Source organism: Sphingobium sp. GW821-FHT02B05 (assembly GCF_059421905.1).
Genome location: NZ_JBWKVW010000002.1, coordinates 461,372 through 519,042 on the forward strand (window position 1 = coordinate 461,372; position 57,671 = coordinate 519,042).

General features: G+C 62.4%; 43 protein-coding genes (2 of these 43 running past the window's edge). 22 read left to right on the forward strand and 21 right to left on the reverse strand.

Features of this window, described 5'->3' with window-relative positions:
* A protein-coding gene (locus AC07UX_RS11735; RefSeq protein WP_495192180.1) for a carbohydrate porin crosses the window boundary here: on the reverse strand, positions 1-883 show its 5' portion. It extends 422 nt beyond the left edge of the window; the window shows 883 of its 1,305 coding nt (coding positions 1-883); its start codon is at positions 881-883; the stop codon falls past the left edge of the window.
* Positions 884-975: 92 nt separating this feature from the next.
* On the reverse strand, positions 976-3,405 hold the full coding sequence (locus AC07UX_RS11740) for a glucose/quinate/shikimate family membrane-bound PQQ-dependent dehydrogenase (RefSeq protein WP_495192181.1): 2,430 nt from the start codon (positions 3,403-3,405) through the stop codon (positions 976-978).
* Positions 3,406-3,852: 447 nt separating this feature from the next.
* Here AC07UX_RS11740 and AC07UX_RS11745 point away from each other — a divergent pair, with 447 nt between their 5' ends.
* Positions 3,853-4,188 carry a DUF6481 family protein gene (locus AC07UX_RS11745; RefSeq protein ID WP_495192182.1) on the forward strand — a complete coding sequence of 112 codons (336 nt, stop codon included), beginning with the start codon at positions 3,853-3,855 and terminating at the stop codon, positions 4,186-4,188.
* Between the two features lie 155 nt (positions 4,189-4,343).
* A complete protein-coding gene (locus AC07UX_RS11750) occupies positions 4,344-5,006 on the forward strand; it encodes a spermidine synthase (protein WP_495192183.1) in 663 nt (220 codons plus the stop codon).
* A gap of 81 nt (positions 5,007-5,087) precedes the next feature.
* Here AC07UX_RS11750 and AC07UX_RS11755 read toward each other — a convergent pair whose 3' ends face one another.
* A complete protein-coding gene (locus AC07UX_RS11755) occupies positions 5,088-6,956 on the reverse strand; it encodes a DUF885 domain-containing protein (RefSeq protein ID WP_495192184.1) in 1,869 nt (622 codons plus the stop codon).
* Positions 6,957-7,066: 110 nt separating this feature from the next.
* Between AC07UX_RS11755 and AC07UX_RS11760 the strand changes: the two genes are divergently transcribed.
* Genes AC07UX_RS11760 through AC07UX_RS11770 form a run of 3 tightly spaced genes read left to right on the forward strand, consistent with a single transcriptional unit; the run spans position 7,067 to position 10,340 of the window.
* Complete coding sequence (locus AC07UX_RS11760) at positions 7,067-8,299, forward strand: FAD-dependent oxidoreductase (protein WP_495192185.1); 1,233 nt, start codon at positions 7,067-7,069, stop codon at positions 8,297-8,299.
* Positions 8,296-8,712: a thiol-disulfide oxidoreductase DCC family protein gene (locus AC07UX_RS11765; protein WP_495192186.1), complete on the forward strand. Its 417-nt coding sequence runs from the start codon at positions 8,296-8,298 to the stop codon at positions 8,710-8,712. The genes AC07UX_RS11760 and AC07UX_RS11765 overlap by 4 nt, the downstream gene beginning before the upstream one ends.
* Positions 8,709-10,340 carry a saccharopine dehydrogenase family protein gene (locus tag AC07UX_RS11770; protein ID WP_495192187.1) on the forward strand — a complete coding sequence of 544 codons (1,632 nt, stop codon included), beginning with the start codon at positions 8,709-8,711 and terminating at the stop codon, positions 10,338-10,340. The genes AC07UX_RS11765 and AC07UX_RS11770 overlap by 4 nt, the downstream gene beginning before the upstream one ends.
* Positions 10,341-10,564: 224 nt before the next feature.
* On the opposite strand, the gene AC07UX_RS11775 is transcribed toward AC07UX_RS11770, so the two are convergent.
* On the reverse strand, positions 10,565-12,946 hold the full coding sequence (locus AC07UX_RS11775; RefSeq protein WP_495192188.1) for a TonB-dependent receptor: 2,382 nt from the start codon (positions 12,944-12,946) through the stop codon (positions 10,565-10,567).
* Positions 12,947-13,174: 228 nt separating this feature from the next.
* Here AC07UX_RS11775 and AC07UX_RS11780 point away from each other — a divergent pair, with 228 nt between their 5' ends.
* Both AC07UX_RS11780 and AC07UX_RS11785 read left to right on the forward strand, forming a co-directional pair.
* The gene (locus tag AC07UX_RS11780; protein WP_495192288.1) at positions 13,175-14,869 is read left to right on the forward strand and encodes an arylsulfatase; all 1,695 of its coding nucleotides are present in this window, start codon (positions 13,175-13,177) and stop codon (positions 14,867-14,869) included.
* Entirely contained in the window at positions 14,866-15,738 is an 873-nt protein-coding gene (locus tag AC07UX_RS11785) for a formylglycine-generating enzyme family protein (RefSeq protein ID WP_495192189.1), read from the forward strand. Before AC07UX_RS11780 ends, AC07UX_RS11785 begins: the two co-directional genes overlap by 4 nt.
* A gap of 119 nt (positions 15,739-15,857) precedes the next feature.
* Here the strand turns inward: AC07UX_RS11785 and AC07UX_RS11790 are convergent, their stop codons facing one another.
* The gene (locus AC07UX_RS11790; RefSeq protein ID WP_495192190.1) at positions 15,858-16,328 is read right to left on the reverse strand and encodes a c-type cytochrome; all 471 of its coding nucleotides are present in this window, start codon (positions 16,326-16,328) and stop codon (positions 15,858-15,860) included.
* A 211-nt stretch (positions 16,329-16,539) separates the two neighbouring features.
* Here AC07UX_RS11790 and AC07UX_RS11795 point away from each other — a divergent pair, with 211 nt between their 5' ends.
* From AC07UX_RS11795 to AC07UX_RS11825, 7 genes are all read left to right on the forward strand, one after another.
* Positions 16,540-17,193: a TetR/AcrR family transcriptional regulator gene (locus tag AC07UX_RS11795; protein WP_495192191.1), complete on the forward strand. Its 654-nt coding sequence runs from the start codon at positions 16,540-16,542 to the stop codon at positions 17,191-17,193.
* Between the two features lie 73 nt (positions 17,194-17,266).
* Positions 17,267-18,448: an MFS transporter gene (locus AC07UX_RS11800; RefSeq protein WP_495192192.1), complete on the forward strand. Its 1,182-nt coding sequence runs from the start codon at positions 17,267-17,269 to the stop codon at positions 18,446-18,448.
* A gap of 143 nt (positions 18,449-18,591) precedes the next feature.
* Positions 18,592-19,770 (forward strand): amine dehydrogenase large subunit, encoded by a 1,179-nt coding sequence (locus AC07UX_RS11805; protein WP_495192193.1) that lies wholly within the window; start codon positions 18,592-18,594, stop codon positions 19,768-19,770.
* Between the two features lie 2 nt (positions 19,771-19,772).
* Positions 19,773-20,306, forward strand: a complete 534-nt coding sequence (locus AC07UX_RS11810) for a MauE/DoxX family redox-associated membrane protein (RefSeq protein WP_495192194.1) — start codon at positions 19,773-19,775, stop codon at positions 20,304-20,306.
* Positions 20,307-20,310: 4 nt separating this feature from the next.
* Positions 20,311-20,913, forward strand: a complete 603-nt coding sequence (locus AC07UX_RS11815; RefSeq protein WP_495192195.1) for a thioredoxin domain-containing protein — start codon at positions 20,311-20,313, stop codon at positions 20,911-20,913.
* 25 nt (positions 20,914-20,938) lie between these two features.
* Complete coding sequence (locus AC07UX_RS11820) at positions 20,939-21,484, forward strand: methylamine dehydrogenase light chain (protein WP_495192196.1); 546 nt, start codon at positions 20,939-20,941, stop codon at positions 21,482-21,484.
* An 11-nt stretch (positions 21,485-21,495) separates the two neighbouring features.
* Positions 21,496-22,008 carry a cytochrome C gene (locus AC07UX_RS11825; RefSeq protein WP_495192289.1) on the forward strand — a complete coding sequence of 171 codons (513 nt, stop codon included), beginning with the start codon at positions 21,496-21,498 and terminating at the stop codon, positions 22,006-22,008.
* 355 nt (positions 22,009-22,363) lie between these two features.
* Here AC07UX_RS11825 and AC07UX_RS11830 read toward each other — a convergent pair whose 3' ends face one another.
* Together AC07UX_RS11830 and AC07UX_RS11835 are read right to left on the reverse strand one after the other, a co-directional pair.
* Positions 22,364-22,636: a hypothetical protein gene (locus tag AC07UX_RS11830; protein WP_495192197.1), complete on the reverse strand. Its 273-nt coding sequence runs from the start codon at positions 22,634-22,636 to the stop codon at positions 22,364-22,366.
* A gap of 50 nt (positions 22,637-22,686) precedes the next feature.
* Complete coding sequence (locus AC07UX_RS11835; RefSeq protein ID WP_495192290.1) at positions 22,687-25,338, reverse strand: TonB-dependent receptor; 2,652 nt, start codon at positions 25,336-25,338, stop codon at positions 22,687-22,689.
* Between the two features lie 393 nt (positions 25,339-25,731).
* Here AC07UX_RS11835 and AC07UX_RS11840 point away from each other — a divergent pair, with 393 nt between their 5' ends.
* Positions 25,732-27,768, forward strand: coding sequence for a tetratricopeptide repeat-containing sulfotransferase family protein (locus AC07UX_RS11840; protein ID WP_495192198.1), 2,037 nt, complete (start codon positions 25,732-25,734; stop codon positions 27,766-27,768).
* On the opposite strand, the gene qhpE is transcribed toward AC07UX_RS11840, so the two are convergent.
* From qhpE to AC07UX_RS11890, 10 genes are all read right to left on the reverse strand, one after another.
* Entirely contained in the window at positions 27,744-28,400 is a 657-nt protein-coding gene (gene qhpE / locus AC07UX_RS11845; RefSeq protein ID WP_495192199.1) for a subtilisin-like serine protease QhpE, read from the reverse strand. The two genes, AC07UX_RS11840 and qhpE, sit on opposite strands and share 25 nt — an antisense overlap.
* Positions 28,393-30,111, reverse strand: a complete 1,719-nt coding sequence (locus AC07UX_RS11850) for an ABC transporter ATP-binding protein (RefSeq protein ID WP_495192200.1) — start codon at positions 30,109-30,111, stop codon at positions 28,393-28,395. Before AC07UX_RS11850 ends, qhpE begins: the two co-directional genes overlap by 8 nt.
* The gene (locus tag AC07UX_RS11855) at positions 30,108-31,127 is read right to left on the reverse strand and encodes a hypothetical protein (RefSeq protein WP_495192201.1); all 1,020 of its coding nucleotides are present in this window, start codon (positions 31,125-31,127) and stop codon (positions 30,108-30,110) included. The genes AC07UX_RS11850 and AC07UX_RS11855 overlap by 4 nt, the downstream gene beginning before the upstream one ends.
* Positions 31,124-32,215 (reverse strand): YncE family protein, encoded by a 1,092-nt coding sequence (locus tag AC07UX_RS11860; protein ID WP_495192202.1) that lies wholly within the window; start codon positions 32,213-32,215, stop codon positions 31,124-31,126. The genes AC07UX_RS11855 and AC07UX_RS11860 overlap by 4 nt, the downstream gene beginning before the upstream one ends.
* Before the next feature lie 8 nt (positions 32,216-32,223).
* Positions 32,224-32,604: a quinohemoprotein amine dehydrogenase subunit gamma gene (qhpC, locus tag AC07UX_RS11865; protein ID WP_495192203.1), complete on the reverse strand. Its 381-nt coding sequence runs from the start codon at positions 32,602-32,604 to the stop codon at positions 32,224-32,226.
* The gene (gene peaB, locus AC07UX_RS11870) at positions 32,601-34,049 is read right to left on the reverse strand and encodes a quinohemoprotein amine dehydrogenase maturation protein (protein ID WP_495192204.1); all 1,449 of its coding nucleotides are present in this window, start codon (positions 34,047-34,049) and stop codon (positions 32,601-32,603) included. Before peaB ends, qhpC begins: the two co-directional genes overlap by 4 nt.
* Complete coding sequence (peaA, locus tag AC07UX_RS11875) at positions 34,046-35,782, reverse strand: quinohemoprotein amine dehydrogenase subunit alpha (protein ID WP_495192205.1); 1,737 nt, start codon at positions 35,780-35,782, stop codon at positions 34,046-34,048. The genes peaB and peaA overlap by 4 nt, the downstream gene beginning before the upstream one ends.
* Before the next feature lie 173 nt (positions 35,783-35,955).
* Positions 35,956-38,139, reverse strand: coding sequence for a xanthine dehydrogenase family protein molybdopterin-binding subunit (locus tag AC07UX_RS11880; RefSeq protein WP_495192206.1), 2,184 nt, complete (start codon positions 38,137-38,139; stop codon positions 35,956-35,958).
* Positions 38,136-38,603 (reverse strand): (2Fe-2S)-binding protein, encoded by a 468-nt coding sequence (locus tag AC07UX_RS11885; RefSeq protein ID WP_495192291.1) that lies wholly within the window; start codon positions 38,601-38,603, stop codon positions 38,136-38,138. The genes AC07UX_RS11880 and AC07UX_RS11885 overlap by 4 nt, the downstream gene beginning before the upstream one ends.
* Before the next feature lie 163 nt (positions 38,604-38,766).
* Positions 38,767-41,184 (reverse strand): DUF3772 domain-containing protein, encoded by a 2,418-nt coding sequence (locus AC07UX_RS11890; protein ID WP_495192207.1) that lies wholly within the window; start codon positions 41,182-41,184, stop codon positions 38,767-38,769.
* Between the two features lie 246 nt (positions 41,185-41,430).
* On the opposite strand from AC07UX_RS11890, the gene AC07UX_RS11895 reads away from it, so the two are divergent.
* Entirely contained in the window at positions 41,431-43,587 is a 2,157-nt protein-coding gene (locus tag AC07UX_RS11895; protein WP_495192208.1) for a dipeptidyl-peptidase 5, read from the forward strand.
* 108 nt (positions 43,588-43,695) lie between these two features.
* Here the strand turns inward: AC07UX_RS11895 and mqo are convergent, their stop codons facing one another.
* From mqo to AC07UX_RS11910, 3 genes are all read right to left on the reverse strand, one after another.
* On the reverse strand, positions 43,696-45,420 hold the full coding sequence (gene mqo / locus AC07UX_RS11900) for a malate dehydrogenase (quinone) (RefSeq protein WP_495192209.1): 1,725 nt from the start codon (positions 45,418-45,420) through the stop codon (positions 43,696-43,698).
* Between the two features lie 98 nt (positions 45,421-45,518).
* Positions 45,519-47,000 (reverse strand): alginate export family protein, encoded by a 1,482-nt coding sequence (locus AC07UX_RS11905; protein ID WP_495192210.1) that lies wholly within the window; start codon positions 46,998-47,000, stop codon positions 45,519-45,521.
* 12 nt (positions 47,001-47,012) lie between these two features.
* Complete coding sequence (locus AC07UX_RS11910) at positions 47,013-48,353, reverse strand: dicarboxylate/amino acid:cation symporter (RefSeq protein ID WP_495192211.1); 1,341 nt, start codon at positions 48,351-48,353, stop codon at positions 47,013-47,015.
* Between the two features lie 253 nt (positions 48,354-48,606).
* Between AC07UX_RS11910 and AC07UX_RS11915 the strand changes: the two genes are divergently transcribed.
* A complete protein-coding gene (locus tag AC07UX_RS11915) occupies positions 48,607-50,364 on the forward strand; it encodes a sensor histidine kinase (RefSeq protein ID WP_495192212.1) in 1,758 nt (585 codons plus the stop codon).
* On the forward strand, positions 50,361-51,677 hold the full coding sequence (locus AC07UX_RS11920; RefSeq protein WP_495192213.1) for a sigma-54-dependent transcriptional regulator: 1,317 nt from the start codon (positions 50,361-50,363) through the stop codon (positions 51,675-51,677). Before AC07UX_RS11915 ends, AC07UX_RS11920 begins: the two co-directional genes overlap by 4 nt.
* A gap of 112 nt (positions 51,678-51,789) precedes the next feature.
* On the opposite strand, the gene AC07UX_RS11925 is transcribed toward AC07UX_RS11920, so the two are convergent.
* Positions 51,790-52,461: a FadR/GntR family transcriptional regulator gene (locus AC07UX_RS11925; protein ID WP_495192214.1), complete on the reverse strand. Its 672-nt coding sequence runs from the start codon at positions 52,459-52,461 to the stop codon at positions 51,790-51,792.
* On the opposite strand from AC07UX_RS11925, the gene AC07UX_RS11930 reads away from it, so the two are divergent.
* From AC07UX_RS11930 to AC07UX_RS11945, 4 genes are all read left to right on the forward strand, one after another.
* Positions 52,441-52,587 (forward strand): hypothetical protein, encoded by a 147-nt coding sequence (locus AC07UX_RS11930; RefSeq protein ID WP_495192215.1) that lies wholly within the window; start codon positions 52,441-52,443, stop codon positions 52,585-52,587. The two genes, AC07UX_RS11925 and AC07UX_RS11930, sit on opposite strands and share 21 nt — an antisense overlap.
* Before the next feature lie 115 nt (positions 52,588-52,702).
* Positions 52,703-55,387 (forward strand): TonB-dependent receptor, encoded by a 2,685-nt coding sequence (locus AC07UX_RS11935; RefSeq protein ID WP_495192216.1) that lies wholly within the window; start codon positions 52,703-52,705, stop codon positions 55,385-55,387.
* Positions 55,388-55,410: 23 nt separating this feature from the next.
* Positions 55,411-57,090: a GH39 family glycosyl hydrolase gene (locus AC07UX_RS11940; RefSeq protein WP_495192217.1), complete on the forward strand. Its 1,680-nt coding sequence runs from the start codon at positions 55,411-55,413 to the stop codon at positions 57,088-57,090.
* Between the two features lie 9 nt (positions 57,091-57,099).
* Positions 57,100-57,671, forward strand: the start of a protein-coding gene (locus AC07UX_RS11945) for an MFS transporter (protein WP_495192218.1). Its footprint extends 703 nt past the window's final position; 572 of the gene's 1,275 nt are visible here — the first part of the coding sequence; it begins with the start codon at positions 57,100-57,102; its stop codon lies beyond the right edge, outside the window.

Genomic DNA, 57,671 nt, shown 5'->3' on the forward strand with positions numbered 1-57,671 from the left:
AACCATAGCGTCCGCGCAGCGTACCGTCCTCGCCCCGCCGGGCCGCGCGCGAACTGTCATAATAGACGCCCAGCTTGTAATGGCCAGGCAGCACGCGGCTGCCCGGCTCGATGCCCGGATCATATTCCATTTCCAGCGGCAGGAGGATGCCGGTCGTGCCGCCCACAAAGGGACGGAAGCCATTGTCCAGGTCGTTGAGCCGAGGATTGACCTGATAAAGGCCCGTGCGCAGCGCGAGATCCGGCCGCAGCCGATAGCGCACCGCCGCACCCCAGCGCGCATTGGGATAATTATACCAGCCGCTATTGCCCGATTCCGACAACGGATGCGCGCAGAATGCAGCGTTGACGAAATTGCAGCCCAACGGCATGCCGCCCAGATCATTGCCCATGGCGAAAAAGCCCAGCCGCAGATTGAACCGGTCATTTGCCAGATTCTGTTCGTAGCTGAATTCGGACAAGCGCGTATTATAGGCCCCCGCAGCCTCCTGAATCGGCAACCGGTTGCCGACGAAATCGGAAGAGAGGCCCACGCCCCGCCGGTCGTTGAAGGTGACATGCACGGTCCCGCCGGTCAGGCCGGCAATCGCGTCCATGTCGAAATCAAAACCCCCGCGCAATTGCTGCGTATAGGCCGTGCCACGGCGCTGGCCGCCATCGACGGCGGCGAAGGTTTCCGACACATAGTCCGCGCGGACCGTGATCCCCGCCTGCTTCAGGCGGGTGCGCAGTCCGCCCCAGTCGCCCGTCAACGTCTCGCGCGGCGGGGTGCGCACCGCGTCCGGTGCAGGCGCCGCATCCTGGGCGAACGCGCCCGCTACCGGCAGGAGCGACAGCAGCCCCGCCACGGTCAGGTGGGCCAGCGGATGAATGATCTGGGCCACAGCCCCTCCCTTCCGCGCGACAATCCGGCGCGCGGCGACATGAATGATGACAATGAGCGGGCGGGGCGGCACCAAGCCACCCCGCCTCTGGTTCAGCGTAATGTGTAGGCGATCACATAATCGCCGCGATCGGGTGACTGGCGCGCACCGCCCGCCGTCACCACCACATATTGCTTGCCGCTTTTGGGCGACTTGTAGCTCATCGGACCGCCTTGGCTGCCGACCGGAAGGCGGGCTTTCCACACTTCCGCCCCGGTCGCCGCGTTGAAGGCCCGCAGGTAGAAATCCTGCGTACCGGCGATGAAGACGAGCCCGCCCTGCGTTGCCAGCGTACCGCCCAGCGTCGGCATGCCGATCGGGATCGGCAGGCCCATGCGAATGCCCATCGGCCCGGTGTCGCGCACGGTACCCACCGGCACCTGCCATTTGACGGCCCGGCTCTTGAGGTCGATCGCGGTCAGAGTGCCATAGGGCGGCGCCTGACAGGGAATGCCGAAGGCCGACAGGAAGCGGTCCTTCACCACCGAATAGGGCGTGCCCTTGAGCGGAACGCTGCCCATGCCGGTATTCACCGCTTCGCCCGCGCTGCCCGACTGGCCCTTCTGCGCTGCGGTCTGCGGGAACATCTGGACCCACAGGCCCAACCGCATATCGTTGATGAAAATAGTGCCGCTGGTTGGATCGGTCGAGATGCCGCCCCAGTTCATGCCACCCAGCGATCCGGGGAAGCTGAGCGATTTGTCGGTGCCCGGCGCGGTGTAGAGCCCGTCATAGCGCATGCCCTTGAAGGCGATACGGCAGAGCAGCTGGTCGAACGGGGTCGCCCCCCACATGTCCGCCTCGGTCAGTGGACCCACGCCGATCTGCGGCATGCCCAGCGACTTGGGCTGGGTCAGCGAATAGGGTTCGCCCGGAATATTGGCGGGTTTCACCGGCACTTCCCTGACGTCGGTCAACGGCTTGCCGGTGGCGCGGTCGAGCACATAGACTTGGCCCGCCTTGGTGCCGAAGACAAGCGCAGGCACCTTGCGTGTCGCATCGACCGGGAAATCGACGAAGCTCGGCTGCATCGGCAGGTCGAAGTCCCACAGATCGTTATGGACCGTCTGGAAATGCCATTTCTCGCGACCGGTGGTGGCATCCAGCGCCAGCATCGACGCACCATATTTCCGATCGAGCGCGCTGCGGGTTACGCCATAAAGATCGACCGAAGCGCTGCCTACCGGCATGAACACGGTGTTCGATGCCGGATCATAGGACATGGCCGCCCAGACATTGGGGGTAGAACGGGCATAGCTCTTGCCCGCCGCCGGCGCCCCGGTGATCGCTGGATTGCCCGGATCAAAGGCCCAGCGCAGCTTGCCGCTGATGACGTCGAAGCCGCGCATGACGCCGCCCGGCATATCGACCTGCACATTGTCGGCGACGCGACCGCCGACCACGACGGTCGTCCCCGCCAGCGTCGGCGCGGAGGTCAGCTGATATTGGGGATCGGGCGCATTGCCGAGGCCGGCCTTCAGGTCGACCCGGCCATTCGTGCCGAAATCGGCGCAGAACTTCCCGGTGTCGGCATCGAGCGCAATCAGTTCGGCATTGACCGTGTTCATCAGGATGCGGCGCTGACAGGCGGCGCCGGCCGGCACGGTTGCCGCTATCACCGGCGTTGCGCCCGGCAGGCTGGGCTGCTGGATCGGCGCGCGGGCGTCGAAATAGGCAAGGCCACGGCAACGCATCCAGACCGATGCCTTGGCATTGACCAGCGTCTTCCATTTCTCGCGGCCGGTATCCGCATCGAGCGCGATAACATTATTATGCGGCGTGCAAACGAACAGCGTATCGCCGACCTGCAACGGCGTATTCTGGTCTTCCGCGCCATTACCGTCGCTGAGCGCAATGTCTCCGGTGCGGTATGTCCAGGCGACCTTCAACTTGTCGACATTGCCGCGGGTGATCTGGTCGAGCGCCACGAAACGGCTGCCGCCATGCGTATTGCCATAGGCGGTCCAGTCCTTCTGCTCTTGCGCCGGATCGACCGGCAGCAGCGCGCCTTCCTGCCCTGCGAACGGAACGGTGGGGTGCGGCACGAACATGGCGGCGGCCCCGGCGACCGACCCCAGGCCGATCAGGCCAGCCACAATCAATGCGGGACGCCAGGCGGGCGCCGAACCGTCCCGACGGCGCATCAGCGGGTAGGACAGAGCGACCACGGTCGCGCCCACGCCCATCGCCAACAGGCGGGAAATCAACGGCCAGAAGCTGAAACCCACTTCCCACAAGGCCCACAAAATGGTGAGCAGGAAGACAGCGCCAAACAGCAACGCCCCGCTTGCTTTGCGCAAAGCGATGAGCACCGCTGCAACGGTCAGCGCGACGCCGGCCACCAGAAAATAAAGGCTCCCGCCCAAGCTGACGAGCCTGATCCCGCCTATTGCGAAAAAAAGGCCCGCGGCGAGGATCACCGTCCCCAACAGAAACAGCCAACCGCGGATCAGCGGTTGGCCGTGCATTTTCGTGCCTGACACGCGGCACCTCCTTTGTCTGTTATAGTCGCCTGATGGTGCCGGTTTGAAGGTCGATGGGACGCCGAGTCGCCAGACCGTCGCGGCCGCGACGCTGTGTACCATCTAGTACATGCGATCGAATTTGCAAGGTCGTTGGGATATTTGCGTGGTGAGCGCCCCCGCAACCGCTATCCACCATCGACTAAATTCTGACGATGGAGCGGAAATCGGAATTCCTGCAAGGACAGAATGTGGGTAAAAAATGCCTGTCGAAGCTACCTTGCCTAACTAGGGTGGCGGTTTAAGCGCAGAAGCGCTATGAGCGGGGCAATTCCCGAAACAGGAACGAGAATGACCGGCACGCGCACCCGGTCCAACCGGGCGGACGGCCCTTTTCTCGCCATTCATGAGGTCGCCTTCTTCCCGCGCCGGTGACCATATCTCAGACAGAAGGATCAAAAGGAATTTATGCGAGGATTTAAAGCACCGGGCTTTCAGGATAGAACCGCCGCAGCCCGTGATGCCAAGCAGAAGGCGCTGGACCAGTTGCGCAACAAACCGCCTGTTGATCCGGCCGAGCAGGCGGAACGCCTGGCAAATCGTCTCGCCAAGGAACAGGCTGCCAGGGAAAGACGCGAAGCCACGGTTCGTGAACGGGAAGCCGCACGGCTGGCCAAACGCGCAGAAGCTATGGAGCAGGCCGCAGCGGTAGCGAAAGCCAATCCCAAAACTGCCACCCTGACCGAAGCCGAGCGAAAGGCCGCTCGTGACGCGCGTTACGCCGCGCGCAAAGCCCGGAAATAACCTATTTAAATAGTCGTTCTAATGGTCCGACGATCTCGCCCGACAAAGGAATATTTCTGAATCAGTTACATAATGCCGATAGGCAGGTAGAGCATGTCGATCCAGTTTCATTCCTTCCGAGCGATAGCGGCCAGGCAGATCTAGCGGCGTCCGGCGTGTTGATCGACACGGCGGATATCCCAAGCGGCGGACAATTGCGTCTTCTGCAATATGGTCACAATTTCTCGATCGAATTCGGGTTTGAGGAGTTGATGGGCAGTTGCGACTATGTGTCGGAAGAAGCCTTGGCGAGAATGACATGCGAACGTCTTTCGAACGCGGACGGTAATGTGTTGATCGGCGGGCTGGGAATGGGCTTCACCTTGGGCGCCGCCTTGGCAGCATGGTCCCCGCAGGCATCGATCATTGTCGTGGAACTGGTGCCGAAAATCGTGACCTGGGCCAAAGGCCAGTTAGCCCACATCTTTCGCGATCACCTCGCCGACCCTCGCGTGGTCGTGGAGATTGCAGATGTGCATGATGTCATCGCAAATTCGACGGATCGTTTCGATGCCATCCTGCTCGACGTGGATAATGGTCCGGACGGGCTGATCCAGATCGAAAATGAACGGCTCTATTCCAGATGGGGGCTGCGTTCTGCCCATTCAGCTCTCAGGCCAGGGGGCATATTGGCGATCTGGTCCGCTTATCCCGCAGCTGGTTTCGATCGCATGCTGGAAGACATCGGCTTTGCTGTAGAGGAACGGAAATTGCCAGCGTTCGTCGACAGCGACGAAGACGTCCATCATATCTGGTTCGCGACAAAAACGCCCCAGTAACGGCGGTTCGAAACAGAAATATTCAACGCACAAGGTCGAGGAAATGCAAACGCCCTCCTCGACCTTGTTGCATTAAGAGCGTCAGGCCGCGCCCGCCTTCCGTTCGGCGATCCAGTTATCGACCACGCGCTCCAGCACGGTCAGCGGCATGCCGCCACCCGCCAATGCGGTGTCATGGAAACTGCGGATGTCGAAGCGTTCACCCAGAGCAAGGCGAGCCTTCTTGCGAAGACGCAGCCACTCATTGTGACCGACCTTGTAGGCGCAGGCCTGGCCCGGCCATGCGCAGTAACGCTCCACCTCGGACGTGGCGCCGCCTTCTGCCCGGCCCGTATTGTCGATGAAATAGCGGATCGCCTGCTCGCGGCTCCAGCCCTTCGAATGAAGCCCGGTATCGACGACCAGCCGCACCGCGCGGAACAACAAACTCTGATAGAAGCCGACTTGACCCAGCGGGTCATTCTCGTACGCGCCAAGCTCGTCGGCAAGTTGTTCGGCATAAAGGCCCCAGCCTTCGGTATAGCTTGAAAAACCAAACAGATTCATCAGCTTGGGCGCCGCTGCGCTTTCCTGCTGCAACGCGATCTGTAGGTGATGCCCCGGAATCGCCTCATGATAGGTCAGCGTCGGCAGACCATATTTGGGCCAGTTGGCCGTATCGGTCAGGTTGATCCAATATATGCCCGGTCGCGTGCCGTCCAGGCTGGGCGGATTATAATAGCCTTGCGCCGCGCCTTCCTGAATCTCGACCGGGACACGTTTGATCTCGACCCCGGACTTGGGCAGATGGCCGAAAGCCTTGGGCAGAAGTTTCTGCATCGCCGCCATCTGATCATTGAGGTGCGCGACGAGTTGAACCTTGGCGGCATCGGTATTGGCATAGACATTGGCAGGGTCCGCGTTCAGCGCGATCATGCGCTCGCCCACCGTTCCCTTGCTGAAGCCCAGCTTCTTGAGCATCTCGTCCGAACGCGCGGTCAGTTCTGCCACCTGTGCCAGGCCGACACGGTGGATATCGTCCGCCGTCATCCGCGTCGTGGTGATATAGTTGAGGCTGTTCGCATAATATTGATCGCCCTGGGGCAGGCGCGCGACCGACGCCTCGTGCCCTGCCTTGGGCAGGGTAGCTTTCAAGGCGTCATTCTGGCGCTGCAAAGCCGGATAGACCCGCTCCGTCACCAATTTCTCGACGCGCGCTCGCCAGTCGCCGGCGATTTTCTGCTCACCCGTACGGCGCACGATCGATCCGACGAGGGGTGAATCGGCGGCCTTCGTGTTCAACATCGCGCCCTGGAGGCCGATGGTTTTCTTGAGGATGAAATCGGGCGGAACAACGCCGATGCCGAAATCTTCCACCATGCGATCGGTCTCCGAGGCCAGCACGTCTGCAAAGTCATTGATGCGCGATACATAGGCCTCGGCATCGGCCGCATTTTTGATGCCGTGCTGATTATCGAGGAAATCGCCCGTGTTGAGATAGGCGCCGCCACCCTGACTGACGCGATAGATTTGCGGCCAGCCACCCTGCCCATAGGGAATGGCGTATGTGCGGATGACCGCATCGAGATTGGCCTCGATCGTGTCGTAATAGATGCCGTCCTGCACGCCCAACGACGCACGGTGGATCTTGCGAAGGTCGGCGCGCGCAGTGCGCGTGCGGGCGCGGTCTTCTTCCTCGCGCTGGCGGGTGGGAATGGTAAGATGCGATTTCAGGGCGGCGCGAGCGCCGGTATCAAGTCCAAAGCTGGTCGCAGCTTCTGGCGAAGCATCGATCTGGGCTTCGAAATATGCGTCCATGAACGCGGACAGGGCCGGGTTGGCCGACCCGGCGGCGGCCTGAGGCACGGGCTTGCGCGCGAACACGGGGCCGGCCGCAAGGATGGCAGCGCCAACTGATGCGGAAGAAAGGAAATGGCGACGGTTGATCATGGTGGCTCCGGATTGTGTCATGGAGCAAGCCTAGGCCATACATCTCGCGAAATCCAACCGGCGCGACACGAAACCTCTTTGTCCCCAATCATCCTATTGGATGGAAGCATTGCCTCGGCTAGACAGCCACGATGCGAAGGCTGGATATTGCGATCGCGGGCTGCGGGCCATGCGGACTGGCAGCGGCGCTGCTGCTTCATCGTGCCGGGCATCATGTGACGCTGTTCGAACGGTTCGATACACCCCGCCCTATCGGTTCCGGTCTGATGATCCAGCCTACGGGCATGGCCGTCCTTTCCAGATTGGGACTGTTGGATGCAGCAATGGCGGGAGGGTCGCGCGTCGATAGGCTATTTGGCAAAGCGGGCGATCGGATCGTCCTGGACGTGCATTATGCGGCCCTGCGCCGCCACGATAGGTTCGGCATTGGCATTCATCGCGCCAGCCTGTTTGCGATCCTGCACGACGCCGTCCTGCGATCGGGCATTGCAGTGCATACCGGGCGCACGCTGACCGGCAGCCTTTTGGCTGGAACGAAGCGCCACTTATGCTTTGCCGGTGGCGAGACGAGCGGTTCCTACGATCTGGTCGTCGATGCGATGGGTACGCGCACGCCGCTGGCACCGCCCACAGGCCAGGATCTGGCCTATGGCGCGCTCTGGGCCAGCCTGGATTGGCCGACGAACGGCGCCGTCGATCCCAACACACTCACACAGCGTTACGAACGCGCCAGTGTCATGGCGGGGGTTCTCCCCATCGGTACGCCGCCTGGGGCAGCAGCGCCCAAGGCTGCTTTCTTCTGGTCGCTGCGTGCGGATCGGCTGGACGACTGGCGCAACGCCGGACTGGCGCCGTGGAAGGCGCAAGTCGCGGCGCTCTGGCCTGAGACCATGCCGTTGCTCGATCAGATTCATCATTCAGATCAACTGACCTTCGCTCGCTACGCGCATCGGACGCTGTCCCGTCCGGCGGAACCGGCGCTGGTCCATATCGGCGATGCCTGGCACTCCGCCAGTCCGCAGCTGGGGCAGGGAGCCAATATGGCGTTGCTGGACGCATGGGCACTCACGATGGGGCTTGCGCAGAAGGATCATGTCGATGACGGCGTCCGGCATGCCATAAGCCTCCGCCGCCGTCACATACGCACCTATCAATGGCTCACTGCGCTGTTTACGCCAGTCTATCAGTCGGACAGCCGCCTGCTACCGTTGGTCCGCGACCGTATCGTGGGCCCATTGTCCAGGTTCTGGCCCGCCACCACCATACAGGCAGCGATGGTGAGCGGGCTGGTGGGCAATCCACTACCGCCTTTGGGACTGGACGCCGACCTGACCATCGGCGCGCCCGTGGCAAACGCCGCATGACGGACGTCCCGAACGACAATGATGGCCCGATCATCGTCTTCGATGCGATGTGCGTCCTCTGCTCCGCCAACGCCGCATTCGTGCTGCGCCACGACCGCGCCGGTCGTTTCCGGCTGGCATCCATGCAGGGTGAAGTTGGGGCCGCGCTCTATCACCAGTTCGGGATCGACCCGGCCAATCCCGACACCCTGATCGTGGTGGAAGACGGTCGCGCCTTGCGCGACAGCGAGGCGGTACTGGCGATATGGGCCGGGTTGGATCGTCCCTGGAATGGGCTGAGCGCATTGCGGATCGTGCCGCGCTGGTTGCGCGATCCGGTCTATCGATGGATCGCGCGCCACCGTTACCGCCTGTTCGGTCAGCGATCGACCTGCTGGATACCGACGGCAGAGCAGGCCAGCCGCATCCTGTGAGCCGTGTATTGATTCTTGGCGGCTATGGCGGCTTTGGCAAACGCATCGCGTCGCGTCTCGCCTCCGCCGGACATCATGTGCTGGTCACCGGACGATCCATCGACAAGGCCCGCGCCTTTTGCGGGAACGCGCCCAGCCTCACCCCTCTGGCCTTTGATCGCAGCCAGATAGCCGCAGCCCTGGCGGAGCATGAGCCAGATATGGTCGTGGATGCTTCCGGCCCGTTTCAGGCGATGGACCACAGCATTCCCAAGGCCTGCATCGCAGCGCGGGTTCACTATATAGACATCGCCGACAGCCGCGATTTCGTATGCGGAATCCGGCCGCTGGACGACGAGGCAAGAGCGGCAAACGTCGTTCTGCTTTCCGGCGCCTCAAGCGTACCGGCGTTATCGGGAGCGGCGGTGCGGCATCTGGCAGATGGTATGGACCGGGTGCGCGCGGTCGAAATGGCCATCAGCGCGTCCAACCAGGCGACGGCGGGTCCGGCGGTATCCGCCGCCATATTGGGCCAGGTCGGTCGACCCATGCGCATCTGGCGCGGTCAGAAATGGGCCAAGGCTTTTGGATGGCAGGATATCCATGCCGCCACGTTCCACTGCGCAGGGGTGGAAGCCATTACAGGACGGCAGATAGCCCTTGTCGATGTACCAGATCTGGCTCTTCTGCCTGAAAGGCTGGAGGGGCGCCCCGCCGTCAGCTTTCGGGCGGGTACCGAGCTCTGGTTCCAAAATTGGGCGCTCTGGCTCATCAGCTGGTTTGTGCGTTGGGGCCTTATCAAGTCGCTCGCGCCGTTCGCACGCTTTCTTCACCCTCTCCAATCTCTCACCCGCTCGATGGGCAGTGATCGCTCCGCAATGATCGTGCGCCTTTTCGGGGATGTAGCCGACCGGAAGGTCGAGCGCCGATGGACATTGATCGCCGACCGGGGCGATGGACCGGAAATACCGACTTTATCCGTGGTGCCCATCGTGGCGCGGATCGTGTCAGGACAGGAAGTTGCAGGTGCGCGCGATGCCGGAGAGGCGCTGACGCTCGCCGATTATGCCGAAGCGTTCGGAAAGCTGGCGATCCATCACGAGGTGCAAGAGCAGCCTGCTCCGCCACCTCTTTATGCGCGGGTCATGGGAGATCGCTTCGCGCAACTCCCTCCCCAAATGCGCGCCATCCATGATGTGTTTCGCGACGGCGGCGCGACGGGAGAAGCGCAGGTGATGGGCGCGTCAAACCTGATCGCGAGATATATTGCACGGATCGTGGGCTTTCCTACACCCGGCCTTCACCAGCTGCACGTCCATTTCCGGGAAATTGATGGCCGCGAAGTCTGGACGCGCGATTTTGGTGGCCGCCGTTTCGAAAGCCATCTCAGCCAGCACGGCAGCTGGCTTGTCGAGCGGTTCGGCCCCTTTCGCTTCGCCTTCGATCTTCCTAGCGACGCCCACGGACTGACCATGATCATGCGACGGTGGTGGATCGGTCCTGTGCCCTTGCCGGCTTGGCTTGCTCCGCGTTCGATCGCGCGGGAATGGGCGCAGGAGGAACGCTTCCATTTCGACGTACCGATCGCATTGCCGCTGATCGGGCGGCTGGTCCATTATCGCGGATGGCTGGCACCGCCCAATATCTGATTGCCATGGCTGGAGGCACGCAATGCGTTTGAGTATCCGGCGACATAGTGGGCGACAGACTTTATCGGTTGTGGAAGAGAGGGCCCTGGAAATCGGTGCGGATAGACCCCATGCCGCGCAGTTGCGAACGCCCATACTCCAAATGAACGGTCCAGGCACATTCTCCTCGGGCAAAGAGGACAGCCGTCCCGAAAGGAACGCCTGCCCTCCCCCCACGGCAACGGTCAGAAGCGCGTACGCAAAGTCACGCCGTAGGTCCGTGGATCGCCCAATGTGCCAGTGATGGAGCCGGTGTTGCCCGCGGACAGGCTTTGATAATAATCCTTGTCGAACAGGTTCCGGCCCCAGAGCTGAAGGTCCAGACTGCCGTCGAGCGCACGTACGCCGATGCGCGCATTGAGCAGGCTATATCCGGGGATCAGCGAGTAACGCGACAGGCTGGCGGTCGTATAGAAATTGGACCGATAGCTATAATCGGCCCCGACATAGACCTGCGCATCCTGACCCAGCGCCCTGCCCACGGCAGCCTTGGCCTCACCGCCAGCCGAGAAAGCCCATTTCGATACGCCCGGCAGGCGATCGCCAGACAGGTCGCACAGCGTCTGCCCGTTCGTCTCGATCGGGCAAGGCGCATTAGGGTAACTGACATATTGCGCGTCCGTATAGGTGCCCGATCCGTAGAGCGACAGCCATGACACAGGCGCAGCGCGCACATCCGCCTCGATGCCGCGCGTCCGGACCTTGCCGACATTGGTGAAGAAGGAGATGTTGTTGCGATCGACATCGACGATCGTCGTCTGATAATCGCTGACATCGGTCCAGAAACCGGCAAGATTGGCGGTCAGCTTGTTTGCCCACCAACTGGTTTTCAGGCCCACTTCATAGCTGTTGATGGTTTCGGGCTTGATGACCGGATCGGCGGCGTAGGCGCCGGTCGTGGTGATATTGGCAAGGTTGAGGCCACCAAATTTGTTGCCCCGGCCGTAAGTGGCATAGAGTAGCGCGTCCGGTGTCATCTTCCATGACAGGGTGGCCTGACCGGACAAGCGACCTTCCTTGGTATGCGCCTCATAATAGTTGGCCGCGCCATAGCGGGCGCGAATGGTCAGGGCGGCTGCCTGTTGCGCCGCGGTCAAACCGCTCAGATCGTCACCAGTGGCTTGCTGGTCGAACCAGCCGCTCTTGGTTTCATAGGTATAGCGCAGTCCAGTGGTCAGGTCGATCGTGGGTGTGATGTGCCAGATCGTCTGTCCGAACGCAGCATAGCTGTTGGTCACCGGCTTGGAGTGGCTGATGATCGTGTAGCCGTTGAGCGCGGCGGCGCCCATCACCGGATCGACGCTCGGCGCCAAGAACCAGGCCGCTGCATCCTGACCATAAGCGTTCAGCGCTTCGGCCTTGATCGATTGCCACAGATAATAGAGGCCGGCGATATAATCGACCTTGCGATCGCCTTCGGATGCGATGCGCAGTTCCTGGCTGAATTGCTGCTGATTATTGCTCTGGTGGAAATCTGTGCCGGCATCCAGGCGCGTGCTGTCGCCATCATTATGCGGATACCAGTCCCAGCGGCGCCAGGATGTAACGGACGTCAGGCTGTGGCCCGGCAGGGTCAGATCCGCAATCGCGGATATGCCACCCTGTCGCATCTTGTAGCGCGGGTTGCCATCGACATCGACGATCCGATCGCCCGGCGCGGCCGTAACCGTCTCCAGACCAAGCCGCGTCGCACGGTCATCATAGTTATTCGCGAAGTTCACGCCATTGTCGTAGCTGCGGATCACCCCTGTCAGCACCGCTGCGGCAGTCTGGGACTTCTGGAACCCGTAATCGCCGATCACGCGCAGCTTGAAATTTTCCGTCGGCGTGAACAGCAATTGGCCGCGCAAGCCAAAATCATGATAATCCTGCGTCTTGCTGCCGTCATAGCGGTTGGAGACATAACCGTCGCGATCGGTCTTCGACACATAAAGGCGCCCGGCCAGCACATCGTCGATCAACGCGCCGCTGGCATAAGCGTGCAACTGGCGGAAATCATAATTGCCATAGCTTATGTCGCCGCCGAATTCGGGGTCGAACGTCGGCGACTTGGTGGTCACGACGACTGCGCCGGCCGACGTATTCTTGCCGAACAACGTACCCTGCGGCCCGCGCAAAACCTCGATCCGCTCGATATCCGCCAGATCGAACACCGCCTGCCCTGGCCGCGCCAGATAGACCTGATCCATATAGACGCCGACCGCCGGCTCCAGCCCATCATTATAGACCGACACATTATTGCCAAGGCCACGGATATTGATGCTGGTGTTGCGCGGATTGGTCACGGTCACCACCAGACTGGGACTAAGCGCCTGAAGATCACGCAGGTTATAGGTTCGGGTCGCCGCCAACTGTTCGCCGCCATAGCTGTTCGCGGCGACTGGGACGTCCTGAATCTTCTCGTTCCGGCGACGCGCGGTGATGATGATCTCGCCGCCACCCACATCGCCATTGTCCGCCGCTGCCGGCACCGATGCAGCATCAGCTGCATGGGCGGTCACGGAAAGGCCGGCGAGCGATAGGGCAGCCAGGACGGCAAGGGACGAGGAATGAAGCAGCGTGGTCATGGAACCCCCAATTTTGGCGACCGGTACGATTGAGTCTTTCTCAATGCCGCAACTAGAGAATTAATTGGAATTGTGGCGAGACAGTTTTTCTATCAAACTCATAGACAATAGATTGTTTCGCATCCGCCGCGCCGTCGCATAGGTCTGCCGGGTCATTCAGAGTCGGATCAGGGAGATGACCCGGTGAACAAGATATTGAAATCAGCTATTTTATTTGCCGCGACGGCGTTGTCGAGCGCCGTTCCGGCACAAGCGCAGCAGGCACAGCAGGCGCCGTCGTCAGGCGCACCGGCCGCCACCGCACGGCAACCCAACTTTCTTTTGATCGTCGCCGACGACCTTGGCTGGTCCGATCTCGGCGCCTTCGGCGGTGAAATCACAACGCCCAATCTGGATGCGATCGCCAATGGCGGCGTCCGCTTCACCGGATTTCATACGGCCCCCACCTGCTCTCCGACCCGGTCGATGTTGTTGAGCGGTGTGGACAATCATCAGGCAGGCCTTGGCAGCATGGCCGAAACGCTGACACCCGAACAAACCGGTCAGCCCGGCTATGAAGGCTATCTCAACGATCGGGTCGCCTCGATCGCCGAACTGTTGCATCAGGGTGGCTATCGCACTCTGATGTCGGGAAAATGGCATTTGGGGCTGACGCCCGAACGCGGCCCGGCAGCACGCGGCTTCGAACGCTCCTATGCCCTGCTCCAGGGCCTGGGCAATCATTTCGGCGAAGACCAGAACAAGGCGTGGGCAGCGATCGGTGGCGCCTCGACCTATCGCGACAATGGCAAGATCGTGAAATATCCCAAAGGGCGCTATTCGGCGGATTATTTCACCGACCGGCTGATCGGTTTCCTGAAGGAAGGCGTGAAGGATAAGCGGCCGTTCTTCGCCTATCTCCCCTATACCACCCCACATTGGCCCATGCAGGCGCCCGCCGACGTGATCGCCAAATATAAAGGGTACTATGACGCCGGCTATGAAGCCCTGCGCGAGGCCCGGCTCAAGCGTCAGAAGGAACTGGGATTGGTCCCTGCGGACCTTACCCCCCATGATTGGGAAGGCGTGAAGCCGTGGGCGTCTTTGAACGCCGAGGAAAAAGCGATCGAGGCACGCAAGATGGAAGTCTATGCCGCGATGGTCGATCGGATGGACCAGAATGTCGGCCGCGTCGTCGACACGCTCAAGGCGCTTGGGCGTTACGACGATACCGTCATCGTCTTCCTTGCCGACAATGGACCCGAAGGCAATATCATCGATGCACCGTTCCAGGCGAGCAAGAAGCCTGAAGCGCTACCCGCCCTCAAGATCGACAATAGCCTCGCCAATATCGGCAACGCCTCCTCCTATGTCGGCTATGGTCCCGGCTGGGCTCAGGCGAACAGTTCGCCGTCCTGGCTGGTCAAGGGCTATCCTACCGAAGGCGGCACCCGCGTCACCGCTTTTGCCAGCGGACCGGGTATTGCCGGGCAACGGATCGCCAACGCTATGCTCAGTGTGACCGATGTGGCACCCACCTTGCTGGATCTGGCCGGGATCGAACAACCGGCCACTTTTGGAGGCCATGCGATCCTGCCTTTCCAGGGGCATAGCCTGCGTCCTGTGCTGGCCGGTACGGCAGCGCAGGTCCGGCAGCCCACCGAAGCGGTCGGGACCGAGCTTTTCTATCGCCGCGCGCTGCGCAAGGGGGACTGGAAGGCCGTTTATCTGCCCACATCGGCGACCACCTATCCCCGCAATGGCGTGGGCACCGGCGTGTGGCAATTGTTCGATGTGGCGAAGGATCCGGCCGAAGCCCATGATCTTGCGGCCAGTCAACCGGCAAAGCTTCAGGAATTGATCGGCGACTGGAACAGCTATGCCACCGCCAAGGGCGTGGTCATGCCGGCGCCCGCGCCGGTTCAGGACAGCGCGAAGAAATGAGGCCGTGGCGCCCGATAGCAGCCCTGACGTTGCTTGCCGCCAGTGCGGCAACGCTTTTGGGGGCTGTGCCGGCGCCATCGACCGGCCTGGCCGCGCAATGTGATAGCCGCGACGGGCGTGTATTCGTGCCGGCCGGCACGCTGTTATTGGGCGAGGATGGTCCAGGACGGCCCGGCCGCAAGGTGGAAGTCGCGGCCTTCTGGATCGACCGACATGAAGTGACCAACCGGCAGTTCGATGCCTTCGTCCATGCCACCGGATATCGCACCGCGGCTGAACGTGAAGGCGGCTCCGCCATCTTCGTCCAACCGACCGAACCGGTCAGCCTCGACAATGCCGGCGCATGGTGGCGCTATCGCGAAGGCGCGGACTGGCGCCACCCGCAAGGGCCTGGCAGCGACCTGTCCGGGCGGGAGGATTGGCCCGTCATTCATGTCGATTATGAGGATGCGCTTGCCTATGCGCGTTGGGCGGGCGGCACGCTTCCCACCGAAGCCCAATGGGAACGAGCCGCGCGCGGCGACCAAAGGGAAGGTCGCGATCCGCGTAGTTGGGCCTATGGTCCGACAGGTCATCCGGTCGCCAATAGCTGGCAGGGGGTGTTCCCGATCCGCGATACCGGCCGCGACGGTTATGTCGGGCTGGCGCCGGTCGGTTGCTTCCCTGCCAACAGCTTCGGGCTGCGGGACATGGTCGGCAATGTATGGGAATGGACCAGCGAGCAGCGCGCCGGGACCGGGCTGATCAAAGGCGGCTCCTATCTGTGCGCCATGAACTATTGTGCCAATTTCAGGCCTGCCGCATTTCAGGCGCAGGAACGGGATCTGGGCACGTCGCATATCGGGTTCAGGATTGTCACCGCAGCCTGACCTGACCATCTGCATGAGCCTGCCATCCATGCACACGGAACGGATAAAGGATGATGCTTTCCATCAGGTGTTCTTGGTGAATGTCATGCTCGTCGGCATGGCAGCTTCGCCAGTTCCTTTTACCGGACCAGCCCCTTCGCCGCCAGGCGTCCACGCTCCGCCGCAACTTGCGACGCGGTCAGCTTGCCGCCGGCCCGCACCTTTGCGATTTCCGCTGCCGTAAAGGTCGCGCCCGGTTTTGCCGCTTTCTTGAGCGATACGGCATGGTTGAGCACGTCGGCCACATCCTGGTCGCTCAACGTCCCCATGCCCGGCATCAGACCGGTAATCTTCTTGTCGTCCACCATGATCGGGCCATAGATGCCGTAGAGAAGCACCATGGCGAGGTAGCGCCGCCCATCTGGGCTGGTCGCGATCTCGGACACGCGGCCGCTCAGCCTTGGAAACTGACCAGGCAGGCCGGCGCCCGACGGCTGATGGCACATGGAACAACGGCTGGCGAAGGTCTGCGGGCCGGTCGCCAACGCGGCTCCGGGCAGGCCGATTATCGCGACAAGGAAAAGAGTGACGCGCTTGATACCCTGAATCATCGCAGATGTACCCCTGACATGGTGGACGTTTGACCGGGAAGCACGCCTGCATGAAAGCCGCCCCGGATTTTGCGCCTCTTCCCAATCTTCTATGGACGACCCAATATTGGACAGTCTTCAAATATTCGTCAAGGCGCTCATTTATCCTGCCGTGCAAAGGGTGGCGCGATAGACCAATCCATGATAGGAACACCGCCAAGGCAGATGTGACATGATAATCGCTCCTTCACGACCCGGCATCTATGCTCGCGGGTCAGAAACCGTTGGCCAGATCCTCAAGGCGGCGCTTGAGGTATTGATCGATGAAGGGGCCGAAGCCTTCACCCTGCGTCGCATCGCCGCGCGCTGCGATATGAAGGTCGGCAATGTCAGCTACCATTTCCCGCGCAAGGAAATGCTGATCCAGGTAATGCTGGACGAGATGCTGGAATCCTATGACAAGCTGCTGGAGGAGACGGTGCGCAAACCTGGCCTCACCACTGAGGAACGGTTGAAGCTGGTCATCATCCTGTGCCTGGAGGATATCCAGACCAAGCGCACCACCCATTTGTTTACAGAACTCTGGGCGCTGGCGAACCAGAGCGATTTCGTTGCTGACCGTGTCCGCCTCTTCTACAGCAAGGTGCATGAGGTGATCGGCGAATATGTCGCCCAGATCAATCCGGCACTGAGCGCGGATGAGGTACATAGCGTTTCCTTGTTTATCAGCGCCTCGATGGAGGGATCGACCCCTTTCCTCGGCCATCAAAAGCCCTGGGCGCACAAAATGCCGGCTTTCACCGCACTTGCCGCCATGTCCTTCGTGCATCTTGCCAAGACGGTGACTTCGCGCGATCTTGCAGGACTGATGACGGAAGCGGCCTGAGTCCGCGACGCGGGAGGGATGGTCTGAAACGGCACGGGCGCAACCAGCGCCGGTTCATGCTGTGGGGGCCATCATGGAAGCACGCCGTATATCGCTCACACGGGCAGGCCAACGCAACACAGCCTGCATCGTCGCGGCAGCACTGGCATTGTTGCAGCCCGGCATCGACCCTGTATTCCTCACGCTGCTGACCGCCGCGACCGGGCTTGCTCCCTCCGATCACGGCTGGATCGTCGGCGCGACCCAGGGCGGCATGGCAATCGGGGCCGTGATAATATGGCGCGGTGGTAGCCATTTGCCGCAAGGCACCCCTGCTGCCGCAGCCCTGATCGCGCTGGCCGCCAGCCTGATGACACCCGCTCTGGAATCATTGCAGGCGTTAGTCGCCATGCGCGGCCTGTTCGGCATTGGCATGGGCATCGCCTACACCCATGCCATGAGCATGGCCGCCTCCCACCGGCCCACCAGTGCCTATGGCGCCGTCTTCCTGATCCAATTGCTGCTTTCCACCCTGGTCGCGCTGGCGCTGCCTGCTTTTGGCGATATGGCCGGCCCGGCCGCTGCGCTGCGCCTGCTGGCGCTGGCACCTGTCGCGCTGCTGATATTATCGCTCCGCCCCTCGTCGGCCGATGCGCCGACTGACCGCTCTGTGACCGCGATGGAACGGGAAGGCCATCCGGTCCACGCGCTGGCGCTCGCCGCCGCCCTATTCTGCTTCATTGCGGCGACCATGATGATCTGGAGCTTCGCCGGCGCGCTCGCCATCACCGCCGGCATTGACGACCATGTGGTCGGAACAGCGGTCGCGATCGGATCGGTAATCGGCGCGGTGACGGCCCTCATGGTCATGCGCGAACGCACGCTCGTGCCGCTGCCGCTGACCGGCCTCTTATCGACGCTTTGCCTCCTGGCACCACTGGCACTGACTCGCCATGGCGCGCCGGAATTGTTCATCCTCTCGATCGGCCTGCTCAACATAGGATCGACCGCAACGATCATCCGCTTTTCCGGGCTGGCGACGGCTGCCGCGGACGGCAGGCCGCTCTTCCGCCGCTTCGTGGCCTGCATCCACAGCCTCGGCATGATCGCCGGGCCGGTGGCCGGGTCGATGCTGGCGGACGGTTTGGGGCCTCGCGGATTGACCAATGGCGCGACCGCGACACTGGCCTGCGGCTGCATCGCACTGTTCGCCGCCGCCATGCCGCGCGATTTGCGCCTGTTCCGGATGAACGGCGTGAACGAAATCATTGCCTAAAATTGCTGCATCGCAAAAATATTTTCCGAACAGGCCCTGCACCCCTTGACCAATTCTTGACACTTGTCCAGCCTTCGACTGAGCGCAGGGAAGGCCATCAACGAGTCCTTTGCCACCGCATCGATCAAGGGGGATCACGCCAGATGTCGAATGCCGCCGTCAGGGGATTTTTCGCCGCCACTGCCATCGGCATGGCCCTGTTCGCAGCCACCATCGGCCATGCCGCGCCCGCCGACATGACGGCTGCGCTGGAACCGGAAACGTCCGACGTCGTGACGATGGAACCGCCCAAGCCTAACTGGTTCTTCATCGACGGCGGCTGGGACATGCCAGGCACCAGCATATTCGACGGGGAAACCGGCAAGATGAAGGGTATGGTGGAAACCCGTCGGCTCGCCGACATGGCGATCGACCCGGCCGGCCGCTATTATTATGTCGCTGAAACCATCTGGTCGAAGGGGGATCGCGGCACGCGCCAGGATATGGTGTCGGTCTATGATACGCGCGAGTTGAAGCTGGTGACGGAAATCACCATCCCCGACCGCATCCTCATCGGATCGCGTAAGAATAATTTCATTATCAGTGACGATGGCAAGACCGGATTCGTCTATAATCTCAGTCCCGCTTCCTCGGTCAACATCGTCGATCTGGTGAAGCGCAAGTTCGTCACCAATGTCGAACTGCCCGGCTGCGCCAGCATGATGCCCAATCCAGGCGTCGGCTTTTCCGCCCTGTGCGGCGACGGTTCGCTCGCCACGGTGAAGCTGACCGGCGCCAAGGCCGACATCACCCACAGCGCGCCTTTTTTTTCCGCCACCGACGATCCGATCTTCGACAATTTCACCTATGACCGCAAGAAGAAGGAAACGACCTTCCTCAGCTATACCGGCCAGATATGGACGGCTAAACTCGGTCCTGCGCCAACCATTTCCGCTCCCTTCTCGATCCAGGCGGCCGCCGGCATCCGGCCCGGCGAAACCAAACCGCTGGAACTGAACTGGTATCCGGGCGGGCGCCAGCCAATGGCGCTGCATCGTGCCACCGGCCATTTGTTCGTGCTGATGCACATGGGCGAATATTGGTCGCACAAGGCGTCGGGCACGGAAGTGTGGGAGGTCGATCTTGCCAGCCAGAAGGTGGTGAAGCGCCACCCGCTGAAAGAAGAGATGAACAATATAGAGGTCACCCAGTCGGACAAGCCACTGCTCATCATGGACGGGGAAAAAGGCACTGCTTTGGTCATCGACCTCGCCACATGGGAAGAAAAGCACAAGATCGAAAAAGCCGGCGGCAGCACCATCACGGTCGCGGACCCGTCCTGACCATGGCGCTGGGCCTGGCGATCGCCGCGCTTGCGGCTGCTATCGGGATCGGCCTGATCCTGTTGCAGGCGGGCATATCCAAACTGCGCCATCGTACTTTGCTGCCTGGCGTGATCGCCAATTACCGGCTGTTGCCCCGCAGATTGGTGGCGCCCGCCGCGACCATTTTGCCGCTGGCAGAAATGGCGATCGGCGCCACCCTGATCTCTGGCCTCGCGCCGGTGCCGGTGCTGCTTGCCATGCTGCTGCTCGCCCTTTTCGCCGGTGCGATGGCGATCAACATCCAGCGCGGGCGCAGCCACATCGACTGCGGCTGCGGCCGATCGCAACTGCGTCATCCGATCGGCTGGCCGCTGGTCATCCGCAATCTGCTGCTGGTCGCGCTGCTTTCCCCTCGCCTGCTGCCTGCCCCGCCCTTTTCGGCGCTGGATATCGCCACCGCCGCCGCCGGCGGGATCGCGCTCTTCCTCGCCTACCATCTGCTCAGCGCCCTGCTCGCGCTGATCGCCGCCCCTGCCGCCGCCTACCGGAGATAGACTTATGCTGACGTCGCTCATCATCGCGCAGATCCTCTCCTGGGTCGTCCTGTTGGCGCTTGGCGTCGGGCTGCTGGCGGTCGCGCGGCAGGTCGGCGTGCTGCATATTCGTGTGGCGCCCGCCGGCGCGCTCGCCACCAGCGGCGGCCCGGCGGTCGGCGAAGCCATCGTCAGGATCGACGCCCGCACGATCGACGGCGCGCCGGTGACGATCGGCGGCCACGCCCACGGCACGGCGCTACGCCTCCTGATGTTCGTCTCTGCCCAATGCCCTCTGTGCAAGAATATCATTCCGATGGCCAAATCCTTCGCGCGGGACGAGCGGGTCACACTCACCTTCGTGGGCGACGATGATGTCGCGGCCCAGCGCATAATGATCGCGCAGCATGGGCTGGACGGCTACGCCTTCGTCAACGGGCCGGATGTCGGCCAGGCCTATGGCGTCGCCAAACTCCCCTTCGCCGTGCTGCTCGACGCCGAAGGGACCATATTGTCCAAGGGGCTGGTCAACAGCCGCGAGCATCTGGAGAGCCTGATCGTCGCCCACGAAATGGGGATTGCGACGGTTCAGGACTATATCGGTTCGCTCAAGGCGCAGGCGGCCTGAATTTTCAAATAAGGGGGTCCGTACCATGAAGAAGTTCGACGCCGATGCCATGGGGGAAAAGCTGCTGCGCAAGCTCGCCGGCGGCAGCTCGCGCCGCTCTATGCTCTCGCGCCTGGGGGCCGCGCTGGTCGCCGCGCCCGCCTTCCCGCTACTGCCGGTCAGCCGCGCCGAAGCGGCCAAGCCCGATCGTTCGCCGGAGGCCAAGACCGCCTTTGCCCGCACCGCGCAGAGCAAGGACGAAACCAAGTGCGACTATTGGCGCTATTGCGCGATCGACGGCGCACTGTGCACCTGCTGCGGCGGCGGCATCCACAGCTGCCCGGCCGGGTCGGAGCCTTCGCCCGTCTCCTGGGTCGGGACCTGCATCAACCCGGACGATGGCAAGGCCTATCTGATCGCCTATCGCGACTGTTGCGGCAAGCCTGCCTGCGGCCAGTGCGGTTGCGACAATACCGATCGCGAAACCCAGCTCTACATGCCCCAACTCAACAATGACGTGATCTGGTGTTTCGGCACCAGCAGCATGGAATATCATTGTTCGACCGCCGTGCTGGTGGGCGCGGCCAGCTGACGCAAGAGACCATGATGCGCGCGTTGCTGATCGGATCGCTGGCGCTACTCGGCGCGGTCGGCATCGGCCGCGCCGCTTTGCCGCCCATGGGACTGCTGCCTGCCGCAATCACCGATCCCGATCTCGCCCGGTCCGACTATGTTGAAAATTGTGGCGGCTGCCACGGGGTCCAGGGTAGCGCCGCGCCCGCCGCGCTGCCCGAACTGCGCGGCCGGGTCGGCTGGTTCCTTTGCACGCCAAAGACCCGCGCCTACTTGATCCGCCTGCCCAATGTCGCGCTCAGCCGGATCAAGGATAATCAGCAACTGGCCGACATGATGAACTTCGTCGTCTTCGGCCTGGGCGGCAACAGCGTACCCCAGGGCAGCGCGCCCTTCAGCGCCGATGAAGTCGCGCACGAACGACGCTTCGCCCTGTCTTCCGCCTCGCTGACGGCCGAACGCGCCCGCCACGTCGAAACCGCGATCAAGCAATGCCATGCGCCAGCATCGCTGCGGATGCTGTTTCCGTCGGTGCGGCGGTAGGAGCCGTAATGGATAGGAAGGGGGAGGTCTTGTTTTAGATCACCTCTTGCCCACCGGTCTGTGCTCACGGTAATAGTTCAGAATGCATAGGAAGCATATTCATGCCGGCACCGCTCTGTCTATCGCAGGATTTGTAGCGTCCCTAACGTTGTCCACGCTAGGTCATGCCATAATTTCAGAGAGTGAGGCAGCTACCGACACCTTGCTTGATATAACGGCAGTCAGTATTTTCGCGTGCGCCTACTGTGTGCCTCGATCCGCAAGATTGTGGATACAAAGGCCTTCCTCACGTCGGTGATGTTCTCGCTCGATCAAAGCGATCGACCTTGCCAATGGAAAAATATCTTATCGCCCGCTATTTCCGCTGTTTACGCGCCTCCCCCGGCCAGCATGTCGTGCAACGCCGCCAGCAAATGAGCCCCGGCATCGCCACAGCCGGTGTCAGCCCCGGTTCTGGATGCAGGCCCGCCAATATCTCTGGCGACACGCCTTCGGGCGCGGCCCGGTTGTGGCACATAAGGCATTTGCGGCGATAGTCCGCGCGAGTCAGACCCGAATGGTCTTCCTGCGCGCGCACGGGCGTGAGCACGACCAGCATCGGCCCCATCATGCTCATGAAAATGGCCATGCCCCACATCCCTATCCGGCGGGGCATGGCCATCATGTCTGGCGACCTTTTTAGAATTTTTGGCCGAACCTTATGCCGAAGAACTGCGGCTTGATGGTAAATGTCCGCGACGACCCCGAACAGAAGTCGATCGAGCAAAAGGTATTGCGCGTCAATTGTCCCCGCTTGTCGAAGGCATTTTGCAGGAACAAGGTCAGGCTCCAATTATCCTTCTTGATCCCGCCGGAGAAATCGAAGCTGACAAAGCCCTTGGTGTTGCCCAGCAATGCATTGCTATCGACGTTCAGATCCTGCGTCGCCCCGGTTTGGTACAGTGCCGCCCCCTGAAGGAAGGCGCTAAAATCGCCCAGCATCGTGTCGTAGCGGACCGACGTCGTGCCCTTGAACCGGGGCTGGCGCGGCAGGCGCGTACCGCCGGCCGCCGCGACCGACGGGATCGGCGGGTTGGCCCCTACATCCACGCCGGGCGCGCAACTGCTCAGCTGACCGATCGCGGTGCCGGCATCATTCAGAGCAAAGTTGCAGAAATCGCCCTTCAGCTTGCCGTCGTTGAAGGCGCCGGACGTCGAAATGGTAATCTCACCCAGCTTCAGGTCGGCATCATATTCGATGCCCTTGACCACCGCCTTGCCGGCATTGCCCGTCATGCCTGCGCCCTGCGCGCCGGCCACGACCACGCTATACTGGATATTGTTCCACTTTTCATAATAGACGGCGGCATTGAACCGGAACATATTGTTCCAGGTCGTCTTTACCCCCAGCTCGAAATTGGTGAGCGTTTCGGATTCGAACGGCGCGACATCCACGATTTTGCCCAGACTGCGGATACGTAGCGGACGATTGAAACCGCCGGGTCGGAATCCGGTCGAATAATTGAAATACACCATCTTATCGGGCTGGAACTGCCAATCGAGCGCAACCTTATGTGTTTCTCCATCCTCCTTGTAGCGCCCCGTACCATCAGCCGCATTGGTGTTGGTATTGATGCAGGTCAACCGCTCATCGGCGGGGAAAGGTGTCGTACAGCCAACGCCGGCCGCAGATCCCGCCACGCCGGCAAAGCCTCGCACCTTATAGTCGGTCCAGAAATAGCGGATACCGCCGGTCAATTTCAGCGTCGGCGTGATATTATAATGGCCTTCGGCAAAGATCGCCTTGTCATGATAAAGCTGGTCCTGCTCGACGAAGTAGAAGGCGTCGCCCTTCACGGCCTGCGTCCCCAACAGCATCGTACCGAGCGGATTGCCGTTGGGATTGATGACGTCGCTTGTGTCGAAATAGGGATTGCCGTCATCATCATAGGCAATGCCATACATGGCCGGCACGCCGATCAGGCCGCCCGCCACATCGCCCCCGCCGGTCGCGGTATAGCCCGTGATCGTGTCCAGCCCGCGGATCGCATAGCTGGTGTTCAGCTTGTTCGACTGTCTCTGGTAGAATCCGCCGATCGTGACGTCGAACGGCCAGTCCTTTGGTGTGCTGATCCGCAATTCCTGCGTGAACTTGTTGCGATGCGTATCGGCGTGATAATATTGGGTCGGATCAATCAGCGAACATTGCTGCGACGCACCAGTGCCGGTACAATTATCGAAAAATTGCAGATAGCTTTCATAGCCAGGCCCAAATCCGTCATAGGTCACGGTATAATAGGTATAGTCGTTGAGCGTGCGGGTACGCCGCTTGAAGTAGCCGGTCGCGGACACGACGTCCCAATCGCCGATATGACCATGGATGGACAGCGCTGCCTGATACCAGCGGTCGTCATTCTTCGTCTGGTCATAGTCATGGACTTCCAGATCGCCGACACGCGGATCATAGCCGAAATATCCGTTCGACACCTGCTTCTGCGCGGTGATGGACGGGTTGAACGACCAGTCATCGACCGGCTCCCACAACAATTGCAACCGACCGCCAAATTCCTTGATCGTGTTGTAATCATCCTTGGCGATATCGCTATTGTCGAGATTCCAGAACGTGTTGGGATTATTGTCGCCCAGATTATAGACCGCCGGCGCTCCATTGTTCAGCAATCCCTCATTGGGCTTGTTGTCGATATAGCCACCGTCGCGCCGGTAATAGCCCATGGCCCGCAACGCCAGCGTATCACTCAACGGCACGTTGACATAGGATTCCAGCTGCCCGCCAAAATCGCCCTTGCCATATTTATTGGCTTCGACGTCATAGCCAAATTCGAACTTGTCCAGCTTGGGCTTGTTGGTGATGAGGCGAATGGTGCCGGCCAGCGATCCCGCGCCATAAAGCGTGCCCTGCGGCCCCGACAGCGCCTCGACACGCTCCATGTCATAGGCGTGTACATCGGGCACTTCGGTACCGGTGATCGGAATATCGTCCAGATAATAGCCAACCGAGGCATAGGCGCCGCCCGCCGGCACGATGCCGCGGAAGAAAGCGGTATTGCGGCCTGGCCCGATACCCGCGAATGACACCGATGGCAGCAAGGCTGCGAAATCGCTCAACCCTTTCACCTGCCGTTCCGCGAGCTTTTCGGCACCCAGAGCCTGCATCGAGATCGGCACCTTCTGGATGCTCTGCGCGCTGCGGGTCGCGGTGACCACGATTTCGCCGAGACCCGATTCGACGGCAGCCTCGGCATTGTCTGCCACCTGCGGAACAGGCTCCTGTGCCATGGCCGGCGCGATCATCGGTGTCAAAAACGTGCTCGTGCCCAGCGCGCAGAACATGCGCATCCTGCGCGAACGGAGACGAATGGCCATACGAATACCCCCTGTATGCGTTGCGACTCGGCCTCTCCTAATGTCGTGCCCGGCTTTCCGGGTCTTGCGTGATGCGTTTCGCCAGCGATCGATCAGGACAGGGCAAAAGTAACCCTGTCCGAAGGAGCTCATCCTTCAGAATCGCCGCCTGGCGCCCATCACGCTGATTATCTCTTCAACACCCTCGAACAGTTCGCTTTTGCAGCAATCATAACAACTGTCCTAAATTGGATAGTGCCAGTCGGACACGGCATGTCAAGCGGCTCTTCGTCGACTTTTTGAATCTTTCGTGACGCCGGGACTCGACGAGTGCCTGTAGGCGGCATAGGATTTTGAGCAGTCGCACAAATATGAGGGGCTATGGGGAACGCGCCCGCCGATACGGCAATCGGGACGATAGAAGCGGTTTTGGCACAGGCGGCCGGCTGGCTCGAAACGCGCCCCGACGCGGCGTTGGCGCAGGCGCAGGCGATCATCCGTCGCGCAGGCCCGCTTCCTCGCGCCGAGTTGCTCGTCGGCCAGGCGCTGCGACGGCTCGGCAAGCCCGAAGAAGCGTTGATCCATCTTGCGCCCCTCGCCCGCCTGCACGCCCATATTCCGGCAAATTTATGGGAATTGGCCAAGGCAGCGCAGGAAGCACATGACTATCCGCAGGCCATTGCCGCGCTGGAGCGGCTGACCCGCCTGCAACCGGCGGTGGCCACCGGCTGGTTCCTGCTGGCCGGATTGCTGCGCGCGGTGGAGCGCGATGCGGATGCCTGGCGCGCGGACCTGTCCGGCGTCCATGCCGCCTCGCGCGATCGCGACCTGCTGGAAGCGGCAGTGGCGATGAACGACGGCCGACTGGCGGAGGCAGATGCGCTGTTGGCCGCCCGCGCCGAACGACTGCCCGACGACCCTGTCGGCACCCGCCTGCGCGGCGAGGTGCAGTGGCGGCACGGTGACATGAACGAAGCGCTGACGCTGGTCGAGCGGGCCGTGACGCTTGCGCCGGGATTCGATCTGGCGCGCGACTTCCTCATCCGCCTGCTGCTTCAGAACAACCGCCTGTCCGACGCGCTGACCCATGCCGACATATTGTCGCACTCGCCGATCCATAATCCGGGCTATGACCTGATCCGCGCCTCCGTGCTGGTGCGGCTGGGCGACCAGCAGAGCGCGCGCACGATCTACGAGCGCTTGCTGTCCGATCGGCCCGACCAGCCGCAGGTCTGGCAAAATCTGGGTCATGCGCTCAAGACGCTCGGCATGCAGGCCGATGCCGTTCATGCCTATCGCAAGGCCGTGCGTTATCGCCCGACCATGGGTGAAGCCTGGTGGAGCCTCGCCAACCTCAAGACCGTCAAGCTGGATGCCAACGACATCGCCACGATGGAACAGGCGCTGGCCACCCTGGCTCAAAATGGTCAGGGCGCGGGTGAGGATATTTTTCACCTGCACTTCTCACTGGGCAAGGCGCAGGAGGATCGAAAGGCGGACGAGGCAGCCTTCCGCCATTATGACGCGGGCAATCGCCTGCGCCGGGCCATGATCCGCCATGATTCCGATGAATTTTCGGCCGAGATCGCGGCCACCGCGTCCACCTTTACCGCGCCCTTCATCGCCGCGATGGGCGATGGTGGCTGCCCCGCCCCCGACCCGATCTTCATCGTCGGCCTGCCGCGCGCGGGATCGACGCTGGTGGAACAGATCCTCGCCAGCCACAGCCGGGTGGAAGGCACGATGGAACTGCCTGAAATGATGGTCATCGCCAGCCGTCTGCAATCGCGCGTGGATGAAGGTGAATTTCCCGATTTCGCCACCATGGTTGCATCGCTTTCACCCGCCGACCGCAAGCGGCTGGGCGAGGAATATATCGACCAGACTCGCGTCCACCGTCAGAGCGACAAGCCTCGCTTCATCGACAAGATGCCCAACAACTGGCAGCATGTCGGCCTCATCAAGCTGATTCTGCCCAACGCCAGCATCATCGACGCGCGCCGTCACCCGATGGGCTGCTGCTTTTCCGGCTGGAAACAGCATTTCGCCCGGGGTCAGGCGTTCAGCTACGACCTCACCGACATCGGGCGCTATTATCGCGACTATGTCGCGCTGATGGCGGCCTATGACAGGGCAGCGCCGGGCCGGGTCCATCGCGTCATCTATGAAAAGATTGTCGCCGACACGCCCGGCGAGGTCGATCGGCTGCTCGCCTATCTTGGCCTGGATTTCGAGCCTGCCTGCCTGTCCTTCTGGCGCACGGATCGCGCCGTCCGCACCGCCAGCTCCGAACAGGTGCGTCAGCCCATCTACACCAGCGGCGTCGATCATTGGCAGCGCTTTGCCGCCAGGCTTGGTCCGCTGGCCGACGCGCTTGGCCCGCTGGTCGATGCCTATCCCGACGTTCCGGCAAGCTGAATCCAGGCAGTCGGATCGACCCGACCCTGCCGCGCGACCAGCCCGGTCATGTTGGCAACCGCAAAGCTGACGCCGAACAGGTTGCGCCGTTGCGGCACGCCAGGGATTGGGCGCGGATGGCCGGATGCAAAGGCCAGCCCATCGCGCAGCCGATAATCACCCGGCGGACAATCCCAGTCCAACCCCACGCCCAGCACCTGCTCCAGACTGCCGGGATAGCAGGCGATCCCTTCATTATCCCGCGCCGCGACGATCAGGATGCCGGCAGCCAAAGCGCGATCCGCCGCCGCCGCAAAGACGCTGCGATGAGCCGGATTGACCGTGCCGAGGCTGAGATTGATGATGTCCACCCGCACCGCCACCGCCCGGTCGATCGCCGCCACCAGTGCACGCGCCGTGCTGCTCAACCCGTCGTGAAAGACCCGGATCGGCAGACAGAGCGCATCAGGCGCCTGATGCTGGATCGCAGCGGTAACAGCTGTGCCATGACCCTGCTCGTCGATCGTGTCGGTGCCCATGTCCGTGCCATCCTTTGCGATGGCAAAACCGGGCAACAGGCGCCCTGTATCGATATGGGGATGTTCAGGATGAACCCCACTGTCGATCACGGCGATGCGTAGCGGCTCAGGCATGGACCGGCGCCTGTTGAGGCACCACCAGCGCCTGTCTGTCTGCAATCGTCATGACCGCATCGGCGATGCGTGCCAGCGCCGGCTTATGGGTGATGAGGATGATCGTCGCGTCAGGCAGAGCGCTGCGGAGCCTCTGGGCTACCAGTGCCTCCGTCTCGCCATCCAGCGCCGATGTCGGTTCGTCCAGGATCAGCACGGACGGTCGGCGCAGGAGCGCACGGGCGATGACGATACGTTGCCGCTCACCGGCCGAAAGAGCGAGCCCCCGTTCACCGGTGCGCGTGGCCAACCCATCGGGCAAGCGCCCAAGGAAGGCGTCGAGCCCGGCGGCATGCGCCGCCGCCTCGATCTCTTCGGTGCAAGTATCGGTCAGGGCAAAACCGATATTGCCGGCAATGCTGTCGTTGAACAGCCAGGGCGATTGATCGACCAGCATCACCTCGCGCCGCAGATCGTCCAGGCGCAGATCGCGCAGGTCATGCCCATCCAGCAGGATGCGCCCGCAGGTCGGATCGGCGTAGCGCACCATCAGGTCGGCCATGGTGGACTTGCCGACTCCGCTTGGCCCCAAAATGGCGCAGATGCTGCCGGCAGGAATGGCCAGATCCATATCCCGCAGCACCGGATCGCGGTCATAGCGCATCGCCACCTGCTCGAAGCGAAGCTCGCCCCGCACCCGGCCGACCGCCACGGCATCCGCGCGCTCGATAACATCGGGCCGGGTATCGAACAGTTCGAAGATGCGCCCCAACGAAACCCGCGCGGACGCCAGCCCGGATGTCAGCCCCATCAAAGTCTGGATCGGCGACAGCAACCGCATATGATAGGTCATGAAAGCGACCAATGTGCCGATGCTCATGCCGCCTTCAATGATCCGCCAGCCGCCATAGAGGATGACGGCAGACGTCGCCCCGGTCATCAATGTGCCAGGCAAGGCGCCGGTCATGTACGAAGCCATCTGCATCTTCAGCATCGCGCCGACGAAGGCGTCATTCTTCGCCTTGAAACGCCCGACCTCATGCTCGCCCGCGCGCAGCGCCGTGACGACGCGCATTCCCATCACCGTATCGACCAGCAGGCTCCCCAGGTCAGCCCCCCGCTCCCGCATATCGCGGGTCAGCGCGGTCAGCCGACGCTGATAATATGTAAAAGCGGCCAGGCTGGCGGGTACCAGGAATACGCCCACCAGGAACAGCCGCCAGTCGAGCCAGACCATCATCGCGACGCAGCCGACGAAGAAGAGCAAATTACTCACCACCGAAAGCAATGTGTCGGACGCGATCCGCTGCACGTCACTCACATCGCTGTTCATGCGCGAGATGAGGTCGCCCAGCCGAAAGCTGGCATAGAACCGCGGCGACAGCGTCTGGAGATGGCGTAACAGCGCAGCGCGGATATCGTAGAGCATCGCCGCCGACAGTCGGACATAGCGGTAGCTCGCCAATATATTCACGCCAAAGCCCGCCACGGTCACCGCGATCATGATCCCTGCAATCCGCAGCAGAGCCCCCATATCCCGCCGCAACAGCGCTTGGTCGATCATCAGTTTAGACAGATAGGGCTGGGCAAGGCCAAGCGCGGTCGATAGCACGCTGATCGCCAGCACCATCATCAGCCCGCGCCAATAGGGCCTGATATAGGGGAGCAACCGACGATAGCTGCCCCAGTCGGCGACAGGCGCGGGTTGCGGCGCGGAAACAGGACCGGTCATGCCGCCGACTGCCGCGGTGTCAAGCGCAGTCCGTTCAGAACATATTGCGGCTCAGGCAACCTCGCCAACAGGCCGGTGCACCAGCGGTGCCCCTCCATCAGCGCGTCATGCTGCGCCCGCCACCAATCGCCCCGCCCGCCTTTTGCGTAGAATTGCGCGCACAGCAGCAGATGTCGCCGCATCGTGGCGATCAGCATCGCCTGATAATGGCCAAGCAGCGCAATCCGATCGCCCCCCTCTGCGATGGCGGTCAGGACCGCGCTTGCCAATATCGCCTCACGCACCGACTGGGCGGTGCCATCACCGCAGATAGGATCGAAGCCGATCGCCGCCGTGCCGCAAGCCAGCCAGTTGTCACCGATAAGCGGCAGGTGCAACCGGGGCGCGGCAAGGAAAGGAGAGGTCGTTCCTCCAACCGGTTCGACGACCGGCGCGACCAGGCGGCTTTGCGCCAGCAGCATGTCGATATCGCCCCCAACGCCGAGTAGCCACCCCTCCTCCCCATCCGCAGGGACCAGGAATAACCAGCCGCTCTCGACCGCCTCGACCCGCCCTTCCTCACGACAGGCCGGGTCACGCAATCGAACGCGCGCCGCGACGGCGTGGCGCTCGCCGAAAATATGCAGGTCGCCGGCCGGCAGCGGCGGTGCGGCATGAATGGTGAAATCGGGTGCCGAATCCACCCCTCCATCGAACGGGGCGAACGCCACCTGCACCGCCTCTTCGGATGCCAGTACCGCGTCATGCGGCACCATCACCGGTGTACCGCCCCAGGCGACCAGTCGGCGGTGAACGCGCGGCGCATCGACAAAAAGATCCGGTCGCGCGAACAGATCACGCATCAGGACTAGGGCAGCCCCGCTCAACATCAGGCTGGGCACTGGCAGGCGACGGATAGGCTCGACAGTGACCCGAAGTCCCGCCTCTCTCAACAAATGTCCACAGGCATTGGCGGCCATCCCGCTGCCCCGAATGGCCACTGCCATCGGCGTATCGGGATCGCCGGACCAGGTCACGGCACCGCTACCATGCCCGCCCCGGTCGCGTCATTGCCCAGATCCCAGGTCGCTTCCAGCTTCAGCGTCTTGGCATCATAGACCTCGATATCGAAGCTGGCGCCGTAGATATAGAGCTTGGCCCCATCCATCGACATGCCGAAGCGGAAGCGCGATCGGCAGGGGAACTCCGCCTTGTCCACCACCGCATTGGTGGACAAGTCCATGTGCCAGAATTCGCACCGCTTCGATCCCAGCGTGCCGTTGGTCACGACCGTATAGGCCTGCTTGCCATCTGGCGTGATTTCCAGCCCCGCCATGGCGGCGGGCGCCGGGCCGATCGGCGTGAAATCGAACTGGCGACTGTTAAGGTCGAACCGGGCGAGGCCGAACATCTTGCTGTGAATGTAAGGGTCGGCCGCATTGAACAGAGACACATATTGCCCCGGCGTCCGCAATGTCTCCAGCGCGCCACCAAAGCCCACATTCTCCAGCCCCGTCCCCTCCGGTTTTGCCAGATCGATGCGGTCGGTAGCTTTCAACGTCGCGGTGTCGATGATGATGACCTTCTCGCCAAAGGCATAGAGATATTTGCCATCGCCCGATACCTTGAACGCCACGCGATAGCCGCCGATCGCCTTCTCATCATCCTTCTCGATCTCGGCCGTGCGCACCAGCTTGCCCAGCTTCAGGTCAACGACGCCATAAAGCGGCTTGCTGACCTTGTAGCGGTCCATTTCCTTCTCGATCTTGGTGACGATCGTGTAGAAATAGCGGCCGGCCGGGTCCGCCACGCCGCCATAAAAGCGCACCTTGTTCAGCCCGTCATTCAGGCTGAATTTGCTGATGACCTTGCGGCTTGCGGCGTCGATCACCTCGATCCCGCTCGTCGTGATGGTCGACACATAGATGCGCTTGCCATCGTCCGACAGGGTCATGGCCGTCGGCAGGCCGGTATCCAGCTTGATCTTTTGCGTGACCGCGCCCTTGCCCTCGTCAAAGACCAGCAGCATGTCGGGATAGGCGCCCATGAACAGGGTCGCCGCCTGTGTGGGGAGTGCCGCCAGCACGGCCAGACCCGCCGCCAGCGAAAAGCGGAGTTTCTGCATCGCCCACCTCATGGGAACACCAGGTCGAGGTTGCGCCAGTCCTTGGTCGCGGTGGCGCAGTTGCTGGCCCAGTCGGGCGAATAATTCACATGATCGGGCACCTGAACCGGCCAGAAGCATGTGACGTAGCAGTCGTAGATGTCGCGCTCGACCGGCTGGCACAGTCCCGCCGTGCCGCCGCCCGCATCCACTTCCCAACCGGGCGAGAAGGACAGGGTGCAACCCATCGGCACATGCGGACGTGGCGCCTGTTGCAGGGCGACGACATCCTCCTCCATGTCGGACGGCGTCGCGCCCGATGCAGCGGCGGCCTCGATCGCCGCCTCCATCTGGGTCACGGCCTCGTCGATCCGCCGCGCCTTTTTGTTGATGGCACGAAGATGCTTCATGACAGCCCCTTTCGTTCAGCGAAATGCTCCAGAAAACCGGGATTCTTCACCGCCAGCTCGCCATAGATATGCAGGCAGGTGTCGGTCCATTGCCGGATCCAGTCGCAATAATGGAGATTGGCGTGACCGGTGTCGCCATAGCGGACGAACGCCTCATGGTGGCAGCCGCCCGCGCACAGCGGCCGCGCCCAGCAGCTCTGGCAATCATATTTGGCGCCGACATGGCCGCGGCTCAGGAAATCGCCCTGCTTGGCCCGGTCGATGCCGCTCGATACATGGCCCATCACATGCGTGTCGGCGTCGGTGAAGCGATGGCAGGGTGACAGGTCGCCCGACGGGCTGACCCCCATCAGCCCCATGCCCGCGCCGCAGGGATGCGATTTGTTAACGCCCGAAATCAGCTCGCTGATCGTCTCGCTGACATTGGTGAAGCCATGCATTTCCCCACGCAGCGCAAACTCCAGCCATTCGCGCGCCAGCAGGTTGAACTGCGCCAGCACGCTGTCCATGCCGTCGGCGTCGATCGAATAGGCCCGCGTCTCGCCGGTGGTCACCGGCGCGAAGCCGACCTCGTGAAAGCCCAGATCGTCCTTCAGATGACGGAAGATGCGCACGACATCGGTGACGCCCTCGGTCAGGGTGACGCGCGCGGTGACGGCGCGGGTGCGATGATGGGCGATCAGCGTGCGTAGCCGCGGCTCGATCACCGCATAGCTGCCCTTGCCATTCTTATAGACGCGATGCTTGTCCTGCAATTCGGGTGGGCCATCCATCGACACGGTGACGCCGACCCGATTGTCCGACAGGAAAGTGACAATTTCCGGCGTCAGCAACGTCGCATTGGTGGTGAGGCTGTAGGTGATCCCCTTGCCCGCCGCTGCCGTCGCCCCATTGGCATAATCGACCACATCGCGCAGAAGCTTGAAATTCATCAAGGTTTCGCCGCCGAAGAAAGTGATGTGGACCGACGGGCGATGGGCCGCCTCCGCGATCAGCAGGTCGACCGACGCCTTCGCCGTCTCCAGCGTCATATATTTGGGCTTGCCCGCCGGCGTCGCGATCTTGTCCGCGCCGAACTCGTAGCAATAGGTGCAAGCGAGGTTACACTGGTTGGTGACGTTCAGCACCAGCGCCTGCAACGGAAAATCGGCCGGCGGAGCCTCCGGCACGGACACCGGCGCAGCGCCAAGATGGATAAGCTGCGCCGCACGCAATTCCCGCACCAGCGACTCCGCTTCGCTCGGGTCGCCACCCTCCCCCGCCAGTTCCTGCACCAGCGCCGCATGGCTCAGTTCCTGCCCGTCGATCCGGTCCAGCACCTCCTGCACCTGCGCATCGATCTCGAAGATCGCGCCGGCGCTCACCAGATAGACGAAATCGCCGCCCCCTGCCGAAAAGCCGTGATATTCGGCGCGGCGATAGGCAGGCATGTGCATCACGGTCATTGCGACACCTCCGGCTGATCCCAACGTTGATACATAGGCACGGTCACGACCAGATAGGACCGGGCGCTCAGCGCCTTGCCGAACTTGTCCTTCTCGCCTTTCGCCGTTGCGACGATCCACACCTCGCCATAATTGTTGCGGCTGAACCGGCGTTCGGGATTGGGGCCTTCCAGCCCCGGCGTGAAGAAGGCGGCGGGGCTCAAAGCGCCCACATATTTCATGTCATCGTCATAATAGACCGACATGAATTCCTGCATCGACCAGGTCGCATCCACCGGGCCGATCGCGATGTCGTCACTCGTGTTCGGCTTCCCATCCAGGCCTTTATCGAAACCGATGGCTTCGAACTGCTGATACCCCTTGGGAAACTTTGTTCCACCCAGCCGCGCCAGGCTCGTTTCCGGCGTGACCTTCAGATAATCGACCTTGGTATAGACCGGAAACGCCCGTTCCAGCACTGCGCCGCCGATCCCGACATCGCGCTGACCCGCCGCCGCATTCGCCGCGACATCCACGCTCAGCACCGCCTTGCCCGGCGTCGCCGACACGACCTTGGCAACGGTGACGCCCACCCCCAGATCGACGTCGCTCGTCGCCAGAGACCCCGGCAGATTATGGCCCCAGATGGTCACGGCCACGCCCTTCGCCCCGGCCTTCACTGCCCCCGGCGTCACCGCGAGGATCGAAGGCGCAGCGGTCGCGCGCACCAGTTTCACATCATAGCCGAATTCCTGATATTCGCCCCAGAACCAGCGCCCCTCCGCGCTCTGCTGGTCGGGCGCGAACCACATCGTTTCGCGCGCCGGGTTGGTAAGATCATCCGGCTTCGTCGGCGCGGCCGCGCCCTTGGACGAACCGCGCCAGCTATAGCCGGAATAGACCAGCCCCGTGCCGCTACGGCTGACTGTCGCCCCATTAGCCAGCGACGTCAGCGATACACTGGTCTTGAACTCGTCGGCCGCGCCGCCCGGTGCCACCATCATCGTGCCGACGAAGCGACCCTGCCCCGGTACCGACGCCACCACCAGCCAGTCGCCCGCCAGCCTCGGCGCGCGCAGCCGCGCACTCCAGGCCGCCCATTCCGGCGTATGCAGCCCCGCCACCTTGGGCAGGTAGGTTAGCGCATATTCGCCGCGCGTCATCTTGTCCTTGGGATCGCGCCCGGCGGGCTGCTCGTTATCCTCGGCCGGTCGGCGATATTGGGCGTCCGCCTGGGAATAGAGCGCGACATGCATGTCCTGCAACGTCTTCCATTCCAGTTTCGACCGGCGCCAGGACAAGGGCTGGGCATAGGCATGGCAACTGGCGCAGGCGCCGCGCATCGTCTCATTGGGTAGCGCCTCGTCAATGATCCGCTTTTCGGGCAGGTACATGACTGGCCGCGCCTCCTCCGGCGCCAGCCCGTGCGATGCGGACAGCGACTTGATGACTGCGCGCGATTCCTGCGGCGTGATGCCAAGGCCATTCAACCGCACCATCCGCTTGATCGCCTGTGCCCAACCCTCCGGCGTGGTGCGGACCCAACTGATGCGGGACAGGTTCCCCTTGGCATCGGGCGCATGACAGCTGCCGCATTTTTCCTGCACCAGCGGATCGGTGACGGGGATACCCGCTTCCGTCTCCTTCATCGTCGCGCCGTCGGGACCGCCATCGCTCCCACCACCCCCTTGGGCAAGCACGACCGATGCGGAGAGCAACGCCAACAGACCGAATTGCACCGGAAGCCGCTTCACCCTGATGTCCCCCTTTGGCGCCCGGAATTTATCCTGGACGCAGCCGAAGCCTGGACGGGGCTTTTCGCCCCTCTGATCGGCATGACGAAGGACGCCATGCCGATCCGCCATAAAAATCTTGACGATCATCAAGATTTTTTCCGGGGAGGGCCGAAAAGCTCAGGAAAGGGAGATCAGGCGAACATCCCCGGCACGATCGGCAGGGTGCGGATGCGCTTGCCGGTGGCGGCATGCAGCGCATTGACCAGCGCCGGGATCACCGGCGGCAGCGCCGGCTCGCCCATGCCGGTCGGCGGATAGTCTGTCTTCACGAACTCAACGACGATCTGCGGCGTATCGGGGATGCGCTGCAACGGATGGGTGTCGAAATTGGCCTGCTCCACCGCGCCGGCAACCTGCGTGATCTTCTGCCCGGCCAGCGCCTGCCCCAGCCCCTCGATCACTGATCCCTGCGCCTGATGCAGCGCATTGATCGGGTTGATGATCTGGCTGCCGACATCGCCTGCGACCCACACGGTCGCGACCTTCGGCATGCCGTCCACCAGCGCCACCTCCAGCACCTCGGCGAAATAGCCCATATGGCTGTAGTAGAAGGCAAAGCCCTTGCCCCGCCCCTTGGGCAATTTGCCGCGATCGGCCCAGCCGCTCATCGCCACCACCTTCTCGATCACGCCTCTGGCGCGGCCGGTGATGAAGGGCGGCGCATTGGATCCACGCGGCAAGCTGCGCGGCTCAGCCAGCAATTCCAGCATCAGCGTCGGCAGGTCCTTGCCCGCCGCCTGCGCCACTTCGTCCAGGAAAGCCTGTGTCACAAAGGCCAGCGCATTGGAACCGGGGGCGCGCAGCCATCCGGTCGGCATGTTGGTGCTGAGGAAACTCTGCTCTAGCAGAACCGTATCGATCAGGCCGGCGGGAATTTCGGTCGCCGGCATTTCGGCCGATCGCACCGGCTTGCCGTCCTTGCCAAAGGTCACGAAATGATCGTGGAAGGCCGTGAGTTTGCCGCTCTTGTCCAGCGCTGCACGAAACCCGTGCCAGCCGGCCGGGCGATAGAAATCCCGCTGCATATCCTGTTGCCGGTTGAACAGCAGCTTCACCGGCACGCCCGGCAATTGCGCCGCGATCAACGCCGCCTGCACCATATAATCGTTCATCAGCCGCCGGCCGAAACCGCCGCCGATGCGGGTGAAGTTGATGCGGATTTTCTCCGGCGGCAGGTTCAGCGCCTTGGCCACCAGCCCGCGCCCGCTTTCCGGATTTTGCGTCGGCGCCCAGATTTCGATCGCGCCATCCTTGAACAGGGCTGTGCAATTTTGCGGTTCCAGCGTCGCATGCGCCAGAAAAGGATAGTCATATTGCGCACTGACCGTCTTCGCCGCCGCGGCAAAGGCGCCATTCACATCGCCCGTACGGACGATATCGCCATCGGCCTTGCCCTTCAGCCGCGCGGCCGCCTGCGCGGCATAGCCTTCGGTAGAAAAGCCGCCAAACGCGCTCATATCCCATTCGACCTTCAGCGCCTCGCGCGCCTGATTGGCGCTCCACCAACTGCGCGACAGGATCGCCACGCCATCGAACGAGGATTCCGGCGTCCCATCCCCCTTGATCGTCAGCACATGGGCGACGTCGGGCAGCTTGCGTACCTCATCCAGATTGGCCGCCTTGAATGTGCCGCCAAAGGCCGGGCAGGTTTCCAGCACCGCATAAAGCATGCCGGGCAGCTTGAAATCGATCCCGAACAAAGGCTTGCCCGCCACGATCGCAGGCGTATCCACCCCGCCGATCGACTGGCCGATGATGCGGAAATCCTTAGGGTCTTTCAGCACCAGCGTCGCCGGATCGGGCGCCCGCTGCTGCGCGGCCGCGGCCGCCAGCGCGGCATAGGTCATGCTCCTGCCCGAAGCCGGATCGCGCACCGTGCCGCTGCTGGTCTTCAGCGTCGCCGGCGCCACGCCCCACATCTGCGCCGCCGCAGCGACCAGCATCGCGCGCGCCGCCGCCCCGGCCGTCCGCGTCGGCAACCATTCGCGCGGCGTGGTGCGACTGCCGCCCGCGCTCTGCCCGCCGAATATCTTCTGGTCGGCATGGGTCTGCTCGATCGTCACCTGCGCCCAGTCGACATCCAGTTCCTCGGCGATCAGCATCGGCAGCATCGTCTTGGCGCCCTGCCCGATCTCGGCATTCTTCGCCCCGATAACGACGCGATTGTCCGGCAGGATGCGCACAAAGGCAGTCAATATCTGCGACGAGCCCTCGGCCGCACCCGCCAGCGGAATGTTGAGGTCGAACAGCAATCCGCCGCCCGCCACCAGCGACGCGCTCAAAAAGCGACGGCGCGACAGGACCGGCGCGTTCATGCCTTCGCTCCCGCCTGGGCCGCATCCCTGATCGCAGCGCGGATGCGGACATAGGTGGAGCATCGGCAGAGATTTCCCATCATCGCGGCATCAATGTCGTCGTCCGTGGGATCGGGCGTGGTCGCCAGCAGCGCAGTCGCGCTCATGATCTGTCCGGCTTGGCAATAGCCGCATTGCGGCACGTCCAGCTTGACCCAGGCGTCGGATATCCGCTTGCTCGCCTCGCTCTGCGCCACCGCCTCGATCGTGGTGATCGCCATGCCCTGCGCTTCGCCGATCGGCGTCTGGCACGCGCGCGCCGGACTGCCGTCGATATGCACGGTACAGGCGCCGCATAGCCCGGCACCGCAGCCGAATTTGGTGCCAACCATGTCCAGATCTTCGCGCAACGCCCATAGCAAAGGCTTGGCTGGGTCAGCCTCTACCGCCCGCACCTGCCCATTCACCTTGAGGTTGATCGTCATTGCCGCCCCCCGATTGTCGCTCATGACGATTGGATGGCAGAAAGCCCGCACCTGTCCAGTCGTTTCATGTTCGTTCTTCGCATCGGTTCAACCGAGCCATCGGCGCGGCGGCACCCTCTCCGGCCCTAGAAGCTGGTTCGCCGGCACGGCATTTCCGCGATGGTCATTCGCTGCCAGCAAAATTGTCCGGACGGACCATGTTGATCAGTTCCATCCGCTGCGGCGCCGTACCTATCTCTATCCCTTCTTGCCGGAAACGGCGAAGCAGTACCGTGTAAACATTGCTTCGGGCGCCATAGGCCGCTCGCGGGCTGGAAACATGGGCAAAGCTGTTGAAAAAGATACGTCCGTCGGCGATCGAATCGATGAAGACAGAATAGGCAGGATCTTCCAGCACGGCCGGCTCGTCGGCATAGGTGGCCAACACGATTTCCCGCACCTGGTCCGCGTTCGTTTCGATCGGCACCGAGAACTGAATTTGCATCCGGCCCAAGGGGCTGGCCAGCGTCTTGTTGAGCACTGTCTTCGTGATGAGTTCCGAATTAGGCACGATCAACGTCGAATGATCGGGCAGCTGGATTTCGGTGGATCGCACGCTGATCCGCTTCACATCGCCCTCATCCTGGCCAACGCGGACCAGGTCCCCGATCTTGATCGGCCGTTCCGCGAGCAGGATCAGGCCCGACACGAAATTCTGCGTGATCGCTTGAAGGCCAAAACCGATGCCGACGGACAAAGCGGACAGCAGGATGGCAATGCGCTCTATTCCGATGCCAAGCGATGCAAGACCCCAAATAACCGCCAGCGCGATGCCGACATAACGCGCCACCAGGCTGACCGAGTTGCGCCCGCTGCCGTCCAGATCGGTCACTGGCAGGTAGCGCCGTTCCAGCCAGCGCATGAATCCACGCACCAGGGTCAGGCCGATCATCAGCACCAAAATGCCGCGCAGGATAGCACCGGGCGAGATGGCGACGCCGCCGACTTCGAATCCTTGCGCCAGCATGCCGAGCCGGCTGAAAAGGCTGGCGACATTGCCCGCGCCGAAGGGCGATAGCAGCATCGAAAAGCCGAGCAGCAGCACCGCCAGACGCAAAAGCCCAGACAGAAGGACGCCAAACTGCTCGACCGCGCTGCCGCGCAGGCCCAGGCTGCGGACCAGCGCCATGCCAAAACGGCTTGACCGGTCAAATATGGTCGTCGCCAGATCGTCGATCGCCACGGTCAACAGATAGACCGCCGCCCCCAGGACCGCAGTCCATGTCATCATCTGCAACAGGAAAAGGCTGAGGCTGAAATAACCCAGCAGCAGGCTGATCGTCGCCACCGCGACGACGATCCATGCGAGCAGGCTGATGATGCCGCTGACGCTTTCCTGGCGCTCGTCCGCCGCGCCATCCACCTTGGCCGCGCGCAGATGCGCAACGGTAATCAGGACCGCGCTGACGAGCAATATGTGCAGCAATGCGAAGACCGCCTGCGTCGCCTCCTGCGCCGCCTTGCCCACGCCGACAGACATGTTGAACTGCGCATAGACCACGCCGAGGAAGGCCAGCAGCGCAAGCAGCAAACTATAGGGGCGCAGCTTGGTCGCGCCATTGTCGCTGATGGGCGCGATGCGCCAGGACGGGCGACTGCGCATCAGCAATGCGCCCAGGACGGAAAAGCTGAAGCCGCTAAAGGCGCTGGCTCCAACGATGGCACCCAATAGTGGCTCCCACCGCTCTGCAATCAGTCCTGACCAGCGCATCCCCTGCGCGATCGAAAGTGCCGCCAGCAATGGCGCAAAGGTGCCGACTGCGACACGCCAGAGCGCATAGGTGGACCGCCGCACCCGACGACCGGGCACGCCCTCGGTCAGCATCCGCTGCCCCATATGCCGCGCGGCCACCTGCCCCGGCCCTGCAATCAACAACGCAAGCAGCAGGCCCGCCAACGCATGCCAGGGCCGGTGATCGCCCAGTGCGGCGGCGGCATGCTCCCTGCCCGCCTGCATGAAGGCTCCCGCCCGCCGCATGTCACGTGGAAAAGCATGGCCGAGCGAGGACCAGAAGCCGGGTGAGAGCGGCGATGGCGATCGGGTCGAGATTTTCTGGCTGAACTGCTCTGCCTCGCTGCGTTCGATCTCGTCGGCGAGTTGCTGCGCCTCGACACCCAGCAGATTGCCCCGCTTGATGGCGGAATCGATCGCCGAACGCTGCCGCGTGAGGGCCGCGCGCTGGCGCTTGATATCAGACGCTTCGATGCTGTCCGCTGCAACGGTGCCAAGTCCTGTGAGTTTGGCGTCAAGCAGCGCAAGTTGATCCTGCAAGTCGCCGGCCGCATCCGAAGCCGTCGCCTTGGCCGCCAATATCTTGGCCAGCAGCAGCCTGCGATCGCCGGCATCCATGCGCGTATCCAGGCTCTGATCGACCGACCGCACATCCTTTTCCGCTTGCGCCAGTCGCGCGGCGGGATCGACCGTCGGGTCCGGCTGCGCGTGGACCGGACCGGTCAGTCCAAGGCTCGACAGCAGCAGGATCATCCCGACAAGGACATGAAAATAGCGTTTCGGACCCATCAGCTTATCGTACCGGAACAAGAACCACCCATATTTTGCGCAATGCTGTCCCCCTATCTACGGCGGGCCGCCGCGCAGGTCCACCATGGGCAGCGTGAAATCCGGCCGATCTTCGACGATAACGCCTTGACGCGAAGGTCGCGATATATTCTCCCTCACCATAAAGCGCACGCGCAACGCTCGCGCCCCTCGCCAACCGAGGGTAACGTAAAAATCAAACGGCGCGGCGGCTGAACGTCGCACCGGCACAAAGGAACAGGGTCGAATATGGGAAAGATTGCACGTCTTCTAATGTCTGCGGCAATGGTCGCTGGCCTGGCCGCGCCGGCGCTCGCCCAGCCCAAGCAGGTGCTGACGCATGAAACGCTGTGGATGATGAAGCGTGTCGGCGCGCCGCTGACCAGCCCGGACGGCAAATGGGTCGTCTATGCGCTCAATGAGCCGTCCTATGCGAAAGACGGATCGGTCAGCGACCTGTGGATCGTCCCGGCCGACGGCAGCGCGAAGCCCCGCCGGCTGACATCGACCAAGGCGGGGGAAAGCGATCCGGCATGGGCGCCCGACAGCCGCCGCATCGCCTTTTCGGCCAAGCGCGAAGGCGACGATGTCGCGCAGATCTACATTCTCGACCTGGCAGGCGGCGAAGCCCGGCGCGCGACCGATGTGCCGACTGGTGCCGCGCGGCCGCAATGGCGCCCGGACGGACAGGCGATATTGTTCGAAAGCCTCGTCTATCCCGGCGCGATCGACGCTGCGACCAACAAGAAGGCGGCGGAAGAACGCAAGGCGCGCAAATTTTCCATGCGCGTCTATGAACATTTCCCGATCCGCTACTGGAACGACTGGCTGGACGATCGCCGGCCCAGCCTTTGGGTGCAACCGCTGGCCGAAGGCGCCGTGGCGCGCGACATGATCTCCACGACGAAGTTGGGGCAAGCAGAGGGCTTTGGCGGCAGCCCGCAAAATGACGGCGGCGCGACCCTGTCCCCCCTATGGAGCCCGGATGGCAGGGAAATCCTGTTCATCGCCACCACGCAGCGATGGGATGCTGCCCATGCGCGGGTCAATTACGGCCTGTACCGGATGCCGACCGACGGCGGCGAACCGACGCTGGCCACGCCGGTTGCGGGCGAATATGGCGATCCCAAATTCACGCCCGACGGCAAAAGCCTGATCGTCAAGTTCAACAGCCAGGGCGATGACGTCTATGACCTGGCGCGGCTGCATCGCATCGCCTGGCCGGCCGGCGGGGCCGCGACGCTTCTCACCGGCGCGTTCGATCGCGAAGTGGACGGTTATGCCGTGACGCCTGACAGCCGCACCCTCTATCTGACGGTGCCGGACGCGGGCATGGAAAATCTATACCGCCTCCCCGTTGCTGGCGGCAAACCCGAATTGGTGGTCGCCCCCAAGGTCGGCGGCTATAGCGCGATCGACATTCCATCCGACGCAAAATCCACCGAGCTGATCGCCAGCTATGGCAGCGCGGTAAACCCGGCTGAAATCGTGCGCATAGATCCCAGGACGGGACGCCATAGCAACCTGACCAACGTCAACACGGCGCTTGCCGCGACGATCGACTGGTCCAGCCCCCAGCATTTCTGGTTTACCAGCGACAAGGGACGGCGCATCCATAATATGATCGTTACGCCACCTGCGTTCGACCCGGCCAAGTCCTATCCGCTGATGGTGCTGATGCATGGCGGCCCGGCATCGTCCAATGCCGACCAGATCGGCCTGCGCTGGAATTATCATTTGCTCGCCAGCGCGGGTTACGTCGTATTGATGACCGATTATACCGGATCGACCGGCTATGGCGAGGCCTTCTCCCGCGCGATCAAGCTGGACCCGCTGCGCGGCCCGGCCGAGGAGATCAACCGGGCCGTGGATGAGGCGGGCAAGCGCTTCCGTTTCATCGACACCAGCAACGCCTGCATCGGCGGAGCCAGCTATGGCGGGCATCTGGCCAATTGGATGGAAGCCACGACCACCCGCTATAAATGTATCGTCAGCCATGCTGGCGAAGTCGATCTGTTGACCCAATGGGGCACCAGCGACTTCAACTATGGACGCGAAGTGGCGAGCGGCGGTCCGCCCTGGGGCGACAGCAAGGTGTGGCGCGATCAAAGCCCGATCACCTATGCCAAGGACTGGAAGACGCCGATGCTGCTGACGGCCGGCGAGCGCGACTATCGCGTGCCGATGTCGAACACGCTGGAAACCTGGTCGACGCTTCAACGGATGCAGGTGCCCAGCCGCCTGCTCATCTTCCCCGACGCCTGGCATTGGATCACCAAGCCTGAAGACAGCCGCCAATTTTATCATGAGGTACAGGGCTGGCTCGCCCATTATCTGAAGGGCGCACCAGCGGTGAAGGGTGGCCCCTTTGCCACGCCGGAAAAGACCGCCACCGTCACGGATTGATCCGGTCGATCTCGATATGAAAATGCCGGCCGGATCATATGATCCGGCCGGCATTTTCTATTCATATATGCGCTGGGCGTTGGTGCCTGAACATATCTTCGACCAGCATTACAGCGCCTGCTGTTCCTGGTTCAGATTGCGCTTTCCCGACATCTTCGGTTCGTCATCGGAGTTGCCGCCGCTGAGCGTCTTGGGCACCTCGACATAAGGCAGGCCCAACGTCTGGCTGGTCATGCGACGGATACGGTTGGTGAGGTCCGGGCTTTGGTTGAGCTTCTGGCCATAGGAGGGGACCATCGCCGCCACCTTCGGCTTCCAGCTGGTCGCCATTTGTTGCGGAAAGGCGCGGCGCATTACGTCCAGCATGATCGCTGGCGAAGTCGAAGCGCCCGGAGAAGCGCCCAGCAAGGCCGCGATGCTGGCATCCTTGTCGGTGACGATTTCCGTACCGAACTGCAAGACGGTCCCCTTCTTTGGATCATATTTGATCACCTGCACACGTTGGCCCGCAGTGATCAGCTTCCAGTCGCCGCGCTTCGCGTTGGGATAATATTTGACGAGTTCGGCCTGCCGCTGCGCGTCGGTCAGCGTCGCCTGCTGCGCCAGATAGCGAACCAGATCCAGATTTTCCGCGCCGACCTTCAACATGCCGCCGACGTTATTTTTGTAAACCGATGCGAACAGGTCGAGCGGCGAGCCATTTTTCAGGAACTTCGTGCTTTGGAGCGCGAAAGGACCAAACAGGGTCACCGATTTTCCGTCCAGCTTGCGCGCATCCAGATGCGGCACCGACATGGGCGGCGAACCGGCCTCGGCCTTCCCATAGACCTTTACATTGTGGCGGCCTGTGGCGGCAGGCCCCTCAAACGCCAGGAACTGGCCGCCAACCGGGAAGCCGGCATAGTTTTTCGATTCCGGAATGCCCGACATTTGCAGCAGTTTGAGCGAGGCGCCACCTGCGCCGATGAAAACGAACCTGGCCTTGACCACAGTATCGCTGTTCTTTTTCAGGTCATGGACGGTGACGTTCCATGTCTTGTCCGTATTCTGGTGCAGGCCGCGCACTTCCTGGCCCAGTGCCAGGTGAAAATTGGCGTTGCGGGCCAGTGCATTGGTCAACTGGGTCGTGATAACGCCGAAATTGACGTCGGTGCCGATCGGCATGAAGGTTGCCGCCACCTTCTGCCTTGGATCGCGCCCTTCCATCACCAGCGGCGCCCAACGGCGGATTTGCGCGGGATCCTGCGAATATTGCATGCCGTAGAAGAGCGGGTTCTTGACCAGCGCATCGCGCCGCTTGTGCAGATAGGCGATATTGTCGTCGCCCCAGACGAAGCTCATATGCGGGGTGGCATTGATGAAATCGGTCGGCCTGGGCAGCCGCCCCAACTTCACTTCATGCGACCAGAACTGGCGCGCAATCTCGAACTGCTCGGCGATATCGACGGCCTTTTCGGTCGCGATCGATCCATCGTCCTTTTCCGGCGTATAATTCAGCTCGGCAAAGCCCGAATGGCCGGTCCCTGCATTATTCCAGCCGTTGGAACTTTCCTGAGCGACCTTATCCATCCGCTCGTAGATATCGATCCGCCAATTTGGCTCCATCTCCTGGAGGTAGGTGGCCAGCGTTACGCCCATGATGCCACCACCGATTACCAGCACGTCCACCGGCTTGTCATTGGCTGCTGCCTTCCCGGCCGGGGAAGCCATCGGGCGGAAAAGATAGGCCGTGGCGGCGATTGCCAGCAGCAGGATCGCGATGGCAAGGGCGAGAAGTATCTTCTTGAGCAGGGACCGGCGGTGGGTTGGTGCCGGACTGGAGGAGGATGTCATGATCTTGGGTTCCGAAACTGCGTGGAAAGGGGGCCGGGCGACCGGATGCGCGTTCGCCAATCTTGTCCGTCAGGTCATATGCACCACCCCATTCACCTTCAGAACCGAAAGCTCAACCAGCCGGCCAGATAATCGCTGTTGCCGTAGCCGGCACGGCTGAGCACCGGCCCTGCATCCAGATGTTCGTACCGCCCGACGAAGGACAGGCGCGGCGTGATCGACCAGGCGATCTGCGCGCGGATCGATTCCCCGATCTTGTGACCGGGTACGGATTGCGTTCCTGCGAAAATCGACTTGTTGGCGCGATAGACCGCATCCTGATCGTCGGCGCGCCAGGCGAACTGATATTCCATCGTCGCCTTTACCCTCTTGAACGGCGACAGGGTCAAACTGGGCGCCAGCGTTTTGAGGTTGGTCGGCGTCATGCACAGTTGGTAGCTATAATAGATATTATTGCCGAAGGGGGCGTAAGCCGCCTTGAGCGTGCCCCCCGAGAAGGTACCGCCGCCGCTCGCATAGTCGGCATGGAAGCCGATGCGCGGCGCCATCGGCAGCTTGCCTGGCAATTTATAGCTCTGGTTGAAGAAAAGCTGCCACGCGCTGATGTCGCGAGCGTCGAAATGGCCGAACTGGTGGTTGACGGTCCAGTCGACATTGAACGGTCCAGCCTCGCCCCACAGGCGCGCGCCGGCATAGAAGCGCTCGACCCGGCCGGAAACCCCGCCCCAAAGCGCCTCGCTGGTACGCAGCCGCCAGAAAAAAGGATCGAGATAGAGTTTGGAGCCACCCAGCGCCGCCTGGGGAATGCGGATGCCGGCCGTAAAGCCGGAAAAGCGCCGTCCCTGCTCGACATCGTCGTCGCCGGTGCCACCATTGCCCAGCGCGGTCGGCTTGAAATCGAAGGCGTCGATGCGCAGCGATCCCGTTCGGGCCCAGGCGCGCACGCCGTTCAGCGCATAGCGGATCGTGTTGTTGTCGCGCTGCGACGTCAGCAGGTTGGCGCCGTCGGTAAATTCCTGTCGCCCGTAACGCAGCCCAAGGTCCATGCCCGCGACCCTGCCCCGCAGTTCGGCAAAGGACTGAAGCAGCACCAGATCGTTGCGCAGCGATCCCGAAGGCGATCCGATATTGTCGCCGGCGATGCCGCCATGGGCAATCTCTCCATAAAAGCGCAAATGCGGCCCCACATGCAGGTCGGCGCCGCCCACCAGCCGGTTGATATCCTGCCGTTGGCTGCCCGCATTTCGCAGGTTGAGGTTGCTGGTGTAATTGACCCGCACCCGCGCTTCGCCACTCAGCGTCACATAGATGTCGCCGTCGCTGTCAAGCGGCAGATATTTGAGGCGATCGAACAGGTCGTCTCGCTGTTCGGGATCGGCCTTGTCGCGCCAGTCCTCCGTCCAGCGCGACAGGGCATAGCCGCCCGACACTGCGCCGTCGCCGACGGCATCGGCGGGATAGAGGCTGGCAGGTTCAGCCGGCATGGCGTCCGCCCATGCGGGACCGGCGGTTAGGATTGCGAGAGTAAGAGCGGAAAAGATGGCGGGGCGGCGCGCGGCCGCGCAAGGAAAAAGAACCATGATGGCTGCGCCTCATTCCGCCGGTACGGCTTTGGGCAGCGCAGGCGCGACCGGGATTGATGTCCCTACCTCGCCCCGCATCGCGGCCTGCAATTTGTCCGGGTCCAGCTTCCCTTCCCAGCGCGATACGACGATCGTGGCCACGGCATTGCCGATGAAATTGGTGAGGCTGCGACATTCGCTCATGAAGCGATCGACGCCTAGAATAAGGGCCATGCCGGCGACGGGCACGGAGGGGACGATGGAGAGGGTCGCCGCCAACGTGATAAATCCCGCCCCGGTCACGCCTGCTGCACCCTTGGACGACAGCATGGCCACGCCCAGGAGCAGGATCTGATCTCCCAGAGGCAAATCGATGCCGGTAGCCTGCGCAATGAACAGCGCAGCCAGCGTCATGTAGATATTGGTACCATCCAGGTTGAAGCTGTAGCCGGTGGGCACCACCAGGCCGACGATCGACTTGGGGCAGCCTGCACCTTCCATCTTCTCGATGAGCGCAGGAAGCGCGCTTTCCGACGAGGAGGTGCCGAGCACCAGCAGCAATTCGGTCTTGAGGTAACGGATCAGGCCGAAGATCGAGAAGCCCGCCATCCGCGCGACCACGCCCAGGATCACGAACACGAACAATGCCGAAGTCAGGTAGAAGGTCCCCACGAGGAAGGCGAGGTTCGCCAGCGTGCCCACGCCATATTTGCCGATGGTGAAGGCCATGGCGCCGAACGCGCCGATGGGTGCCGCCTTCATGACGATGGCCACCAGTTTGAATATCGCGGTCGAGACCTCGTCCAGCAGGTCGAGCACGCGCGCGCCGCGATCGCCGATCAGTGCCAGCGCGACGCCGAAAAGGATCGCGACGAACAGCACCTGAAGAATATTGCCGCTGACGAAGGCGGACAGGAAACTGTCGGGAATGATGCCGGTCAGGAAACCAGTCAGCGTGCTGTCATGCGCCTTTTCCGCATATTCGCTGACTTTGCTGGCATCGAGCGTCGCGGGATCGATGTTGAGGCCGGCGCCCGGCCGCACGACATTCGCGACGATCATGCCGACCGCCAGCGCCAGCGTGGAAAAGAAGAGGAAATAGGCAAAGGCCTTGCCCGCAACCCTGCCGACGCTCGCAATGTCGCGCATCCCTGCAATGCCGGTGACGATCGTCAGGAAGATCACCGGCGCGATGACCATTTTTACCGCTTTGATGAAGGCGTCGCCAACCGGCTTCATCGCCTCGCCCAGATCGGGCGCGAAATGACCGAGCGCTACGCCGGCGACGATCGCCAGCAACACCTGCGCATAGAGATGGAGATACCAGGGGCGCCGAACGGTGGGCGCGTGAGATAGGGAGGATAGCTGCATGACAAGTCTTTCTGGCCCTCGCCAAAAGCCTGCCCGCCTTCTTTATCGGACGGGTCGGGAATTGAGGTGCGCATTATCCAGCGATCGTGAGGGGCGGACAAATTGTCATGAAATCTAATTTTATCACTATATTTCAGCTATATAACGCTAACCTCTCGTAGATCGCCGCGCTAACCAGTGCATATTATTGCCCGTTCGAAAATATGTATGTGCAGAAAATTGCACACGCCCGCCCGATGCGCTAAGCAGCCATATGCACGGCGGCCGCTTCCCGACTCGTATCTTGTGGATCACCCTTTTTTTGTGCGTGGGTGGCGGCATTATGTGGCTGTCGGGCGCGATCGCCGAGCGCAACGCCATCGCCCGGCTGAGCGCTGAGACGCGAGGGGCGGCAATCCTGCGCCAGGCTTATCTGAAGAGCGAGATCGAACGGTTCCGCCTGCTACCCATCGCCCTGTCCGATGATAGCGACCTGCTCGCAGGTCTCACCGGATCGCGGGCCGCATTACAGGCATTGGACCGCAAGCTGGAGACGCTGGCCCGCACTACGGGCGCGGCGCAAATCTATGTTCTCGACGCAGCCGGCCAAACCGTCGCATCAAGCAACTGGGGCAGCGAACGCAGCTTTGTCGGCCAGGACTATTCCTTTCGCAACTATTTCAAGCTTGCCGCCGCTCATGGATCGGGTGCGCAATTCGCGTTGGGCACGATCAGCGATCGGCCTGGCATGTATCTGTCGCGGCGTTCGCGCGGCGGCGGCTATGTCGTGGTCAAGCTGGAGTTTGACGGGATCGAGCAGCAATGGGCGCGGCTGAGCGAAATCACCTTCATCACCAGTCGAGAGGGTATCATCCTCATCACCAGCCGACCCGACTGGCGCTTCACGACCATCCACCCGCTTTCTGCCCAGGCCAAGCAACGGTTCCGCGCCGAATTGCAGTCCGGCCGCGGATCTCTGCTGCCCGTACCGCTTCAGGGCATTAGCGATGCCGACGGTCGGCAGATCGTAAGCCCCGGCGACGATCCGCACCGCCGCCTGTTGTGGCAGGCCGTTCCGGCAGGCGAGCCGGGCTGGCAACTCAACATGCTGACCCCGTTGCAAGGCGTGGAAAGCATCGTGCGCACGGTGCGGTTGGCAACCCTTCTACTGTTGCTGCTGATGGCGGGCGGCATCTGGATCTTGCGCGAACGTGCCCATCGGCGCGCGGAGCGAGCCGCCATGACTGCTGCCCGTACCAGCGAATTGGAAGCGATGGTCACGGCCCGCACACACGCATTGCGCCGCGAGATGGAAGAGCGCGCCGCCAGCGAGACGCGCGCCGACACGTTGCGCGAAGGTTTGCGTCAGGCCAACCGGCTCGCCTCGCTGGGTCAGATTACCGCCGGCATCGCCCATGAGACGGCGCAGCCGGTTGCGGCCATCCGCAACTATGCCGCCAATGGCCGCTTGCTTATCGAACGCGGCGAGATTCAAACTGCGGTCGAGAATATGGCAGCGATCGAGCGTCTGACCGATCGGATAGGCAAGGTCACGGCTGAACTGCGTGGCTTTTCCCGCAAGGCGACAGGGGCGATCGACGCCATACCACTATCCGCACCGATCGAGGGCAGTCTGCTGATCCTTAAGTCGCGGCTGGCGCGGGTCGAATTGCAATTGCCCGATATACCGGACGGTCTGCGCGTTATGGCCGATACGATCCGACTGGAGCAGGTGCTCGTCAATCTGCTGCAAAATGCGCTCGAAGCGCTGGAAGACGCGGCCACGCCGGTCATCCGCCTGTCCATCGCGTCCGATGCAGACACCGTATCGCTGTCGCTGATCGATAATGGGCCGGGTATAGATCCGTCGGTACAGGATCAACTCTTCACCCCGTTCGTCACCAGCCGCCCGTCGGGACTGGGGCTAGGCCTTGTCATCGCCAGTGACATCATGACCGATATGGGGGGATCGTTGCGCCTTGTCCCCAGCGACACGGGCGCCCATTTTCAACTGAGCTTGCAGCGCGCATGAACGATATGCCTCCGCGTGCGGTCGCCCTGGTCGACGATGATGATGATCTGCGCGTCGCCATGGCCCAAACGCTGACCCTGGCGGGCTATCAGGTCAGCGCCTTTGCCAGGGCCGCCGACCTGCTGGATGCACTCGAAACCGATTTTGCCGGCGTGGTGGTCAGCGACGTGCGCATGCCGCACATGTCCGGTGTCGACCTGTTCCGCACGCTCCACGCCCGCGACGCGGAATTGCCGGTGATCCTCGTGACGGGCCATGGCGACGTGCCGATGGCGGTGGATGCGCTGAAAGCCGGCGCCTGGGACTTCCTTACCAAGCCGTTCGACCCCGACGCGCTGGTGGCATCGGTCGGGCGTGCGAGCGAAAAGCGGCTGCTCGTCATCGAAAATCGGCGACTGCGCGCGATGGTCGATGCGCCCGTCCCGTCGCCGCTCATTGGTCACTCCCCAGCGATCGAGCGCCTGCGCGACATGATCGCGACATTGGCCGACACCCATATCGACATAGTGGTCGAAGGCGAGACCGGCACGGGCAAGGAGTTGATCGCGCGCATGATCCACCAGCGCAGCCGTCGCGCCAGTGCGCCTTTCGTGAGCGTCGCCTGCGCCGCCATACCCGACACCATTGCCGAAACCAGCCTGCATGGCGAAAGCCTGGTCGGGCGCGTGCCCCTGGAAGGCCGGCTCACCCGCGCGCATCAGGGCACGTTGTTCCTCGACGATGTCGATCAGTCTGGGGCTGCGCTCCAGGCGCATTTGATCCAGTTCCTTGAAGACCGGCTGGTCCGCCCCATCGGCGCGCGTGAACCACAACCGGTCGATCTGCGCGTGATCGGCTGCATGACGGGCGCAGGTGAGGCCATGACCATCCAGCCGGCGCTGCTGTATCGACTGGCGGCAGTGCGGCTGCACATCCCGCCGCTGCGCGAACGGCGGGAGGATATTCCGCTGATCTTCGCCCATCTGCTCGATGCCGCCGCCCGGCGTTTCCGCCGTACGGTCCCGCCGGTGAGCCGTGCCGTGCTCGCCCATCTGCTCGATCATGACTGGCCCGGCAATGTCCATGAGTTGGGGCGCCTGGCCGAACGGCTGGCATTGGGGCTGGAGCAAGAGCCTGCAAGCGATGTTGCCTCGCTGCCGCTCGACGCGCGCATGGACGCATTTGAACGCATGGCCATCATCGAGGCGATCCAGGCAACGGGGGGAGATATGGGCCAGGCCATCACGCGCCTGGGCCTGCCCCGCAAAACCTTCTACTACCGGGTGCGCCGGCTCGGCATCGACCTGCGCAAGATCCGGGGCCTCGATAGCTGACGGGGTACCTCATGACAGATGCGCGATGGTCAGGACGAGCGGAACTGCAAGCCGGGCGGACGTCGATGCGATGACCGTGTCAAATCTAGTATGAGAAATAGACTGGCAACGCTCACAACATGCCAGCATCGGCCGATGCGTTACGGATCAACGCCAGCATCTTCAGCCGGGCTTCCTCGGCTTCGCCGCGCATGATCGCATCGAATACAGCGTCATGATCGGGCATGGGATCGCGGGATTCCCTGCGCTCGTCGCGTGCGAAGCGGGTGGTCCAGGCGACCACCGCGGTAACGGATGTGGCCAGCGTGATGAGCGATTCGTTACGTGTCGCATGCAGGATCAGCCGGTGGAAACTTTGATCGGCAGCGCGTCCCTCCGACGTTTGCAGGCCGAAACGACGCATTTCCTCCAGGGCGTGGCCCATGCGGGATATATCCTGCCCATCCCGCCGCAAGGCCGCAAACTGTGCGGCCGCTGGCTCCACGACGATACGCAGTTCGAAAATATCGCGCAGAAATTCGGCAGTTGGACCAGCCTCGAACATCCAGGCGAGTACGTCCAGATCCAGCATGTTCCACCGCAGCCTGTCGGTGATGCGGGTGCCGCTCTTGGTTCGGCTATAGACCAGCCCCTTGGCGGATAAGACGCGAACGGCCTCCCGATAGGCGGTCCGCGATACACCCTGTTCCGCGCTATAACGCTCCTCCCCCGGCAATATGTCGCCCGGCTGATAGCGGCCGCCGACAATCGCTATGCCAAGATCATGAGCGATCCGGTCATGCACGGCCCGTGGCGCCGGGCTGGCCGGGCGGGAAAGTGGGTGATCGTCTGCCTGCATCATGCCGTCTTCGTCCGCCTTGTCGCTTCGGTCGTCAAGCCCGATCCCGCCAATTTCGAGAAATTGGTATGAGGAAAATAGCCAACACGACGCCCAATCTCATTACTCCGTCAAATTATCGCTTGAATAGGTGGCAAACTTTCGTAATCTAGTATGAGAAATAAAAATGACTCGGAGGGGATATAGGATGAGAAATGGAATAAAGCTGTCCATCTCGCTGTTCGCGCTGCTGACGGCGCAATCGGCCTTCGCCCAGGACGGCGGCGATCAGGGCGCCAAGGATGTGAGCAATGGCGACATCATCGTCACCGGCATGCGTGCCAGCCTGTCGTCGGCGCAGAATATCAAGCGCAATGCCCAGCAACTGGTCGACTCGGTCGTTGCGGAGGATATCGGCAAGCTGCCCGACAACAATGTCGTGGAAGCGCTCCAGCGCGTACCCGGCATCCAGGTGTCGCCCCGTGCGCGCGGCGAATCCGCCACCGTGCTGATCCGCGGCCTCCCCGACGTGGTCACGCTGGTCAACGGCCGCAACATCTTCAGCACCACCGGCCGCTCGCTGTCTCTGGCGGACGTTCCGGCCGACCTCGTCGCGGGCGTGGATGTCTATAAGTCGCGTTCCGCCGATCAGCTGGAAGGTGGCATCGCCGGCCTCATCAACGTCCGCACCCGACGGCCTTTCGACTTCAAGGGATTCGAATTCGCGCTGGCGGGCCGCGAAGTCTATAGCGAACAACCCGACACGATAGACCCCTATGCCAGCGCGCTGATCAGCAACCGCTGGTCCACCGGAATCGGTGAAATCGGGGCGCTTGTCAGCGTCTCCTACCACAAGACCCGCTATCGCGACGAAACCATCTATAGCGGCGGCTATTTCGGCTATAATCTCGACAATAGCCGCGCGCCATATACGCCCGGCGTCCCGCTGGACCCACGCGGCACCAATCCGACCGATCCGAAGGTGTTTCGCACTGACGTCATCGGCGCCTTCGACCGGATCGGCACCCGCACCCGCCCGGCGGTGAACGCCACGCTGCAATGGGCACCGGATGATCGGCTGACGATCCACGCCGACGGCCTGTTCTACGGCTATCGCGAACGCGGCAACAGCAACCAGAATTTCACGTCGATGAACGGTGCTTTGCTGTCGCCGCTAGTGTTCGTGGACGATACAAAGCTGGTCCAGTCGCTCAGCATCGCCAATGGCCGTGTCGCCAATTTCGGCGGCGCCTACCGGAATAAGGCGGATCGCTGGCAGGGCGCGCTGGGCGCCGACTGGACCAGCGGCGACTGGAAGGCATCGACGGAGTTTTCCTACACCCGGTCGAAAGCCACCGACGTCGGCAACAATCTGGACGTGGACTTCATCGCCTCGCGCACCGACGCCGTGTTCAACGATGGATCGGGCGCGCCTTATTTCACCCTGCCCAATGACGACATTGCCGATCCGTCGCGCTATTATCTTTCACGCCTGTCCACCACCCGGACGATCGGCGACGGCAAGGAACTGGCCTGGCGCGGCGACCTGTCCTACCGCACGCCCTTCCTCATCTTCTCCGGCCTCGACGCCGGCGTCCGCCTCAGCAAGCGCGACGCCAAATCGGACAGTTTCACCCAGACGATTAATTGCGCCGCGACCGGCGCGGTCAAATGCTACAGCATCAAGGCTGCGAGCCTGCCTGGCCTGATGACGGTGACGCCCGGCGACTTCTACAGCGGCACCCGCCAGTTCGTGCGCCAGTGGGCGACGCCGACCACCGATTATCTGCTCGGCAATATCGGATCGCTGCGCCAGCTGTTCGGCCTCGCCCCCGGCGACCCGGCCTTTCAGGATACGCAGCATTTCGACATCGAAGAGAAGAATTACGCAGGCTATGGTCAGGCCAATGTCGAAGTGGGCCGCCTGGATGGCCAGATCGGCGTGCGCGTCATCCGTACCGACATCACGTCCAACGCCTTTCTGGTGCTGCGCGGTGCGACCGCGCCCGTCACGATCCGGAACAAGAGCACGGACATCCTCCCCAGCCTGGCGCTCCGCTACAAGCTCAAGGACAATCTGTTCCTGCGCTTCGCCGCCAGCAAGACGATCACCCGGCCCAGCTTCGCCCAGCTCAATCCCGCGCTTACGCTGACCCCACCCGTGCCGGGGCAACAGCCCTTCGGGCGCGGCACCAGCGGCAATGCGGACCTGAAACCGATCCGGTCTGACAATTACGACCTGTCGCTCGAATGGTATATCGACCGGTCGAGTTCGATCACCGCCACCGTCTTCCGCCGGGACGTCACCGGCTTCATCCAGTCGGTGACCAGCAATTTCGACATCGATTATCTGGGCGCCGATAATGGCGTCTATCAGATCACCCGGCCGGAAAATTCCGGATCGGGCAAGTTGCAGGGGATTGAGGGGGGGGTCACTGTCTTCCCCAAGGGATTGCCGAACTGGCTGGACGGCATCGGCATCAGCGCCAACGGCACCTATATCGATGGCAAGAACAAGGCCCTCTCGCCCCTGCCCGGCGTCACCGGCTATATGGACATCCCGTTCCAGAACGTGTCCAAATATTCCGCGACCGGCACCTTCATCTATGAAAAGGGCGGCTTCTCCGCCCGCGCCTCCTATGTCTGGCGCGACACCTATAATGCCGGCCTGCATTTCACCGGCGTCAATCCCAACTTCATCACCAACGGGCAGATCAGCAATCTTGACCTGTCCTTCTCTTATGAGATCAATCCCAACTTCACCATCGTCGCCGACGCGACCAACATACTCAAAAATCTCTACCAGACATCGTTCAACGACCCCGGCCTCTACCCGCGCGATACCGTTCTCTACACGCGCACATTTGCCCTCGGGTTCCGGGCGAAGCTCTAATGTTCCTGTCGAGAGGATGCCATATGACGATTTCCAAAGTGATCGCTTCACTGTCCGTGCTGATGGCGCTGCCGCCAACGGCGCAGGCGCAGGCGCCAAGACAGGTCGCGATCAGCGTGGATGCGGCCAAGGCGGTGGGCAAGCTGCCGCCGGTCTGGCGCTTCTTCGGCGCGGACGAACCCAATTATGCGACGATGAAGGACGGCCGAAAGTTGCTCGTGGAGCTGGGCGAACTGAAAAAGGGCCAGGTCTATTTCCGCGCCCATAATCTGCTCAGCAGCGGGGACGGCACCGCCGCCTTCAAATGGGGCAGCACCAATGCCTATACGGAAACCAAGGACGGCAAACCGATCTATAACTGGGCCATCGTCGATGGAATCATCGACGCCTATCTGGCGGAGGGCATCCGCCCCTATCTCCAGATCGGCTTCACCCCCGAAGCGATGGCGAACGCCCCGGCAGGCACACCCTATCGCCATAGCTGGCGCCCCGGCTTTGCCTATAATCTGATCGCCACGGGCTGGACCTATCCGCCCAAGGATTACGAGAAATGGGCGGAATTGATCCATCAATGGACGCTCCACAATATCGAGCGCTATGGCCGGGCCGAGGTCGAGAAATGGTATTTCGAGGTCTGGAACGAGCCGAACTCGCCCTTCTACTGGACCGCCAGTCCCGAAGAATTCTACAAGCTGCACGATTATGCCATCGCCGCCGTGCGCAAGGCCCTGCCGACCGCGCGCGTTGGCGGCCCGGATGTCGCGGGGCCGGGCGGCACCTTCATGGACGGCTTCCTGAAGCACGTCTCCTCAGGCAAAAATTATGCAACCGGCCAGACCGGGACCCCGACTGACTTCCTGTCCTTTCATGCCAAGGGCAAACCGACCTTTGTCGATGGCCATGTCCGCATGGGCATCGCCACCCATTTGCGCGAAACCGATGGCGGCTTCACCAAAGTCCTGTCGATCCCCTCGCTCGCCAACAAGCCGGTGGTGATCGGTGAAAGCGATCCTGAAGGGTGCGCGGCCTGTCCTGGACCGGCCAACGCCTATCGCAACGGCACCATGTATAGCAGCTACACCGCCGCCAGCTTCGCACGCATCTGGGAACTGGCCGAACGGCGGAAGATCAATCTGGAAGGCGTCGTGTCCTGGTCCTTCGAATTTGAGGACCAGCCCTGGTTCGCGGGTTATCGCCAGCTTTCCACCAACGGCGTGGACCTGCCGGTGCTGAACGTCTTCCGCCTGTTTGCGCAACTGGGCGAAACGAAACTGGCAACCACCAACATGGCGCAGGTGCCACTCGACGCCCTGATGAAAAATGGTGTTCAGGGGGATGCCGACATCGGCTCCATCGCCACCCGCACCGCCGATGGCAAGGTCGCGCTGCTCGTCTGGCATTATCATGACGATGATGTCGCCGGGCCGGATGCCCAGATCAGGCTCAGCCTGAACGGGATCAAGGGCAAGCCCGCGCAGGCGAAGCTGTGGCGGGTCGATGGCGATCATGCCAACGCCTTTACGGCCTGGCAAAAAATGGGATCGCCTCAGTCCCCCGATCAGGACCAGTATAAACAGCTGGAAGCCGCATCGGTCATGCACGCGGAAACGCTGCCTGTGGCCAAAGGCCAGCGTGGCGCCGCCAGCATCGACCTGCGCCTGCCGCGCCAGGGTGTCGCCCTCATCGTCCTCGACGGCCAGTAAGGACGAAAAATGGAGGCGATGACACAGGCAGGGACGCGGCTTTACGCAGGACGCTGGGCGATCGCGGCGACGATCGCCGTCGCCATCGCCATCAGCTATCTCGATCGCCAGACCCTGCCCTGGGCGATCAAATATATTGAGGCTGATATCCCGATCGGCAACCAGACCAAGGCTTTCCTCGATTCCGCCTTCCTCGCCACTTATGGACTTATGTATCTGGGCGGCGGCTGGCTGCTGGATCGGGTGGGCACCCGGCGCGGCTTTCTGGCGATCATGATCTTCTGGTCGCTCGCCTGCGCCAGCCACGGCTTGGCGGGCGGCATAGCGGCGCTGGTGGTCAGCCGTTTACTCCTCGGCGTGGGCGAAGGCGGCGGCTTTCCGGCCGCGACCCGTGCCATCGCCGAATGGTTTCCCGCCGAACGTCGTGCTGCTGCCATGGGCCTGGTCAATGCCGGGACGGCGGTCGGCGCGGTCGTCGCGCCGCCGCTGATCGCGGGGATTCTCGCCTATGGCGACTGGTTCGGCCTGTCGAGCTGGCGCTGGGTCTTCTTCGTCACCGGCGGTTTCGGCCTTGCCTGGGC

What these genes read in the sequence shown, in the direction of transcription:
- AC07UX_RS11885 (WP_495192291.1), bottom strand. Translation starts at nt 38,603, where the DNA reads ATGACGATCAACCTCAAGGTGAATGGGCAGGTGCGGGCGGTAGAGGCT.
- AC07UX_RS11765 (WP_495192186.1), top strand. Translation starts at nt 8,296, where the DNA reads ATGACGGACGTCCCGAACGACAATGATGGCCCGATCATCGTCTTCGAT.
- AC07UX_RS11790 (WP_495192190.1), bottom strand. Translation starts at nt 16,328, where the DNA reads ATGATTCAGGGTATCAAGCGCGTCACTCTTTTCCTTGTCGCGATAATC.
- AC07UX_RS11930 (WP_495192215.1), top strand. Translation starts at nt 52,441, where the DNA reads ATGAGCGATCCGGTCATGCACGGCCCGTGGCGCCGGGCTGGCCGGGCG.
- qhpC (WP_495192203.1), bottom strand. Translation starts at nt 32,604, where the DNA reads ATGAAGCATCTTCGTGCCATCAACAAAAAGGCGCGGCGGATCGACGAG.
- qhpE (WP_495192199.1), bottom strand. Translation starts at nt 28,400, where the DNA reads ATGCCTGAGCCGCTACGCATCGCCGTGATCGACAGTGGGGTTCATCCT.
- AC07UX_RS11835 (WP_495192290.1), bottom strand. Translation starts at nt 25,338, where the DNA reads ATGTTCTGCGCGCTGGGCACGAGCACGTTTTTGACACCGATGATCGCG.
- AC07UX_RS11755 (WP_495192184.1), bottom strand. Translation starts at nt 6,956, where the DNA reads ATGACACAATCCGGAGCCACCATGATCAACCGTCGCCATTTCCTTTCT.
- AC07UX_RS11905 (WP_495192210.1), bottom strand. Translation starts at nt 47,000, where the DNA reads ATGGTTCTTTTTCCTTGCGCGGCCGCGCGCCGCCCCGCCATCTTTTCC.
- AC07UX_RS11745 (WP_495192182.1), top strand. Translation starts at nt 3,853, where the DNA reads ATGCGAGGATTTAAAGCACCGGGCTTTCAGGATAGAACCGCCGCAGCC.
- AC07UX_RS11820 (WP_495192196.1), top strand. Translation starts at nt 20,939, where the DNA reads ATGAAGAAGTTCGACGCCGATGCCATGGGGGAAAAGCTGCTGCGCAAG.
- AC07UX_RS11880 (WP_495192206.1), bottom strand. Translation starts at nt 38,139, where the DNA reads ATGAACGCGCCGGTCCTGTCGCGCCGTCGCTTTTTGAGCGCGTCGCTG.
- AC07UX_RS11940 (WP_495192217.1), top strand. Translation starts at nt 55,411, where the DNA reads ATGACGATTTCCAAAGTGATCGCTTCACTGTCCGTGCTGATGGCGCTG.
- AC07UX_RS11860 (WP_495192202.1), bottom strand. Translation starts at nt 32,215, where the DNA reads ATGCAGAAACTCCGCTTTTCGCTGGCGGCGGGTCTGGCCGTGCTGGCG.
- AC07UX_RS11815 (WP_495192195.1), top strand. Translation starts at nt 20,311, where the DNA reads ATGCTGACGTCGCTCATCATCGCGCAGATCCTCTCCTGGGTCGTCCTG.
- AC07UX_RS11840 (WP_495192198.1), top strand. Translation starts at nt 25,732, where the DNA reads ATGGGGAACGCGCCCGCCGATACGGCAATCGGGACGATAGAAGCGGTT.
- AC07UX_RS11760 (WP_495192185.1), top strand. Translation starts at nt 7,067, where the DNA reads ATGCGAAGGCTGGATATTGCGATCGCGGGCTGCGGGCCATGCGGACTG.
- AC07UX_RS11920 (WP_495192213.1), top strand. Translation starts at nt 50,361, where the DNA reads ATGAACGATATGCCTCCGCGTGCGGTCGCCCTGGTCGACGATGATGAT.
- AC07UX_RS11785 (WP_495192189.1), top strand. Translation starts at nt 14,866, where the DNA reads ATGAGGCCGTGGCGCCCGATAGCAGCCCTGACGTTGCTTGCCGCCAGT.
- mqo (WP_495192209.1), bottom strand. Translation starts at nt 45,420, where the DNA reads ATGACATCCTCCTCCAGTCCGGCACCAACCCACCGCCGGTCCCTGCTC.
- AC07UX_RS11795 (WP_495192191.1), top strand. Translation starts at nt 16,540, where the DNA reads ATGATAATCGCTCCTTCACGACCCGGCATCTATGCTCGCGGGTCAGAA.
- AC07UX_RS11830 (WP_495192197.1), bottom strand. Translation starts at nt 22,636, where the DNA reads ATGGCCATTTTCATGAGCATGATGGGGCCGATGCTGGTCGTGCTCACG.
- AC07UX_RS11935 (WP_495192216.1), top strand. Translation starts at nt 52,703, where the DNA reads ATGAGAAATGGAATAAAGCTGTCCATCTCGCTGTTCGCGCTGCTGACG.
- AC07UX_RS11850 (WP_495192200.1), bottom strand. Translation starts at nt 30,111, where the DNA reads ATGACCGGTCCTGTTTCCGCGCCGCAACCCGCGCCTGTCGCCGACTGG.
- AC07UX_RS11910 (WP_495192211.1), bottom strand. Translation starts at nt 48,353, where the DNA reads ATGCAGCTATCCTCCCTATCTCACGCGCCCACCGTTCGGCGCCCCTGG.
- AC07UX_RS11895 (WP_495192208.1), top strand. Translation starts at nt 41,431, where the DNA reads ATGGGAAAGATTGCACGTCTTCTAATGTCTGCGGCAATGGTCGCTGGC.
- AC07UX_RS11805 (WP_495192193.1), top strand. Translation starts at nt 18,592, where the DNA reads ATGTCGAATGCCGCCGTCAGGGGATTTTTCGCCGCCACTGCCATCGGC.
- peaB (WP_495192204.1), bottom strand. Translation starts at nt 34,049, where the DNA reads ATGACCGTGATGCACATGCCTGCCTATCGCCGCGCCGAATATCACGGC.
- AC07UX_RS11810 (WP_495192194.1), top strand. Translation starts at nt 19,773, where the DNA reads ATGGCGCTGGGCCTGGCGATCGCCGCGCTTGCGGCTGCTATCGGGATC.
- AC07UX_RS11915 (WP_495192212.1), top strand. Translation starts at nt 48,607, where the DNA reads ATGCACGGCGGCCGCTTCCCGACTCGTATCTTGTGGATCACCCTTTTT.
- AC07UX_RS11775 (WP_495192188.1), bottom strand. Translation starts at nt 12,946, where the DNA reads ATGACCACGCTGCTTCATTCCTCGTCCCTTGCCGTCCTGGCTGCCCTA.
- AC07UX_RS11825 (WP_495192289.1), top strand. Translation starts at nt 21,496, where the DNA reads ATGATGCGCGCGTTGCTGATCGGATCGCTGGCGCTACTCGGCGCGGTC.
- AC07UX_RS11800 (WP_495192192.1), top strand. Translation starts at nt 17,267, where the DNA reads ATGGAAGCACGCCGTATATCGCTCACACGGGCAGGCCAACGCAACACA.